The sequence below is a fragment of the Streptomyces albireticuli genome, from assembly GCF_002192455.1.
In the GTDB taxonomy this organism is placed as follows: Bacteria; Actinomycetota; Actinomycetes; order Streptomycetales; family Streptomycetaceae; genus Streptomyces; species Streptomyces albireticuli_B.
The window spans coordinates 397,832-453,607 of the sequence record NZ_CP021744.1 but is presented as its reverse complement, the minus strand read 5'-3'; the positions used below and the strand labels follow the sequence as shown (position 1 = coordinate 453,607).

53 protein-coding genes and 2 pseudogenes (2 of these 55 only partly in view) are annotated in these 55,776 nt (G+C 72.6%); 21 read left to right on the top strand and 34 right to left on the bottom strand.

Annotated elements, in window-relative coordinates; all coding sequences use genetic code 11:
• The 3 genes from SMD11_RS02015 to SMD11_RS02005 all read left to right on the top strand — a co-directional run.
• Window positions 1-1,330, top strand: the 3' portion of a protein-coding gene (locus SMD11_RS02015) for a carboxylesterase/lipase family protein (RefSeq protein ID WP_087924754.1). The gene continues 227 nt to the left of window position 1, outside the view; 1,330 of the gene's 1,557 nt are visible here — the last part of the coding sequence; its start codon lies off the left edge, out of view; it ends in the stop codon at window positions 1,328-1,330.
• A gap of 129 nt (window positions 1,331-1,459) precedes the next feature.
• The gene (locus tag SMD11_RS02010; RefSeq protein ID WP_087924753.1) at window positions 1,460-1,759 is read left to right on the top strand and encodes a DUF6247 family protein; all 300 of its coding nucleotides are present in this window, start codon (window positions 1,460-1,462) and stop codon (window positions 1,757-1,759) included.
• 20 nt (window positions 1,760-1,779) lie between these two features.
• The gene (locus SMD11_RS02005) at window positions 1,780-2,019 is read left to right on the top strand and encodes a hypothetical protein (RefSeq protein WP_087930236.1); all 240 of its coding nucleotides are present in this window, start codon (window positions 1,780-1,782) and stop codon (window positions 2,017-2,019) included.
• A gap of 27 nt (window positions 2,020-2,046) precedes the next feature.
• Here SMD11_RS02005 and SMD11_RS37190 read toward each other — a convergent pair whose 3' ends face one another.
• Both SMD11_RS37190 and SMD11_RS02000 read right to left on the bottom strand, forming a co-directional pair.
• Window positions 2,047-2,784 carry a WD40 repeat domain-containing protein gene (locus SMD11_RS37190; RefSeq protein ID WP_418952501.1) on the bottom strand — a complete coding sequence of 246 codons (738 nt, stop codon included), beginning with the start codon at window positions 2,782-2,784 and terminating at the stop codon, window positions 2,047-2,049.
• A 5-nt stretch (window positions 2,785-2,789) separates the two neighbouring features.
• Window positions 2,790-5,915, bottom strand: a pseudogene (locus SMD11_RS02000) (eIF2A-related protein); the annotation flags it as partial.
• A 759-nt stretch (window positions 5,916-6,674) separates the two neighbouring features.
• Between SMD11_RS02000 and SMD11_RS01995 the strand changes: the two are divergent.
• Both SMD11_RS01995 and SMD11_RS01990 read left to right on the top strand, forming a co-directional pair.
• Window positions 6,675-7,259, top strand: coding sequence for a YceI family protein (locus SMD11_RS01995; RefSeq protein ID WP_087924751.1), 585 nt, complete (start codon window positions 6,675-6,677; stop codon window positions 7,257-7,259).
• A gap of 168 nt (window positions 7,260-7,427) precedes the next feature.
• Window positions 7,428-8,027 (top strand): RICIN domain-containing protein, encoded by a 600-nt coding sequence (locus SMD11_RS01990; RefSeq protein ID WP_087924750.1) that lies wholly within the window; start codon window positions 7,428-7,430, stop codon window positions 8,025-8,027.
• A gap of 88 nt (window positions 8,028-8,115) precedes the next feature.
• Here the strand turns inward: SMD11_RS01990 and SMD11_RS01985 are convergent, their stop codons facing one another.
• Entirely contained in the window at window positions 8,116-8,505 is a 390-nt protein-coding gene (locus tag SMD11_RS01985; protein ID WP_087924749.1) for a MerR family transcriptional regulator, read from the bottom strand.
• Between the two features lie 65 nt (window positions 8,506-8,570).
• Between SMD11_RS01985 and SMD11_RS01980 the strand changes: the two genes are divergently transcribed.
• Window positions 8,571-9,698 (top strand): alkene reductase, encoded by a 1,128-nt coding sequence (locus SMD11_RS01980; RefSeq protein ID WP_087924748.1) that lies wholly within the window; start codon window positions 8,571-8,573, stop codon window positions 9,696-9,698.
• A gap of 197 nt (window positions 9,699-9,895) precedes the next feature.
• Here SMD11_RS01980 and SMD11_RS01975 read toward each other — a convergent pair whose 3' ends face one another.
• Window positions 9,896-11,470, bottom strand: coding sequence for an FAD-dependent oxidoreductase (locus SMD11_RS01975; protein WP_087924747.1), 1,575 nt, complete (start codon window positions 11,468-11,470; stop codon window positions 9,896-9,898).
• Window positions 11,471-11,667: 197 nt separating this feature from the next.
• On the opposite strand from SMD11_RS01975, the gene SMD11_RS01970 reads away from it, so the two are divergent.
• Complete coding sequence (locus tag SMD11_RS01970; protein ID WP_087924746.1) at window positions 11,668-13,956, top strand: MMPL family transporter; 2,289 nt, start codon at window positions 11,668-11,670, stop codon at window positions 13,954-13,956.
• A 131-nt stretch (window positions 13,957-14,087) separates the two neighbouring features.
• Here SMD11_RS01970 and SMD11_RS01965 read toward each other — a convergent pair whose 3' ends face one another.
• The 9 genes from SMD11_RS01965 to SMD11_RS01925 all read right to left on the bottom strand — a co-directional run bounded on the left by SMD11_RS01965 (window position 14,088) and on the right by SMD11_RS01925 (window position 22,518).
• Window positions 14,088-14,363: a hypothetical protein gene (locus SMD11_RS01965; protein ID WP_087924745.1), complete on the bottom strand. Its 276-nt coding sequence runs from the start codon at window positions 14,361-14,363 to the stop codon at window positions 14,088-14,090.
• Window positions 14,360-15,100 carry an HNH endonuclease family protein gene (locus SMD11_RS36140; protein WP_234365848.1) on the bottom strand — a complete coding sequence of 247 codons (741 nt, stop codon included), beginning with the start codon at window positions 15,098-15,100 and terminating at the stop codon, window positions 14,360-14,362. The genes SMD11_RS01965 and SMD11_RS36140 overlap by 4 nt, the downstream gene beginning before the upstream one ends.
• 262 nt (window positions 15,101-15,362) lie before the next feature.
• Window positions 15,363-16,838 carry an L-lactate permease gene (locus SMD11_RS01955; RefSeq protein ID WP_087924744.1) on the bottom strand — a complete coding sequence of 492 codons (1,476 nt, stop codon included), beginning with the start codon at window positions 16,836-16,838 and terminating at the stop codon, window positions 15,363-15,365.
• A 99-nt stretch (window positions 16,839-16,937) separates the two neighbouring features.
• Window positions 16,938-17,765: an AraC family transcriptional regulator gene (locus tag SMD11_RS01950; protein WP_087924743.1), complete on the bottom strand. Its 828-nt coding sequence runs from the start codon at window positions 17,763-17,765 to the stop codon at window positions 16,938-16,940.
• Window positions 17,766-17,852: 87 nt separating this feature from the next.
• Complete coding sequence (locus SMD11_RS01945) at window positions 17,853-18,521, bottom strand: hypothetical protein (RefSeq protein WP_087924742.1); 669 nt, start codon at window positions 18,519-18,521, stop codon at window positions 17,853-17,855.
• A gap of 111 nt (window positions 18,522-18,632) precedes the next feature.
• Window positions 18,633-19,712, bottom strand: a complete 1,080-nt coding sequence (locus SMD11_RS01940) for a Rieske 2Fe-2S domain-containing protein (protein ID WP_087924741.1) — start codon at window positions 19,710-19,712, stop codon at window positions 18,633-18,635.
• Window positions 19,713-19,855: 143 nt separating this feature from the next.
• Entirely contained in the window at window positions 19,856-21,295 is a 1,440-nt protein-coding gene (locus tag SMD11_RS01935; RefSeq protein WP_087924740.1) for a condensation domain-containing protein, read from the bottom strand.
• Window positions 21,296-21,532: 237 nt separating this feature from the next.
• Window positions 21,533-22,153, bottom strand: coding sequence for a pyridoxamine 5'-phosphate oxidase family protein (locus SMD11_RS01930; protein ID WP_087924739.1), 621 nt, complete (start codon window positions 22,151-22,153; stop codon window positions 21,533-21,535).
• Complete coding sequence (locus SMD11_RS01925) at window positions 22,153-22,518, bottom strand: ArsR/SmtB family transcription factor (RefSeq protein WP_234365847.1); 366 nt, start codon at window positions 22,516-22,518, stop codon at window positions 22,153-22,155. Before SMD11_RS01925 ends, SMD11_RS01930 begins: the two co-directional genes overlap by 1 nt.
• A 116-nt stretch (window positions 22,519-22,634) precedes the next feature.
• Here SMD11_RS01925 and SMD11_RS01920 point away from each other — a divergent pair, with 116 nt between their 5' ends.
• The 3 genes from SMD11_RS01920 to SMD11_RS01910 all read left to right on the top strand — a co-directional run bounded on the left by SMD11_RS01920 (window position 22,635) and on the right by SMD11_RS01910 (window position 26,079).
• Window positions 22,635-23,879, top strand: coding sequence for an MFS transporter (locus tag SMD11_RS01920; protein WP_087924737.1), 1,245 nt, complete (start codon window positions 22,635-22,637; stop codon window positions 23,877-23,879).
• A gap of 335 nt (window positions 23,880-24,214) precedes the next feature.
• A complete protein-coding gene (locus SMD11_RS01915; RefSeq protein ID WP_087924736.1) occupies window positions 24,215-24,973 on the top strand; it encodes a thioesterase II family protein in 759 nt (252 codons plus the stop codon).
• A gap of 170 nt (window positions 24,974-25,143) precedes the next feature.
• Window positions 25,144-26,079 carry a LuxR C-terminal-related transcriptional regulator gene (locus SMD11_RS01910; protein ID WP_159395184.1) on the top strand — a complete coding sequence of 312 codons (936 nt, stop codon included), beginning with the start codon at window positions 25,144-25,146 and terminating at the stop codon, window positions 26,077-26,079.
• Between the two features lie 12 nt (window positions 26,080-26,091).
• On the opposite strand, the gene SMD11_RS01905 is transcribed toward SMD11_RS01910, so the two are convergent.
• From SMD11_RS01905 to SMD11_RS01830, 16 genes are all read right to left on the bottom strand, one after another.
• Window positions 26,092-26,520, bottom strand: a complete 429-nt coding sequence (locus SMD11_RS01905) for a holo-ACP synthase (protein ID WP_087924734.1) — start codon at window positions 26,518-26,520, stop codon at window positions 26,092-26,094.
• Window positions 26,521-26,580: 60 nt separating this feature from the next.
• Complete coding sequence (locus SMD11_RS01900) at window positions 26,581-27,741, bottom strand: acyl-CoA dehydrogenase family protein (protein ID WP_087924733.1); 1,161 nt, start codon at window positions 27,739-27,741, stop codon at window positions 26,581-26,583.
• Window positions 27,734-28,351, bottom strand: a complete 618-nt coding sequence (locus SMD11_RS01895; protein ID WP_087924732.1) for a hypothetical protein — start codon at window positions 28,349-28,351, stop codon at window positions 27,734-27,736. Before SMD11_RS01895 ends, SMD11_RS01900 begins: the two co-directional genes overlap by 8 nt.
• A complete protein-coding gene (locus SMD11_RS01890; RefSeq protein ID WP_087924731.1) occupies window positions 28,348-29,184 on the bottom strand; it encodes a hypothetical protein in 837 nt (278 codons plus the stop codon). Before SMD11_RS01890 ends, SMD11_RS01895 begins: the two co-directional genes overlap by 4 nt.
• Before the next feature lie 11 nt (window positions 29,185-29,195).
• Window positions 29,196-29,456 carry an acyl carrier protein gene (locus SMD11_RS01885; protein ID WP_087924730.1) on the bottom strand — a complete coding sequence of 87 codons (261 nt, stop codon included), beginning with the start codon at window positions 29,454-29,456 and terminating at the stop codon, window positions 29,196-29,198.
• Window positions 29,457-29,509: 53 nt separating this feature from the next.
• Window positions 29,510-30,787, bottom strand: a complete 1,278-nt coding sequence (locus tag SMD11_RS01880) for a type III PLP-dependent enzyme (protein WP_087924729.1) — start codon at window positions 30,785-30,787, stop codon at window positions 29,510-29,512.
• Window positions 30,784-32,199, bottom strand: coding sequence for an ATP-grasp domain-containing protein (locus tag SMD11_RS01875; RefSeq protein ID WP_087924728.1), 1,416 nt, complete (start codon window positions 32,197-32,199; stop codon window positions 30,784-30,786). The genes SMD11_RS01880 and SMD11_RS01875 overlap by 4 nt, the downstream gene beginning before the upstream one ends.
• A 5-nt stretch (window positions 32,200-32,204) precedes the next feature.
• Entirely contained in the window at window positions 32,205-33,155 is a 951-nt protein-coding gene (locus SMD11_RS01870; RefSeq protein ID WP_087924727.1) for a 3-oxoacyl-[acyl-carrier-protein] synthase III C-terminal domain-containing protein, read from the bottom strand.
• Window positions 33,156-33,162: 7 nt separating this feature from the next.
• The gene (locus SMD11_RS01865; protein WP_087924726.1) at window positions 33,163-33,987 is read right to left on the bottom strand and encodes a class I SAM-dependent methyltransferase; all 825 of its coding nucleotides are present in this window, start codon (window positions 33,985-33,987) and stop codon (window positions 33,163-33,165) included.
• 22 nt (window positions 33,988-34,009) lie between these two features.
• A complete protein-coding gene (locus SMD11_RS01860; RefSeq protein WP_087924725.1) occupies window positions 34,010-34,249 on the bottom strand; it encodes a phosphopantetheine-binding protein in 240 nt (79 codons plus the stop codon).
• Window positions 34,250-34,329: 80 nt separating this feature from the next.
• Entirely contained in the window at window positions 34,330-34,731 is a 402-nt protein-coding gene (locus SMD11_RS01855; protein WP_087924724.1) for a holo-ACP synthase, read from the bottom strand.
• 1 nt (window position 34,732) lies between these two features.
• Window positions 34,733-35,602: an aminoacyl--tRNA ligase-related protein gene (locus SMD11_RS01850; RefSeq protein WP_087924723.1), complete on the bottom strand. Its 870-nt coding sequence runs from the start codon at window positions 35,600-35,602 to the stop codon at window positions 34,733-34,735.
• The gene (locus tag SMD11_RS01845; protein ID WP_087924722.1) at window positions 35,599-36,465 is read right to left on the bottom strand and encodes a diiron oxygenase; all 867 of its coding nucleotides are present in this window, start codon (window positions 36,463-36,465) and stop codon (window positions 35,599-35,601) included. Before SMD11_RS01845 ends, SMD11_RS01850 begins: the two co-directional genes overlap by 4 nt.
• A gap of 118 nt (window positions 36,466-36,583) precedes the next feature.
• Window positions 36,584-37,756 (bottom strand): serine hydrolase domain-containing protein, encoded by a 1,173-nt coding sequence (locus SMD11_RS01840; RefSeq protein WP_087924721.1) that lies wholly within the window; start codon window positions 37,754-37,756, stop codon window positions 36,584-36,586.
• A 262-nt stretch (window positions 37,757-38,018) separates the two neighbouring features.
• Window positions 38,019-39,149 carry an ABC transporter substrate-binding protein gene (locus tag SMD11_RS01835; protein ID WP_087924720.1) on the bottom strand — a complete coding sequence of 377 codons (1,131 nt, stop codon included), beginning with the start codon at window positions 39,147-39,149 and terminating at the stop codon, window positions 38,019-38,021.
• Window positions 39,150-39,397: 248 nt separating this feature from the next.
• Window positions 39,398-39,670, bottom strand: a complete 273-nt coding sequence (locus SMD11_RS01830) for a DUF1876 domain-containing protein (RefSeq protein WP_087924719.1) — start codon at window positions 39,668-39,670, stop codon at window positions 39,398-39,400.
• 252 nt (window positions 39,671-39,922) lie between these two features.
• On the opposite strand from SMD11_RS01830, the gene SMD11_RS01825 reads away from it, so the two are divergent.
• The gene (locus SMD11_RS01825) at window positions 39,923-40,810 is read left to right on the top strand and encodes a TIGR03619 family F420-dependent LLM class oxidoreductase (protein WP_199844026.1); all 888 of its coding nucleotides are present in this window, start codon (window positions 39,923-39,925) and stop codon (window positions 40,808-40,810) included.
• Window positions 40,811-41,023: 213 nt separating this feature from the next.
• Here SMD11_RS01825 and SMD11_RS01820 read toward each other — a convergent pair whose 3' ends face one another.
• Both SMD11_RS01820 and SMD11_RS01815 read right to left on the bottom strand, forming a co-directional pair.
• Window positions 41,024-41,809 (bottom strand): hypothetical protein, encoded by a 786-nt coding sequence (locus SMD11_RS01820; protein ID WP_087924718.1) that lies wholly within the window; start codon window positions 41,807-41,809, stop codon window positions 41,024-41,026.
• 224 nt (window positions 41,810-42,033) lie between these two features.
• On the bottom strand, window positions 42,034-42,618 hold the full coding sequence (locus tag SMD11_RS01815; RefSeq protein WP_087924717.1) for a dihydrofolate reductase family protein: 585 nt from the start codon (window positions 42,616-42,618) through the stop codon (window positions 42,034-42,036).
• 142 nt (window positions 42,619-42,760) lie between these two features.
• Here SMD11_RS01815 and SMD11_RS01810 point away from each other — a divergent pair, with 142 nt between their 5' ends.
• The 9 genes and pseudogenes from SMD11_RS01810 (at window position 42,761) to SMD11_RS01770 (ending at window position 53,528) form a co-directional block, all read left to right on the top strand.
• Entirely contained in the window at window positions 42,761-43,336 is a 576-nt protein-coding gene (locus tag SMD11_RS01810; RefSeq protein ID WP_087924716.1) for a TetR/AcrR family transcriptional regulator, read from the top strand.
• Between the two features lie 81 nt (window positions 43,337-43,417).
• Window positions 43,418-43,999: a GNAT family N-acetyltransferase gene (locus SMD11_RS01805; protein ID WP_087924715.1), complete on the top strand. Its 582-nt coding sequence runs from the start codon at window positions 43,418-43,420 to the stop codon at window positions 43,997-43,999.
• Between the two features lie 161 nt (window positions 44,000-44,160).
• Window positions 44,161-44,721 (top strand): GNAT family N-acetyltransferase, encoded by a 561-nt coding sequence (locus SMD11_RS01800; protein ID WP_087924714.1) that lies wholly within the window; start codon window positions 44,161-44,163, stop codon window positions 44,719-44,721.
• A gap of 81 nt (window positions 44,722-44,802) precedes the next feature.
• Window positions 44,803-45,284 (top strand): annotated as a pseudogene (locus SMD11_RS01795) (hypothetical protein).
• An 87-nt stretch (window positions 45,285-45,371) separates the two neighbouring features.
• Window positions 45,372-48,746: a hypothetical protein gene (locus tag SMD11_RS01790; RefSeq protein WP_087924713.1), complete on the top strand. Its 3,375-nt coding sequence runs from the start codon at window positions 45,372-45,374 to the stop codon at window positions 48,744-48,746.
• Window positions 48,747-48,936: 190 nt separating this feature from the next.
• A complete protein-coding gene (locus tag SMD11_RS01785) occupies window positions 48,937-49,281 on the top strand; it encodes a hypothetical protein (RefSeq protein ID WP_087924712.1) in 345 nt (114 codons plus the stop codon).
• Window positions 49,282-50,114: 833 nt separating this feature from the next.
• Window positions 50,115-51,128, top strand: coding sequence for a YdcF family protein (locus SMD11_RS01780; RefSeq protein ID WP_087924711.1), 1,014 nt, complete (start codon window positions 50,115-50,117; stop codon window positions 51,126-51,128).
• A gap of 311 nt (window positions 51,129-51,439) precedes the next feature.
• The gene (locus tag SMD11_RS01775) at window positions 51,440-52,537 is read left to right on the top strand and encodes a mechanosensitive ion channel family protein (protein WP_087924710.1); all 1,098 of its coding nucleotides are present in this window, start codon (window positions 51,440-51,442) and stop codon (window positions 52,535-52,537) included.
• A 124-nt stretch (window positions 52,538-52,661) separates the two neighbouring features.
• On the top strand, window positions 52,662-53,528 hold the full coding sequence (locus SMD11_RS01770) for an AraC family transcriptional regulator (RefSeq protein WP_087924709.1): 867 nt from the start codon (window positions 52,662-52,664) through the stop codon (window positions 53,526-53,528).
• A 160-nt stretch (window positions 53,529-53,688) separates the two neighbouring features.
• Here the strand turns inward: SMD11_RS01770 and SMD11_RS01765 are convergent, their stop codons facing one another.
• Window positions 53,689-54,075 carry a VOC family protein gene (locus SMD11_RS01765; RefSeq protein ID WP_087924708.1) on the bottom strand — a complete coding sequence of 129 codons (387 nt, stop codon included), beginning with the start codon at window positions 54,073-54,075 and terminating at the stop codon, window positions 53,689-53,691.
• 275 nt (window positions 54,076-54,350) lie between these two features.
• Here SMD11_RS01765 and SMD11_RS01760 point away from each other — a divergent pair, with 275 nt between their 5' ends.
• The gene (locus SMD11_RS01760; protein ID WP_087924707.1) at window positions 54,351-54,890 is read left to right on the top strand and encodes a hypothetical protein; all 540 of its coding nucleotides are present in this window, start codon (window positions 54,351-54,353) and stop codon (window positions 54,888-54,890) included.
• 102 nt (window positions 54,891-54,992) lie between these two features.
• Here the strand turns inward: SMD11_RS01760 and SMD11_RS01755 are convergent, their stop codons facing one another.
• Window positions 54,993-55,502 (bottom strand): hypothetical protein, encoded by a 510-nt coding sequence (locus tag SMD11_RS01755; protein WP_159395183.1) that lies wholly within the window; start codon window positions 55,500-55,502, stop codon window positions 54,993-54,995.
• 226 nt (window positions 55,503-55,728) lie between these two features.
• Window positions 55,729-55,776: the final stretch of a DUF5825 family protein gene (locus SMD11_RS01750; RefSeq protein WP_087924705.1), read on the bottom strand. 624 nt of this gene lie beyond the right edge of the window; 48 of the gene's 672 nt are visible here — the last part of the coding sequence; its start codon lies beyond the right edge, outside the window; it ends in the stop codon at window positions 55,729-55,731.

Below are 55,776 nucleotides of genomic sequence, written 5' to 3'. Positions count from 1 at the left end.
CCCGCAAGGCGGCCACTTCGGCATGGACGCGCTGGCGCGGGACGCGGCGGGCGACGACTGGCTGACGGTCAACGTCTGGACGCCCGAGCCGGGCCCGGCGGCACGGCTGCCGGTGATGGTGTGGATCCACGGCGGCGCCTACACGATCGGGACGTCCGGCCTTCCCGAGTACGACGGCGGACACCTGGCGCGCGAGGGCGGTGTCGTCGTGGTGACCTTCAACTACCGGGTGGGCTTCGAGGGTTTCGGGCAGATCGAGGGGGCGCCCGCCAACCGGGGGCTGCTCGACCAGATCGCCGCCCTGGAGTGGGTGCGTGAGAACATCCGGGCCTTCGGCGGCGACCCGGACCGCGTCACGCTCTTCGGCCAGTCCGCCGGCGCCGGGTCCGTCGCCGCGCTGCTGGCGATGCCGCGCGCGGCAGGGCTCTTCGGCCGGGCCGTCGCGCAGAGCGCCCAGGGCACGTTCTTCTCACCCGGGCTCGCCGCCGACATCGCCGCCTCCTGCGCCGCCGGGCTGGGGCTGCGGCCCACGGCGGCCGACCTGTCCACGGTGGACCCGGCCCGGCTGTCCGCCGCCGGTGACGCCGTCGGCGCCACGATGGCCCGGCGGGCCGGCCGCTGGGGCCCGGCCGCGCACGCGTCGGTCCCGTTCTCGCCGGTCGTCGACGGCGACGCGCTGCCGGTCACCCCATGGCAGGCCCTGGCCGACGGCGCCGGCCGGGATGTCGCACTCCTCGTCGGCCACACCCGGGACGAACAGCGGCTGCTCACCGCGCTCGCCGGCCTGCTCGGCCAGGTGACGCGGGAGCAGGCGGCCACCGCCCTGCGCCTCTTCGCCCCCGGCCGGGACGGCGCGAGCCGCTACCTCGGCGGATTCCCGGACGCGGGCCCTGACGAGCTGTACGAACTGGTCCGTTCCGACTGGCTGTTCCGCATGCCGACCCTCCACCTCGCCCACGCCCGGACCGCCGGCGGCGGCCGTGCCCACGTCTACGAGCTGACCTGGCACGCCCCCGGCATGGGCGGAGTCCTCGGCGCCTGCCACGGCCTCGACGTACCGCTCGTCTTCGGCAACCTGGACCGTGGTCAGCCCGCGGCGCTGATCGGCGAGGAACCGTCCCCGGAGGCGCGGGAGCTGTCCGCGCGCATGCGCGCCGCCTGGACGGCCTTCGCCACTCACGGCGACCCCGGCTGGCCCGCGTACGACCCCGGACAACGCCTCGTACAGGTCTTCGACACCCAGCCCGCTGTCACCGCCTACCCGGAGGAGACCTCCCGGCTCATCTGGCGGGACCACGCCTTCCCCGTACTGCCGCTGATCGACCAGTAGCGGCGGACGGGGCCGGGTGACGCGCCGCCTCCCACGGGCCCCCGGCCCCCCGCGCACGGTCCCGTCCCGGTCCGTGCGCGTGGGGGCCCGGCGGTACCGTGGCGGGGGACACCCGTCTGGAGGACACGCATGAGCGCTCAGCCCGGCCATGTGCCGGCTCCACCGCCCGCCCCGGCCGCCGCCGCGCGGCTCCTCGCCCGCATCCGTGCCCACGGGCGCGCCGCCCAGTGGGAGCCGGCGTTCGAGCGGGACTGGGGGAAGGCGCTGGAGGACTCGCGGGCGACGTACACCCTGACCCCGCTGCACGAGGTCGTCCGGACGTGGCAGGCCCGCCTCGACACCGCCCCGGCCGTCGGCGCGTTCATCGACGCGGGTCTGGACGACGCGGACGGCGTGGACCTGGACCAGGTCCTGCGAGGGCGCCCGTGACGGACGGCGGGGCGTGGCCGGTGCGTCTGTCACCGGCGGTCGCGCGGGCTCTCGCCGTCCTGCCCGCGCACGTCCAGGAGATGGTCCGCGACCTGGCGGGCATCGCGGCGAGGGCGCCGTGGGGCTTCGTCCAGTGGGACATCGCCGACGCCGAGGGCGAGGACATCCGCGCGGCCTCCGTCGGCCCGCTGACCCTCGTCTACTTCATCAACCGCGCCGGCCGGCGCCTGTACGTCATCGACCTCGTCTGGCTCGGCTGACGGGTCTCCGCCCGGAACGGCCGTCCGTCATGCGCAAGGGTCCTTCAGGGGGAGGTTGGTGACGGTCCGTTGCCAGCGGTGAACGGTGGCGAGGTCGCAGACGCGGTCGGCGATGGTGTCGGGGCCGAGCTCCCAGAGCCGGACCGTGCGGTCCGTGTTGACGGTGGCGAGGGAGTGCCCCGTGGGGGAGAAGGCCAGGCCCGAGACGTAGCCGCCCGTCCCGCTGAGCGTGGCCACGGGCCTGTGGCTGTCGGTGTCCCACAAGCGGACGGTGCGGTCGTAGCCGCCCGTGGCCAGGACACGTCCGTCAGGAGAGAAGGCGAGCTGACTGACCGTCTCGCTGTGGCCCGTGAGCCGGGCGACGCGGCGGTGGGTCCGGGTGCTCCACAGGACGACATCACAGCTGGCCGTGGCCAGCGTGCGGCCGTCCGGGCTGAACGCGAGGGCGTAGGCCCTGCACGTCTGGCCGGTGCGCGGAAGGGTGGTGACGACCTCGCGGGAACGGAGGTCCCACAGGCGGACGGTCGCGTCGTAGTTGCCGGTGGCGAGGGTGTGCCCGTCCGGCGAGAACGCCACGGAGTCCACCCCGTCGGTCTCGCCCGCGAGGGTGGCGATCGTGCGGTGGGAGCGTACGTCCCACAGGCGTGTGCTGCGGTCGCTGCCGGCCGTCGCCAGCGTCCGGCCGTCGGGGCTGAAGGCCGCGGAGCGGATGCCCCTCGTGTGCCCGGTGAGCGCGCCGTCTCCTGGTACGTGCGCGTGTCCCACAGCCGCGCGCTGTGGTCGTCGCTCGTGGTGGCCAGCGTGCGGCCGTCGGGTGAGAACACCAGGCTCGTGACGGCGTCGGTGTGGCCCGTGAGGGTGGTGACGAGACGGCGGTCGACGGCGTCCCAGACGAACAGCGTGCCGTGGGAGTCGCCGGCGGCGAGCGTGCGCCGGTCGGGGGAGAGCGCCACGGCGGTCGCGGTCCCACCGCCGCCGATCAGGGTGCCGGACTTCCGGAACGTGGCGGCGTCCCACAGCTGAAGGACGGGGGTGGTGCCGCGCTCCCCGGACATCGCGGTGGTGACGACGGTCCTCCCGTCGGGACTGAAGGCCACACCCGAGAGGTGCCCCGCGTCGTCCAGGGTGCCGACGGGCCGCCGGGTGGCCGTATCCCACAGCCGGGCGGTGCCGTCGTAGCCGGCGGCGGCGACCGTGCGGCCGTCCGGTGAGAACGCCACCGACATGACCATGTGGGAGAAGCCGGTGAAGGTGGCCGTCGAGCGGTAGGTCCCCAGATCCCACAGGCGGGCGGTCCGGTCGGAACTCCCGGTGGCGAGGGTGCGTCCGTCGGGTGAGAAGGCCACGGCCAGGACGGTCTGGTCATGACCCGTCATCGTGGCTCTCTTCCGGTGCGACGCGATGTCCCAGAGCCTGATCTTCCGGTCGTGGTACGCGGCGGCCAGTGTGCGGCCGTCGGGTGAGAACGCGACACCCCAGACCGCGCTGGTGCCGTCGGTCAGCAGGGCCGTCTGCCGGCGTGCGGCCACGTCCCACAGGCGTACGGTGCCGTCGTCGCCGGTCGTGGCCAGGGTGCGCCCGTCGGGGCTGAACGCCAGTCCGTTGACGCTGCTCGCGTGGCCGGTGAGCGTGATGAGGGGACGGTGGCTGCGCGCGTCCCACAACTTGACCGTCCGGTCCTTGCCGGCCGTGGCCAGCGTACGGCCGTCGGGGGAGAAGGCGACGCCGGCGACCCTGTCGGTATGTCCTGCCAAGGTCGCGACGAGCCGCCGCGAGGCGGTGTCCCAGAGCTTCGCCGTATGGTCGTCGCCCGCCGTGGCCACCGTCCGGCTGTCGGGGCTGAAGGCCACCGCCCATACGTCGTCCGTATGACTGGTGAGCTGATTGCCGGGGAACTGCGCGTAGGCGCTGAGCAGGCTGCCGCGGGCCTGCGCGGTCGGGGCCCGGCGGTAGGCGGCGAGCGCGGTGAGCATCGCGGCCTCCGGCCTGTCGCGCAGCATCACGTCGGCCCGGGCCGCGAGCTCCCGCGACACGGCGATGCGACGCTGCTGCTGCGCGCTCCGGTTCTGCTGGAACGCCACGGTGCCGCCCACGAGCGCGAGGACGAGCAGGACCGCGAGACCGGAGGCCAGGGCGCGCAGACGCCGTAGGCGGCGCCGCTCCGTGTGCCTCTCGGCGGTGTCACGGCGGGTGCTCGCTTCGAGGAAGGCCCGCGCGGTGGGTGCGAGGGGTGCGCCGCCTCCCGGGTCCGTGACCCATTCCGCGGCGGAGGCCAGGCGGTTGCCCCGGTACAACAGGCTCTCGTCCCGCCCCTCGCGCTCCCACGCGGCGGCGGTCTCCGTGAGGAGCTGGCGGGCCCGCAGGGTGGCGCGGTCCTCGTCGATCCACCGGCGCAGCCGGGGCCAGGCCTTCAGCAGGACCTCGTGGGCCAGCTCGACGTGTTCGGCGTCGGCGGTCAGGAGGCGCGCCCGGGTGAACACTTCGAGGACGGCGTCCGTGGTCTCCCGCGCGGTGTCGCCTTCCACGAGGCTCGCCCGGTGGCAACGGCGGCCCGCTTCGTGGTCCTCCCCGATGTACACCAGGTGCAGCAGCAGGCGCCGGGCCGTCGCCCGCTGTTCCGGAGGCAGGGAGGTGTAGGCGTGTTCCGCGGTGGTGGCGACGGCCCCCGAGATGCCGCCGGTCAGCTGGTAGCCGGCCACCGTCAGGGCGGTGTCCTCCCGGCGCTGCCAGGTGCCCAGCAGCGCGTGGGAGAGCAGGGGGAGGACGCCCGCGCGGGCGTGGCGGGCGCTTTCCGCGCCCCCGGGGGCGAGCCCGATGTCGCGTAGGAGGACCTCGGTCAGACCGGGCTCCACCTCCAGGCCGGCCCGCCGCGCGGGGCCGGTGACGGCTTCGCGCAGTTGCGCGTCGTCCATCGGGCCCAGGGCGACGTGACCGCGCCGCAGGGCGGCCGCCAGCCCGGGGTGGGCCAGGCAGTGGTCGTAGAAGTCCGCCCGTACCCCGAGCACGACCAGAGCCGCCGGAAGGCCGCCCTCCGGTGCGGCCGCGGCCAGGGCGAGCAGCGCTTCCACGAAGGCGGTCCGCTCGTGTTCGTCCTTGCAGAGGGTGAAGGTTTCCTCGAACTGGTCCACCACGATTACCAGAGTGGCCGGCCGCGGCGGCTCCGGGCTGTCGGCGGGCGTCGCGCGGGCGCGCGAGGGGCGGGCCGTCCGGAAGCCGTCCGTGGCGGCGCGCACCGCTTCGGTGAAAGCGCCCGTCCCTTCCCGTAACGCCTTGGTGAGAAGGCGCCGGGAGCCCCCGGTCACCCGGGCCACATGGGTCAGGAGTTCCTCCACGGGGTGTTCACCGGGGGTGAGGACGGCGACCGGCCAGGTGCGTGAACCACTCACGGGCAGGACGCCCCGGGCCAGAGCGGGCAACAGGCCCGCCCGCAGGAGGGAGGACTTCCCCGTGCCGGACGGCGCCATCACCATCAGGGGCCCCGGGACCCGCAGCCGTTCCGTCAGCTGGGCGACGAGGTCGGCCGTGGCCTCGTCCCGGCCGAAGAACCAGCGGGCATCCCCGGGCCCGAAGGCGGACAGCCCCTGGTACGGGCATTCCTCGCGGCCCGGGGAGCCCGGTTCCTCATGGCCGTCCCCGGCAGCCGGAACGAGCGCTTCCAGGGCGCCGCCGGTATCCAAGGCGCGGTCGCAGGCCCGGGCGAGCTCCTTCGTCAGAGGCTTCTCGCCGTTCTCGACCTTGCTCAGGTACCCCTTGCTGTAGAAGGCGAGCCGGGCCAGCCGGGCGAGCGACATCCCGCGCTCCAGCCGTAGACGGCGCAACCGTTCGCCACCCGGGGCCGGCCCGGACGCCGGAGCCCCGTCGGCCAGGTCCCCGGAACCATGGCTTCTGCCTTCCACTGGCCGATCCCCTCCCCGCGTGCGGGGCCGGAGGCCACCCCGCGCTGACAGCCCGCCCCGCGACGCCGGCGTCGTACGTCAAGAGCACCGTGAGTGCCCTTGAAGATCATTTCAATCCGCGGAGGGTGACCTCAACACCACATTCGGCCTCGGGATTCGGCGGCCCGGCCGGCGACTCCGGGCGGCACGAGGCGACCCGCTCGCGGATCCGGCTGGAGCGCACCGACCGGGGAAACCCCTCGGCCGCGCCGGCCCGATCGCCGCGCGGGCTGTCTCCCTTTCTCTCATCACCCCTGGTCACCGGGGGTTTCCCGATTTCCCTCGGGGCGTGGGCGACGGGAAACCCCTCCCTCCGGGCGCCTCACCAGGCCCATGCTGTTGGCAAGTTGCTCGGCCTCGGAACGAGAGCACGGCCGCCGCCGGCGCGTACCCGCCACGGGGGTGTGGGTACGGGACAGCGGCGGCCCGGGGGCCACCGAGGGCGGGCGGCTTGCTCTTGCCGCGTGGACCCGCGCCGGTGCGGCGGTGGTCCGGGACGGGCCGCGGCCGGCACCCGGCGGTCCCGCGCGAAGGACCCCCGGGTGGCCGGAATCCGCTGTCCGGGGGCGCGCCCGTGCACCGCCGCGGCTCAGGTGCCCCGGCCGGGCCCGCAAGGCCTGTGCCCGCCCAGGACCCACGCGGGGGCGGGGAATTCCATGACGGCCTATCCTGGCGGAAGGGGCGCAGACCTCAAGGCCGAGACCCTGCCCGGGAGGCCCCATGGGCACCACCAGATGGTTCTTCGAGCCCGGCCACACCGGCGCCGAATTCCGCGCCAGGCACATGATGGTCACCTACGTGCGCGGGCAGCTGAAGAACGTGCGCGGCTCGCTGGAGGTCGACCCCGACGACCCGGAGAGGGCCCGCGTGGAGGCGGTGGCCGACGCGACCCAGGTGTACACGGGCCAGGAACAGCGCGACGCCCACCTCCGCAGCGCGGACTTCTTCGACTGCGAGCACCACCCGGAATGGACTTTCACCGGGACGCGCGTCCACCAGGCGAGCGCGACCGAGTTCGCGGTCACCGGGGATCTCACCATCCGGGGCGTGACCCGTCCCGTGACGTTCGACGTCACGTACCTGGGGCAGTGGGACACCCCTTGGTGGGAGGACGGCCGCGACGCCGGCCCCCGGCGCAGGGCCGGCTTCACCGCGACGACCCGCGTCGACCGCCAGGACTTCGGGGTGAGCTGGAACGACGTGGTCGACCGGGGCGGGGTCGTCGTCGGCGACATGATCGACATCACCGTCGACGTCGAGGCCGTCCTGGAGGGCGGCGGCACTGCCGCGTCACGCGAGACCTAGTACCGCGACTGCCCGATGCCTCCGTCACTTCTGCGGCGGGGGTATGCGCCGTTGCCGCCGGGTGTACGCCGGGCGTGGCCGGTTCCGCGTATGGACGGGCGCCGCCCGGCCGACTAGTCATGACCGCGACATGATGTGCGCTGTTACGGACCCAGGAAGGGACCGTCCATGCCTCACAGACAGCTCGTGATCGGTATCGCGCTGACATCGGCGCTGCTCACCGGCACAGGGCTCGCCACAGCCACACCCTTGACCCCGCCGACGCCCGACGGGCCGGCCACCGCTGCCCCGCTCCACAAGGCTCCTGACGGCGCCCGCACCCTCGGGCAGGAGGTCCGGGCCGGGGTCGTCAGGATCGCCAGCCTCTACGGGCCGACCCCGGGGCAGTGCCTCGACGCGGACGCCAACGCGGGCGGCAACGGCACCAAGGTGCAGGCGTGGAAGTGCAACCTCAGCGCCCAGCAGGCGTGGATCTCCTGGGAGAGCGGGGCGCTGGAGAGCAGCCGCTTCCGGGGAATGTGCCTCGACGCCGACACCAACGGCGCGGGCCGCAACGGCACCAAGGTGCAGCTGTGGCAGTGCAACGGCTCCACCCAGCAGCAGTGGTACACCTTCGCCGGCGACCTGGCGATCTACAACGGCCGGTTCTACAACAACGGCAACACCGTCCTGGACCGGGACAACAACGTGCCCGGTGACGGCGCGTGGGCACAGCTGTGGGACAAGAACTTCCAGTCCCAGCAGTGGTGGCGCGTCGACTCCGTGTGAGGACGGGGGCGCCCGGCCGCCGGGCGCCCCCCGTACGGGCCCTGCCGGAGCGGTTACCGCCGCCCGCGGGGGCGGCCCGCGGTGGGGCTCACCGGAGCGAGGGGACGGCGGAGGTGTCCATTCCCGCCGAAGCCGTGGTGATGGCTTCGTCCAGGACGTCGCGCGAGCGGACCAGGTCGGAGATCAGGCGGTCGATGCGGTCCCGCTCCGTGGTGAGCTCGGTGACCAGCAGTGGCGTGGCCTTCTCGGACGGGCCGCCGTCCGTGTCCCGCATGCAGGGGAGCAACTGCGCGATCTTCTTGCTGTTGAGCCCGGCGGCGTAGAGCGCCTGGACGCGGATCACCCGGTCGACCGCCCACTCGCCGTACTGCCGCTGGCCGCCCGGGGTACGCTCCGCCCGCAGCAGCCCCTGCGTCTCGTAATAGCGCAACGAACGCTCGCTCACCCCGCTGCGCCGAGCCAGCTCGCCGATCCGCATTCCCCACCTCGCATGCCATGACGGGACTTGAACCTGACACCAGTGTCAGCTCCTACGGTACCGGCATGACGAACACAGCAGCACTCTCCCGCCTCTTCGAACCCACCAGCCTCGGCGCTCTGCCCCTGACCAACCGCCTGGTGATGGCACCGCTGACCCGCAACCGCGCCGGCGCCGACGGCGTCCCCCAGCCGATCATGGCCACGTACTACGCGCAACGCGCCTCCGCGGGCCTGATCATCGCCGAGGCCGCCACCCCGAACGCCGTCGGGCAGACCTACCCCCACATCCCCGCGATCCACCACGAGGACCACGTGGCCGGCTGGCGGCGGGTCACCGACGCGGTGCGGGCCGCCGGTGGCCGGATGTTCCTCCAGCTCCAGCACGGCGGCCGGGTCGGCCACCCCGACAACAGCGGGCTGACACCGGTCGCGCCGTCGCCGGTCCCGCTCCCCGAGACGATCCACACCCCGAGCGGCCGCAAGGAGGCCGTCGTGCCCCGGGAGATGACCCTCGACGACATCCGCTCCACCGTGGCCGATTTCGCCTCCGCCGCCCGCAACGCCGTCGACGCCGGTTTCGCCGGGGTCGAGGTGCACGCCGCCAACGGCCACCTGCTGCACCAGTTCATGGCCCGGAACACCAACCAGCGCACCGACGCCTACGGCGGCTCGGTCGCCGGCCGCATCCGGTTCGTCGTCGAGGTGGTCCAGGCGGTCGCCGAGGCCGTCGGCCCCGAGCGTGTGGGCCTGCGCATCTCCCCGGGAAACACCGTCAACGGCATCGAGGAAGGCGACACCGGGAGCATCTACCCGGCGCTCGTCGAGGCACTGGCGGACGCCGGCCTCGCCTACCTCCACCTCGTGTGGGCCGACCCGGACCAGCCCCTCTTCCAGCACATCCGGAAGGCATGGCCGGGCACGCTGATGGCCAACCCGATGCTGCCCTGGGCGGAGCCGCTGCCCGCCGACGGCGGCAAGCACGAGGGCGAGCGGCTGCTGGCCGCGGGAGCCGACCTGATCTCCCTGGGCCGCGCGTTCCTGGCCAACCCCGACCTCGTCGAACGCCTGCGCGCCGGCGCACCGCTCAACCAGGTGCGCGACCAGCACATGATGTACGTGGGCGGGGAGACCGGATACACCGACTACCCCACACTGGCGGAGTCGGCGGCGCCCGAACTCGTCGGAGCGTGACCGCGACCGCGCGGAGCCGCCCTGAACGTACGGACCCGGGCGTTCAGGGCGTGCGACCGCCGGCCGGGAACGGCCGCCGCGGGCCGGCGGCGGAGCCCACGAGCTCGCGGCGGCCCCTGTCCAGGCGATCCCCAACTGTCGCTCGATTCTCGAAAATCCACCCTGGCGAGGGAGGGGCCGCCGGGCGAAACCTCGCATCACCTCTCGCCGTCGGCACCGTCCGCGCCGGGCAGCTCGCGGGGTTCGAGCGGGTGGACCGCGGGGCCGTGCAGGACCGTGCCGTCGGGGGCGAAGCGCGAGCCGTGGCAGGGGCAGTCCCAGGTGCGCTCGGCGTCGTTGAAGTGGACGAGGCAGCCCAGGTGCGTGCACCGGGCGGACACGGCACGGACCTCTCCCGAGGGCTCGCGGTAGACGGCGCACCGGCGGCCGCCGACGCGTACGACCGCGCCACGGCCGGGTGCGACGTCGGCGACGGTGTCGACGTGCGTGGTGTGCAGACGGTCGCCGACGAAATGCCTGGCCACGTCCACCTGGTCCTTCAGCAGCGCACCTGTCCGGCGCAGCGGCGGCAGCCTGCGCGGGTCGAACAGCCGCGCCCATTCGGGGCGTGGGCCGCCGGTGATCAGGGCGGTGAGCAGCCGTCCGGCCACCACGCCGTTGGTCATGCCCCAGCCGCCGAAGCCGGTGGCGACGTGCAGGTGCCGGGTGCCGGGATGGGCCAGGCCGATATAGGGGAGGTGGTCGTCGGAGTCGTTGTCCTGGGCGGCCCACCGGTAGCGGACCGTGGAGTCGCCGAAGCCGGGGACGCGTTCCTCCGCCCAGCGCCGGAGGCGGTCGAACCGCGCCTCCACGTCGGCCGCGCCAGGGGTGAACTTCTCGCCGGTGACGATCACGAGGCGGCGCCCGTCCCCGTACGGAGCCGTGCGCACGGAGCGGGTGCCGCCTTCCGGGGTGAGGTACATGCCCCGAGGGGCCAGGCCGGCCGGCACGGCGGCGGCGACCACCAGCTCGCGCCGCGGGGAGAGCCGGGCGAACAGCAGCGACCGGTCGAAGACCGGGTAGTGCGTGGCGACGACGACGTCGCGCGCCCGGACCGTGCCGCCGCCCTCCGTGGTGAGGTGGCAGTGGGCGCCTTCGCGGAGGCCGGTGACGCGGGTGCGCTCATGGACACGCCCGCCTTCGGCCGTGAACCGTTCCGCGAGGGCCAGCAGGAACTTCCGGGGGTGGAACTGCGCCTGCCCGGGCAGCCGCACCGCGGCGGCGACGGGGAAGGGCAGGCCGGCCGGGCCGGTGGTGAGGCTGACGTCGAGCCCGGCCTCCCCGGCCGCCCTCGCCTCCTCCCGCACGGCCTCCGCGCCCTCCGCCGTCTCCGCGTACGTGAAGGCGTCCGCGCGCTCCAGCTCGGCGTCGACGCCCGGACGGGCACAGAGGGCGGCCGTGTGCTCGACGGCGTCGAGCTGCGAACGCGCGTACAGGGCGGCCGCCTCCGGGCCGTGCGCGGACCGGATCCGCCCGTAGGCCAGCCCTTGCAGCGCGGACACCTTCGCCGTCGTGTATCCGGTGACGCCGGCCGCGATCCGGTCGGCCTCCAGGACGACCACGTCCGCACCCGCCCGGGCGAGCTCCCAGGCCGTGCACAGACCCGCGACGCCGCCTCCGACGACGGCGACGTCCGCGTCGAGCACGGCGCCGGGACCCACCGCCGCGTACGCGGTGCCGGGGGCCGAATCCATCCAGTAGGACTCGTGCAGCGTGCGAGGGGGTGTGGGCATGCACTTCCATGTTCCCGGCGCCCGCCACGGCTAACGCGCGGGCCCCGAACAGATCAGTGGCGGCCGGACGTGCCGCGGGCCCGAGGGCGCGGTGACGGTCCGGGACCGCGCGCCGATCACCTTCGACCCGTTCCCCGGCGTTCACCCGTTCCTCCCCGAGGGCGTGCCGAGCGGAGCCGTCCGGCTTCCAATGAGATGTGACCTCGCGACCTCCGCCGCCGCCGGACACCGGCCCGCACCGCTCGTCCGGGCCCCCGGCGGGATGGCTGGGGCGGACGGGGCACTGGTGCGCCCGGCACTTCCTGGTGGTCATCGCCCTGTGGCTCGTCTGCCTGGGCGGCACGCACGCCCTGGAGCGGGCGTTCGGCGGGAAGTACTCCGACGACTTCTCGCTGCCGTCCACCCAGTCGCAGGACGGCGCCGACGTCCTCAAGGCCCACGATCCGGCGGCCGGCGGCTTCAGCGGGCAAGTGGTCCTCCACGACGCCTCCACGCCGCTGACCCGCTACGCCGGCCAGGTCTCCCAGGCCGTCACCGACCTGCGGAAGCTGCCGCACGTCCTGTCCGTCCAGAACCCCCTGCCGCCGCCCGGAACGCCCCCCGGGCAGCGGCCCTCCGGCGGCCGGACCACCGGGCCGCTGTCCGGCGACCAGAAGACCGCGTACATCACCGTGCGCCTCGACACCCCGCCCGCGACCCTGGGGTCCTCCTACCTCGACGGCGTCGACCGTGCCGTGCGGCCCTTGCGCGCGGCCGGCGTCCAGGTGGAGTACGGCGGGCCGCTGGGCGAGCTCGCCCGTCCCGAACCGAGCGACAGGGCCAGCGAGCTCATCGGCTTCGCGGTGGCGATCGTGGTCCTGCTGGCAGGCTTCGGCAGCGTCCTGGCCGCCGTCCTGCCGCTGGTGACCGCCCTCGCCGGCGTCGTCATCGGCCTGAGCGTCCTGGCGCTGCTGGCGGCGGCCTTCACCTTCGCCACCGTCTCACCGACGCTGGCCACGATGATCGGGCTGGGCGTGGGCATCGACTACGCCCTCTTCCTCCTCACCCGGCACCGCCAGCACGTCATGGACGGCATGGACCCGGCCCGGAGCGCGGGCCTGGCCATGGCCACCAGCGGCCGCGCCGTACTGGTCTCCGGGTGCACCGTCATCGTCGCCCTGATGGGGCTGTGGGTCTCCGGGGTCTCCTTCATCGGCAAGCTCGGCGTGGCGGCCGCCGTCACGGTGGTCTCCGCCGTCCTGGGCGCGCTCACGCTCGTACCCGCCCTGCTCGGCCTCGTCGGCACGCGCATCGACCGGCTGCGCGTACGCACCCCCGTCGCGGAAGGAAGCCCGGAAGGGAGCGCGGAAGGGAACACAGGAGGCGGCGGCGCGCCCGGCCCCTGGCACCGGTACGCGCGCCGGGTCGAGCGCAGACCCTGGTGGTTCCTGGCCGCCGGAGTCCTGGCCATCGCCGTGCTCGCCGTCCCGCTGCTGTTCATCCGGCTCGGCCACATCGGGGACGGCGCCGACCCCGAGAGCTTCACCGACCGCCGCGCCTACGACCTGACCTCGCGGGCCTTCGGCCCGGGCGCCAACGGCCCGCTGACCCTCGTCATCGACCAGAGCCGGGTTCCCGCCACCGACCGGCCCGCGCTGGCCGCCAAGGCGGCCAAGGCGCTGGCGAACCCGCCCGGCACGGCGGAGGTCACCCCGCTCGCACCGACGCCCGACGGCGACGTCCTCGTCGCCACCGCGTTCTCCGCGACCGCGCCCCAGGACGCCGCGACGACCGACCTCGTGAACCGCCTCAAGGACGACACGCTGCCGGGGGCGGTGTCCGGCACCGCCGCCCGCGGCTACGTGACCGGCACGACCGCCACCCAGGCCGACTTCGTCGACATCCTCGCCGCGCGCCTCCCGCTGATCATCGCCGCCGTCGTCGCCCTGGCCTTCCTCATCGTTCTCGTGGTCTTCCACGGGGTCCTGGTGGCCCTCAAGGCGGCGGCCCTCAACGTCCTGTCCATCGCCGCCTCCTACGGCGTGGTCGTCGCCGTCTTCCAGTGGGGCTGGGGCGGCCCGGCCCTGGGCGTCGCCGGCACCGTCCCGATCGAGAGCTACGTACCGATGATGATGTTCGCCATCGTCTTCGGACTGAGCATGGACTACGAGATCTTCCTGCTCGCCCGCATCCACGAGGCCTGGCTGCGCACGGGGGACGCGAAGGGCAGCGTCGCGCACGCCCTGGAGATCACGGCCCGGGTCATCACCTGCGCGGCCCTCATCATGGTCAGCGTCTTCGCCGCCTTCATCGTCAGCGACAGCATCGTGGTGAAGATGCTCGCCGTGGGCCTGGCCGTGAGCGTGCTCATCGACGCCACGGTCGTCCGGCTGCTGCTCGTGCCCGCGCTGATGACCCTGCTCGGCAGCTCCGCCTGGTGGACGCCGGCCTGGCTGGAACGGGTGCTGCCGCACGTCGACACCGAGGGGACGGACGCGGCCTCGTGAGAGGGCCCGCGCCCCGTCCGTGATTCCTTCCGGAAGTCACCCGGTCGTCGCAGCGGAAGCGGTCCGACCCCGCCGCCGGGAGAGCGTCTCCTCGCTCTCCCGGCGTCAGCCCCTGCCGGCCGGGGCCGGAGCTATCGCGGGACCTCGGCTCCGCCGCCGGCCCGCGCGGCCGCGAGGACGGCGTCGTGGAGGGCGTGGAGACCGGTGGGCGGGACGGGAACGGGGCTGCCGGTCATCGTGTACCACTCCTCGGCACCGGTGTACTGCACGGTGACCTCCGCGTCGCGGCCGTCACGGGACGTGGTGACGATCGTGAGGTCGCCCGTGACGACGCCGACGTCGTCGGTCATCACCCCGCCCGGGCCCGCCGTCACCTTGTCCAGATACTGCTCGGGTTGCTGTGTCATGAGGTGCAGGTACCCAGCATCGTGCCCAGCATCTTCTTCTCGTCCTCGGTGACGGTCAGGCCATAGGTGTCCTTCACCGAGGTCCAGGCGCGGCCGTAGACGCACCAGGCGCCCTTGGCCGGGGGCTGCCACTGGTCCGGGCCCTGGTCACCCTTGCTGCGGTTCGAGGCGGCGGAGGAGGCCAGCAACTGCGGGTGCGTCAGGTCGTTCGCGAACTGCTTGCGCTTCTCGGTCGTCCATGTGTCCGCACCCGAACGCCACGCGTTGGCCAGCGGGACCATGTGGTCGATGTCGGCCTGCGAGGCCGCGGTGAGGGTCTTGTCGTCGTACAGGCTGTGCCAGGTGCCGGAGACCGCGCGGCACTGGTCGTCCCGCTTCACGCCCTGGCCGTCGCGCTCCAGGACGGTCTCGCGGGTGTCGCACCGGTCGCCCTGCTGGGCCCAGTGCGGGAAGGCGTTGCGGCTGTAGCCGGTCATCGGACGCCATTTGGCCACCGTGAGCTTCTCCAGCGCCTTCCGGGCCTCCGCCGTCGAGGGCAGTCCCGGCAGGACCTCCTTGCCCCCCTTGTCTCCCTTGCCCCCCTTGCCGGTGCCCTTGCCGTCCGCCGCCGGGGCGGACGACGACGCCCGGTCGTCGGAAGTCTGCTTGTCCGCCTGCTTGCCGCAGCCGGAGAGCGCGATACCGGCCGCGCACACCACCGCCACCAGCCCGGTCAGCCGCCGCTGAGGCCACGTCACCAAGGGTCTGTCCCCCACTCATCGCTGTTTCGACCCATAAAGAGGCCGGATGTCCTGATGGAAGAGGATATCCCGGATAAGGCCGCGCTTTCCGGGCGGTCGCGCGGACGGGGCCGGTCGCCGGTGACACGGCGCGTACCCGGACCCGCCGTGAAGAAACCTTTTGGTAAACGCCCTTGCCGCCGGTGGCGCCCGTCGCGAGGCCGGGGCCCGCGACTTCCCCCGGGGCGACCGACCTCACCACCCGGCACCCCGGCGGGCCTCACGCGAAGGAGACCAGGGCGACCGCCGTCACCGCCAACGCCGCGTACACCGCCGCCGCCACCCGCAGGCCGAAGCGCAGCAAGGTGTGTTCGGAGACGCCCGCGGTCTTCGCGCGGTCACCCGCCACCGCCAGGATCAGCATGATCATCGGCAGCGAGGTGAAGACGGTGTGGCCCGCCGCGCTGTTCTGGAGGGCCGCGAACCACGCGTCGAGGCCGTCGCCGCCGGGGGCGAGGCGTTCCTGAAGCGGCATCATCAGCGCGTTGCCGCCGACGTTCGAGCCGGTGATGAAGCCGCTGAGCATGCCGAGCGCCGGTGCGACCAGCGCGATGACCAGCGCCGGCGATCCGGCGACCGCCGAGCCCAGCTCCCCGATCATGCCGCTGTCCGCCATCAGCCGGCCGAGGGCGACGAACCCGGTCAGGGCGAGCAGCGGCCGGCCGACCCGGACCAGCGCGGCGCGGGCGTCCGGGCCGTTCGGACGGCCCCGGTCCAGCACCAGCGCGGCGGCCAGCAACGGCAGGCACGGCGAGGACAGCAGCGCGAAGCTCGCGTTGCCCGCGTGCAGTTCCAGGGGCGGGACGCCCAGGGCCTTGACCGCGCGGGTGACGGCGATCCCGCCGAGGACGAGGCCGTACGCGCGCAGGACCGAGGCCGGCGGCAGCAGCCGGCCCGCGGGCGCCTCACCCGGTCCGGTCCCGCCGCCGGACCGGGACCGGCGGACGGTGCACAGCACCAGCCCGGCGGCCGTCGTGGACAGCCCGGCCAGGACGCCCGCGGGCTGGACCACGCCCGCCCGGTTGAACGCCAGCAGCCCGAGTGAGAGCGCGGCACCCGCGCCCGCGGCCATGACGGCCGTACGGAACCGGTGCTTCGGCCGGGTCAGCAGCGCCGCCCACACGGTCACCAGCGGGAAGACCAGGCAACTGGTGACGGCGGTGGCGGTGCCCATGGCGGCCGTCCCCCGCCCGGTGAGCCCGGCGCCGATGACGGTGGCGAGGCCGAGGGTGCCCCACGGCATGATGTTCATGCCGAGCATGGCCTGCCGCAGCGCGGTCGGGGCCGGCGCCAGGGCCAGCAGCACGGGCACGGTGACCAGCAGCGACACCCCGAAGCCGGTGAGCGCCTCCACAGTGGGGGCGATGCCCGCCACCACCAGCGCGATCGTCGCGGGCCCCGGCAGCGGCAGCCCCCGCACCCACTCCTGCAACGACCGGTGCACCTCGCGGCGGGTGAGCACCTGGCTCAGATAGACCCCGGGCAGCATCACCGCGGCGGCGTTGAGCACCAGCAGCCCGGCTCCTCCGGCGCCCTCGGTCAGCACATCGTCCGGCAGGGTGAAGTCCGGCAGCCACCAGATCAGCACCGCCGCCAGGGCGGCGCCCGCGACCGCCGCCCAGTGCGCCGGTCTGCGCAGCCCCGTGATCATTCCCAGCACCATGACGAGCGGGGAAACCGCTATCGCCCACACCATCGTTCGAGCCGCCTTTCGTCTCTTGCTGTACGGCCGCCGCACAGCTTCGCGGCGACGACCGCCGGCGATCTTGAACGAAAGTCGCGGGGGAGGGCCCGCTCAGGCGCGGAGGGCGCGGATGGCCCCCGGCGTGACCCCGAAGTACCGCTTGCAGACCCGTGTCAGGTGCGCCTGGTCGGAGAACCCCGTGGCGGCCGCCACCTCGGCCGGCCGCTCCCCGGCCAGGAGCAGGCGCCGGGCGCGGTTGGCGCGCAGCCGCAGCAGATAGGCGTGCGGCGGCAGCCCGTACGCCCGGCGGAAGGCGGCGATGAGCGACGCCCGCGGCATGCCCGCGGCGGCGCTGAGCTCGGCGACGGTGACGGGCTCCGTCCACCGGTCGTGCAGCAACTGCCGGGCCAGGTCCGGGCCCCGGCGCGCCCCCTGGGCGGCCTCGGCGGAGGAGACCCGGCCGGTACGGGCGTGCCGGCGCAGCACCGCGCCCAGGCCGTCGAGCAGCAGGGACTCGGCGGTCAGCGGGTCGCCGGCCCGCTCCTGCTCATGGTGGACGCGGCGCAGCCGGGCGAACAGTTCGGCGTCCCGTACGGCCGTGTCCGGGAACCAGACGCCGCCGGCGCCCAGGTGCTCGCGGGCCAGCTCGTCGACCATCGCGGTGTCGAAGTAGAACATCCGGTACCGCCAGCCGGACTCCCCGGCGGCGAAGCCGGTGTGCACCTGCCCGGGGTTGATGATCACCAGCTGCCCGGCCGGCACCACCACCGTGCCGCCGGCCATGTGCAGCCCCTCGGCGCCCTGTTCGATGACGCCCAGCGAGAGCTGCTCATGGCTGTGCCGGTCGAAGGCGAAGCGCTCGAAGCGGGCGGCCAGGAGCTCCACCTGTGGACTGCCCGCCGCGGTCCACAGCCGTGCGTGCTCGCCTTCCGCTCCCATCGGCGCATGCTCGCAGACCGGCGCGTTCCGGCCTATGGCCGGGCTCACAGCGCGGTCCCCGCGGGCCCGCGCGGCGCCTCGCCGGGGTCAGGAGGAGCCGGGAGCCGCGAGGGCTCCCGTGGCGAACTCGTGCGCCTGGGCGGCCGCTTCGTCGACCGGGACGTGCTTGCCGTCCGGCGGGAAGAAGTCGACGACGCCGACGGCGCCGTAGTCGGCCCAGAAGCAGGTCGTCATCGGGAAGGTGTCGCTGACGTTCTGCTGGCACTTGAGCACCAGGTTCTTGGTGGTGAAGGCCTTCGGCTCGCCGACCGGGTTCCGGCCGTAGCCCTTCTCCAGCTCCATGGTGCGGGAGAAGACCTTGTCCAGCGCGGCGGCGGGGTCCGCGACCTTTTCGTACAGGGTCGTCTGGGTGGTGAGGTCCGGGACGGTCGCCCGCGACCCGCCCTTGCCGAGGGTGATGCGTGTCGCGCCGAAGCAGGAGACGCGGTCCTCCCCGGTGTTCTTGACCTCCTTGAGGCCGTCGTCGCCGTACACCCCCATGTCCAGGTCGCTCCCGAAGTGGAAGCCACCGTTGCCCTTGTCGCAGGTCATGCCTTCCAGCGTGGGCACACGGACTTCCTTGTAGCGCGTGCCGGTGTCCGCGGCGAGCTTCTTCGCCGTCGGCGGCCCGCCCTTCCCGTCGTCGCCGGACCCGCATCCCGCGGCGAGCACGCCGACGGCCAAGACCGCGGCCGCGGTCCCCCACTTGTTCCTCATCGCCGGCTTCCCTCGGTAGCTGCCTGTGATCACCAAGGGATCCTAAGGCCGCCCGGGAACGGGTGTTCCACGCCGACGCCGGTGTTCCGCCCAAGTGGTGCCGGGCGGCGGTCAGCCCTTCCCCGACGCGCCTTCCGCCACGGGCTCCTCCGCGGCAGGAGGAAGATTGCGCCGGTAGAAGCGCCGGTACGCGCGCACGGTCGGCCCGTCCGCGGCCGACCAGAGGTCCCTGGCCACCGGGCGCATCCAGCGCAGGATGTCGAAGTCGGCACGGTGGTTGTGCCTGGCCAGCCGCGCGAGGAAGGCCGCCCACAGACGGTTGACCGGCCAGAACGGCACGTCGGGGCCGAGCTTGCGGACGACCAGGCCCCACGTCGCGAGCGTGACGCCGGGCCGCACGGGGCTCACGGCGGCGATGAAGGCCATCCGGGGCGGTTTCCCCTCCGCCCGTGGGCCCGGCTGCGGGGTCGCCACCGCCGTCGTCGGGCTCGCCATCGAGATCAGGGTGTACGGGCGGAAGTGGTGGATGCGGGAGTCGTCCGCGTCGGCCGGCTGGATCCGGAACGCGAACCGGCGCCCCTCGTCCGTCAGTTGGACGGAGACCATCGGCCGTCCCGGACTGTGCGTGTACGCCCAGTGCGCGGCGTCGGTGACGTGCTCGCCGATCGGCAGCAGATCGGCGTGGCACACGAGCACCTCACCGCCCAGGTACATGTGCCGGCGGTGGTCCTCGGCGAAGGCCAGCTCGTCCATGGGCTCCGGGGCCGGCGACCCGTGCCAGAACCAGATGATGCCGCCCAGCTCGGTCACCGGGACGCTGCTCTGCACCGCCCGGGAGGGGACGCGGCCGGCGCCGGGGATCTTCCGGCACGTCCCGTCGGTGCCGAACTCCCAGGCGTGGAAACCGCAGACCAGCCTCTCCTCGCTCACCCGGCCGCAGCGGCTCAGGTCCGCACCCATGTGACAGCACTGGCTGTCGATCATGCCGACCTGCCCGCCACGCGTCCGGAACAGCGCGTACTCCCGCGCCAGGTACGTCACCGGAACCACCTCGCCACGCCGCAGATGGCGGCTGAACCGGGCGAAGTACCAGCCGACGGGGACGGGCCCCTGCCGCTCGGGACCGACGGGGTGGCGCAGGCTCTGGAGCTCACGGTCGTACGGGCGCGGGCGCCGACGCCGCTGCTTCATGCGGTGACCCCTTCCTCTGCGTCGGCTCCAGTGTGCGGGGAGCCGGAACGGGGCCGTCAGGGCGCGAACCCGCGTGCGGACCCTGTGCGCACGCGAAGGGGGAGCGCACGCCGGGACCTTCACGCCGCGGACCCGTCCGGCTGTCACCGGCAGTCGGCACGGCTCGCCGGGAAGGGCGCCTGGACCCGCGGGAGCGCGCGTTCCCGCGCCACGGAGACGATGAGTTCCCGCAGCCTCTCGACGCACCGGAGCATGCTCTTGTGCGCGACGTCGGTGTCCGGATACCGGCAGGCGAACTGAAGTCCCTCGTGGAGCCTGGTGATCCACACGCACACCTGGTCGCCGTACGAGACCCGGATCAGCCCGTATGCCTTGAGGTCCCGCCATCGCTCCGCACCCGGGACCCCGCGCGCGTCGATGAAGGAGACGATCGAGTACAGATCGGGAGACGTGGGCCGGAAGTCCGAGCCCAGGAGCCGGAGGACGCGGGCCAGAGGCACCCGTGACAGCCGGCTGTTCTCCCGGAGCCCTGTGCGGACCATCTCCAGGGCGCTGTCGAGATCAGGCGCCCGCGCCACGGGGATCTCGATCGGCGCGCCGCCGACGTACCAGCCCACCGAGTCCGACCAGCGGCTCCTCACCCGGGTGTGGAACGGGACGACGGTGCGGTACACCTCCTGTCCACCGAGGTCGCGCACGATGAGGGCGAGGGCCGCGAGAACGCCGACCAGGCTTCCGCCGTACGGCCGGCAGTACGCCTCGAAGGCCTCCGCGTCCGCGTCGTCCACGAGCATCTCGTCCAGGAACTTCTGGGCGGGCAGCGGCCCTTCGGGCGCGAGACCGAGGTCGAGGGGGAAGTCCGGCAGCCTTCCTCCGCAACGGCCGATGAACTCCCGCCACCGGGCGACGATCGCGTGGCCGCCGTCGATCCGGTCGGCTTCCGCGCGCTCGGTCGCGCAGAAGTCGAGGTAGCTGGCGGCCGGTGGCGTCTCCACGGCGCGGCCGTCGAGGCCCGCCGCGTAGAGTTCGTGGATCTCGGCGGGGATGCGCTGGATCGAGTACGCGTCGACGTTGCTGTGGTCGAACGCCATGTAGACGCTGGTGCAGCCGTCCCTGACGACTGCGGCGAAGATGAAGTTCGGCCAGGTGAGGGCGTTCGCCACGGCGTCGAAGCGGTCCTGGAGGTACCGGGTCAGCGCCGTCGTGTCGGCGAAGTCGCCGATGTCCTCGCGGTGCAGCACGACGGCCTCGGCGTCCAGGGTGAAGCGCCGCAAGTCGTCGCCGGCCCAGCGGAAACCGCTGCGCAGCGTCTCGTGCCGACGCGTCCAGTCCCGCAGCGCGGCGTGGAGGACGTCGAGATCGGCTTCTCCCGGGATGTCGAACGCCGTGCCGAGCCAGGTCGGTACGGACAGGCCGTCCTGGTGCACCGATCTCGCCGTCCGGACGTGGGACTCCTGTACGTACGCGGGCGGGCGGGCGTCGTCCGGTGACCTCGTCGCGGCCTCGACGGCCGTCCGGTGCAGCGTCCATTCCACGACGCGGCCGGGCCGGATCTCGCAACGCTGGATGTCGGTCGCTCGCACGAGGCTCTCCGTTCACATGCCCCTCCGGGCATGGACATGGCAGGGGCGGATGGCGGACGACGCCAGGCGGTGGCCGCCGGCCGAGCCGTCGGGGCATCACCGCCACCAGGTCGCCGCCGCTCCGTGCCCGTAGGGGTGTCGCTCTTGGCGCAACCGGACCAACGATCGTCTGATCCGAAGGAAACGCTCCGCCGGCCCGGGCCGGAGAGGGGTGCCCGGACCCGGCGGGATGCCGCGCTAGCCCTCGCCGAGCCGCGCGCGCAGTTCCGCGTTCTGCCGCTCCAGTTCGGCCATGCGCGCGCGGACGGGCTCCAGCGCCGTGTCGAGTTCGGCCTCGGTGAAGCGCGGGGTGATGTGCTGGTGGCAGTTCCAGCTGATGCCCTCGACGTGGATGGTCATCAGGCGTTCCGGCTTGCCGTCGGTGCGTGTGCCGACGAGTCTGCGCGTCAGTCCGGCGTCCTCGTCGAGGGGGAGGGTCCGGGCGCGGCCGAAGAGCTTGAGGCGTGCCTTGCGCGGATAGTCCATGAAGAAGAGGGCGACGCGCCCGTCGGCCCGCACATTGCCGGTGGTGATGTACTGGCGGTTGCCGCGCACGTCGGCGTAGGCCAGCGTCCGCTCGTCCAGGACGTGGACGAAGCCGGGCGGGCCGCCGCGGAACTGCACGTAGGGCCAGCCCGTCTCGCTGACGCTGGCCAGGTAGAACCCGTCGCGGGAGGCGATGAACGACGCTTCGGCGGGGCCCAGCGGGTCGGGTTCGTCTTCCCGGGCGAGGCCGCGCACGCCGACTAAAGCACTGCCGTTCTCCTCCTGGACCCGGCGCACGCTGTCCGTGTAGGCGAGGTGTGCGTAACGCCCCATCAGCGCTCCCCTTCCGCTCCGCCGGTCTCCTCCTCCGAAGGGGCGGCCGGCACCGCGGCGGGCGCGGCGTCCAGGATCGAGGCGAGCAGCCCCGGGAAGCGCCGGTCCAGCTCCTCCCGGCGCACCGTGCTGACCCGGGTGTTGCCCTTCAGGTGCGTCTCCAGCAGGCCCGTCTCGCGCAGGGTCCGCAGGTGGTGGGAGACGGTGGACCGCTTGACCGGGAGGTCGAGCTCGCCGCACGCGGCGGCGCCCTGCCGGCTGAGCAGGCGCACGATCTGGAGCCTGACCGGGTCCGCCAGGGCCTGGAGCACCGTGCCGATCTCCACCTCGGCCAGGTCCGGCTGGGGCAGTCGGGCCTGATCCATCGTTCGCATCTCGCCTCCACGCTTGTTCGATACCGCTCGACATCTACGATACACATCGAACATGCATTACGATGCGCATCGAAATAGATGACGTCCATTGAAATGCGGGTGTACTCATGACACGAACCGTGCGGGCCACCGACGCGCCACGGGAGTCCTGGCGGGGGCATGCCTCCGTGCTGGCCCTGGGAACCTTCGCCGTCGGCACGGACGCCTTCGTCATCGCGGGGCTGCTCCCCGAGATCAGTGACTCCCTCGACGTCTCCGTGGGCGCGGCCGGCCAGCTCGTGAGCGTCTTCTCCCTGGCGTACGCCCTGCTGTCGCCCGTCCTCGCGACCCTGACGTCGCGGTGGTCGCGGCGCAGCGTGCTGATCCTCGCGCTGCTGGTGTTCGCGGTCGGCAACGTCGTCACCGCGCTCGCGCCGAACTACACCCTGGTGCTGATCTCCCGTGTCGTCGCGGCGGCCGGCGCCGCGATGTTCACCCCGAACGCGGGCGCGACCGCCGCCACGCTCGCGGGCGCCGAGCAGCGGGGGAGGGCCATCGCGATCGTGACGGTCGGCCTGACCGCCTCGCTCGCCCTGGGCGCTCCGCTGGGCACCGCGATCGGTGACGCGCTGGGCTGGCAGGCGACCATGTGGTTCGTCACCGGGCTCGCCCTCGTCGTCGCCCCCGTGATCGCCCTGCGGCTGCCCGACGTCGCCGTCGGCGCCCGCGCCGGGCTGCGCCAGCGGCTCGCCCCGCTCACGGACCGCAGGGTCGTCGGCGTGCTGGCCTGCACGCTCATCGCGTTCGTCGGCGTCTACCTCCCCTACACCTACATCAGCGCCGTCTTCGAGCCCGCCACCGGCGGGGACTCCGGCCGGGTGGCGATCCTGCTGCTGGTGTTCGGCCTGGCCGGTACGGCCGGCAACCTCACCGCGGGCCGGCTGGCCGACCGCAAGGGCCCCCGCCAGGTGGTCATCGGGGCGACCCTGCTGCTGACCGTGGTGTTCGGGCTCATGGCCGTCTCCCACTCGTCGTACGCGCTGGCCCTGGTCCTGTCGGCCGTGAGCGGCGTCGGGTCCTGGTCGGTGACCGCCCCGCAGCAGCAGCGCATCATCGCCTTCGCCGCGCCGGGCACCGAACCGCTGGTCGTCTCCCTCAACGCGGCCGTGATGTACCTGGCGATCTCGCTGTCGAGCGTGCTCGGCGCCGGCATCCTCGACCCCGGCGGCCCCGCCCAGATCGCCTGGACCGGTGCGGCCTTCACGGTCGTCGCGGCCCTCGTCACCGTGCTGACCGGGCGCTTCGAGCGCGGTGCGGGCGCCGCCGCGGCGGCCGCGCCCCGGGTCGGCGCCCAGGAGTCACCCGCCAAGTAACGCCCCGGGCCCGCGCCTTTCCCGCGGACCGACCCGCTCCGCCGTCCGCCCGCGCCATGGGCGGACGGCGGAGTGCGTCGTGCCGCCCCAGGAAATCGGATTCCTCCGGTCGCCTTTCACGCCGGAAACCTCTCCGATTGCACCTGAAACCTCTCTGCCGGTTTGGCCGCAACCGGCCACCCTCTGGACGTCAAATGTTCTTCACGCGAAAATAGTTGACGCCTGATAATACCGTTGGTTACGTTGCGACAGCGGATGCCGGGCCGGCTCTTCCCACAGGCACATCTGTCATCGACCGGCACCCGGCTGTGCGGGGCGATTTGCGGAAGGTGTGAATGAACACCCGAGAGACGGCGAAAAAGAGCTCCTGGATTCAGAACCTCACCCCTCGTACGGATCCCGTGGTCCGGCTGGTCTGCCTTCCCTACGCGGGCGCCTCGGCCACGGCCTACAGCGCACTGTCGGCCGCCTTGCCGGAATCCGTCGAGGCGCTCTCCGTGCAGTATCCCGGGCGCCCGGGAAACCGCGAGGAACCACTGATCGCGGACGTCGGCGAGCTCGCCGACCGGATCGCCGGGGAACTCGCCCCGTGGCTCGGCCCGCCGGTGGCCGTCTTCGGTCACAGCTTCGGCTCGGTGGTGGCGTTCGAGGTCACCCGGCGGCTGGAGGCGGCGGGGACGAAGCCGCTGCGCCTCGTCGTCTCCGGCAGGCGGTCCCCCTCCGACGGCCTCGGGGCGTACACGCCGGGCAGCGACGAGGAGATCGTCGCCGAACTCAAGGAGCTCGGCGGAATCCCCGCCAAACTGTTCACCAGGCCCAAATTCCTGAAGCCCGTCCTGGACGTGGTGAAGAACGACTACCGCGCGAACTCCGGCTATCTCACCGGCCCGGAGGCGAAGGTCGCGTGCCCCGTGTCCTTCCTGCTCGCCGACGCCGACCCCTATGTCGCGGGCGGTGGCGAGCAGGGCTGGCGGCGGCACACGTCGGCGGATTTCCGCGTCGAGGATTTCCCCGGTGGCCATTTCTTCCTGAACGAGCACGTCGAACACGTCGCCGGGAAGATCACCGAAACACTCAGGGAAGACATCTACTGATCGCCGGAACAGGAGCGGACGCAGTGGAGGAAGAACCCGGGCAGACGGGGGCACCCGGTCGGCCGACCGAGGGTACGGGGGATTTTCCCGCCCTCCCGTTGCCGTACGGTCAGGAAAACGACGAAGACATCGCTCTCCGTGTCTACGAATACGTTCTCGCGCACCACTCGGTGACCGTCCCGGAAATCGCCGCGGACATCGGGATGCCCGGCACGGCGGTCGCGTGGATCATGCGGAACCTGCGGAAGCTCCGGCTCGTGCGGTACTGCGCGGAGCAGGAGACGTTCACGGCCGTGGACCCGGACTCCGCCCGGGTCGAGCTCGTCCTGCCGCTGGAAGCGGCGATCTACGAGAAGAGACGCGAGCTCGCCCTGGTCCACCGGCAGCTCGGCCGCTTCGCGAACGCCTACAAGCGGCACCTGCGCGCCCAGCAGCGCGGCGAGCTGGTGGTGACCCTGGAGAACCCCCGCGAGCTCTGGCTCAGGCTCGCCGACTCCATCCGTCGCGGCTACGGCGAGATCCTGACGATGTGGCCGGTGAACGGCTGCCGGACGGGCCTGCTGGACGACACCCGGTCCCTGACGCTCGAAGCGGTGCAGCGCGGGGTGCGGGTCCGCGCCCTCTACCCCCACACCGCCCGGTCCCACCCCAGCTTCCGTGCCAACCTCCAGAAGAACCGGGAGACGGGGGCCGAGGTGCGCACCTCCGACGAGGTGTCCCGCTTCCTCGTCATCGTCGACCGCGAAGCGGCGTTCCTGCCGGCGGCCTCCGGCGACGGCGCGAGCTCCGTGGTCACCGCCATGTACGAACCGGTGATCGTGGAGCTGCTGCGCGGCACGTACGAGAACATCTGGCAGTCCGCCTGCTCCTTCGACGGCGCCACCACCCCCGAATCGGCCCTCGACAACGTCAAGGGCTCGATCCTCAAGATGCTCGCCTCCGGTCTCAAGGACGAAGTGATCGCCCGCCGGGTCGGCACCTCCTCCCGGACGCTCAGGCGCTACATCTCCGCCATCATGGAGGAGCTGGACGCCGAGAGCCGCTTCCAGGCCGGGGTGGCCGCCGCCAACGCCGGACTGGTCAGCGGCACGGCCGGCCTCCGCTGACCCGCCGGGCGCTCACCCGGCGCCGGACGGCGCCGCGAGGTCCAGGGGCCGGCCGTGCTGCCGGCACCCCTCCGGCACACCCAGCGCCGCCGCCATCACCAGGCCCTTCTTGTGCGTGATGGACACCTCGACGGAGCCGATGCCGCGCTCCCGCGCGCGTCGCGCGGCGGCCCCCGACAGCCTCACCTCGGGGGCGCCGCTCTCCGCGCGCAGCACGGCCACCTGACGAAACGTCACCCCCGCGCCGACACCCGTGCCCAGGACCTTCAAGGTGGCCTCCTTCGCGGCGAAGCGCCCGGTGAGGAACTCCCGGGCGCGCCCCTCACCCAGACCGCCGGCGAGGGCCAGCTCGCCGGCGTCGTAGACGAAGGAGCGGAACCAGGGCCGGCCCAGCAGACCGCCCAGCTCGTCCTCGGTGAGTACGTCGATACCGATCCACACGGCCGGCTCCCGTCCTGTGTCCGTTCCGTGGCGCGGGGCTCCGGCACGCGGAGCCCCGGGTCACGGGAGGAAGGTTCCCTTGGCGACGCCCTGGAAGACCGCGAGGCGCTGGATGTGGCCGGTCCCCTCCATGAACTCGAAGGCGCGCGCGTCGCGGTACACCTTGTGCAGCCATGGGTCCCGCAGCAGGGCACCGGGCCCGAGGAGGCCGGCCGCGGCGAGCGTGGCGCGCTCGGCCAGTTCCGCGGCGCGCGTCTTGACCGCGGCGATCCGGTCGGCCCGTACCTCGCCCGCGTCGATCGCCGACGCGATCGCGTAGTTGTGCCACCGGGCGGCGTCGAGCCGGTCCTGGAGGTCGTCCAGGCACTGCCGGGCGGCCCCGGCGAGGGCGGGCCGTTCGGCGCGGACGTGGTCCAGGACCGCGCGGGTCAGGCCCAGGGCCGTGCCGGCGAGCACCGGCCGGAAGCGCTGGAGGGTGCGGATGGCGCCGACGAGCCCCCGGCGGCTGGGCTTGAGCGTGTCGTACCCCAGGATCTGCTCCCGCTCCACCCGCACGTTGTCGAGCGTGATCGCGGAGATGCGCGCGCCACGCATGCCGACGGTCGGGATCGGCTCGGCACGGAAGCCGGGGGTCTCCGTGTCGACGAGGACGGCCTCGATGCCCAGCGGGCCCGGCGCCCGGCGGCAGAAGACGACGCCCAGCTGCGCGAACGCGGCGTTGCCCACGTACCGCTTGGCCCCGTCGAGCCGGAAGCCGTCCCCGTCGGGGGTGAGCGCGGTCTCCAGTTCGGCGGCCGCCGAGCCCTTGCCGGGCTCGGTCAGGCCGAAGAACGTCCACGTGGGCTCGGGGCCCGCCAGCCGCTGGTAGTAGGCGTGCCGCTGCTTGTCGTCGCCGAGCGCGCCGACCGCCACACCGGACATCAGCGGCCCCGGGCAGGCCAGCATGAACCCCGCGTCCCCGTAACTGAGCTCCTCGATGGTGAGGGTGTGCTCCAGACACGAACTCATGTCGTACGTGTACGGGCCGATGCGCAGCGGCGACGACACGTACTCCACCGGAACGGTGCAGCCGCGCATCAGGGCGACGGCGGGCAGGTGCAGCCAGCGGTCGACGGCCGTGGGGTCCCGGTCGATCTCCATGCCGGCGTCGCGCAGCCCGGCGGCCGCCTCCCGGACGTGGTCGCGCAGCAGGACCGCGCGCTCGGGCAGTAGCTCACTCATGGCCGGCCTCCGCCTCCGGGTCCTCCGGGCCTTCCGGGTACAGATAGGTGTCGCCGAGCAGTTCGGTCAGGTGGAGCAGGCCGCCGGGCCCCTCGGCCGTGAAGCCGAAGGCGCCGTACAGCTTGAGGGCGGTGCGCCCGGCGTCCACCAGCTCCCGGTGGACGCGGTGGTGGCGGCCGGCGGTGGGCCGGGGCAGCCGCAGGACGTCCCGCGCCTGGGACAGCGCCAGTGCCACATCGGCGACGGAGCCCCGGACGAGCTGCCTGCCGAGCAGCGGGACCCCCTCGGACTCCCGCCGGTCGAGGCGGGCGACGGCGGCGTCGAGCACGCCCCGCAGCGTCCGCCGGTGCAGTTCCAGCAGCGCCTCGCGGAACGTGCCGAGCGCCGCCGCGTCGCTCGCCCGCGGGCCGTGCCGCGCGGCGAGCACGCCGGAGCCGTCCGGGACCGGGGCGCCGTCGCCGAGCCGGCGGACGGAGGCGACGGCCCAGCCGGCGGGGGAGACCACCACACCGCCGGGTACGGCCCGTTCGTGGCAGTCGTCCAGAGCGCCGGCGAAGGCGGCGAGCCGGTCCGCCGCGGTGGCGGGCGAGCCGGTGTCCAGGGCTGTCATCGCCCCTCCTCTCCGGCGGCCGGCCCGGCGTCCGAGCGCAGTACGGCGACATGGGTGTCCCCGGACCGGGGATCGGTGTCGCACAGCACCACGGTGGAGTACGCGGCGCGCCAGGTGCGCCAGTGCCGTGCCAGGGCCAGCCATACGCCGGTGCAGTAGGTGCCGGGATCGGCGTGGAACACCGCCGTGGTCCCCGCGTCCAGGGCGGCGCGGTCCACCCAGGGCCCGGTGACCAGCAGGGTGCCCGCCGGGTCCGCGGCGGTCAGCTCGCGCAGCCGCCCGGCGGGCCCGTGCGCGGCCGCGACGGTCTCCACCGCGGTGACGCGCGGCCCCTCGTCCGTCCCGAGGGCGAGGAGGACGCCGGAGTCGACGAGCCCGTGGTCGTGCACCAGGGGGAAGCGGGTGGGCAGAGTGGTCTGTTCGAGTACGGCGAGCACCGCCCGTTCGCTGCGGCGGCCCTTCTGGAAGGCCGCGACGGCGCGCAGGGCCGTGAACGGCGCGGCCAGCCCCTGCTGGTGGACGCCGAAGTTGGTGGACCCGCCGCCGAGCAGGTGGTCCAGGTAGGGGGCAACCGCGGTGAAGGGGGTGACGTCGGGCAGGGCGTGGGCCACGACCACCAGGTCGGGCGCGAAGTCGCGGATGCCGTCGGCGCCCGCGAGGAGGTCCAGGAGGTCCTGGTGGCGGACGTGGGGAGCGGACCGCAGCAGCTCCTCGTCCACGTCGAGGCCGAAGGGCCCGACCAGGTCGCGGTAGTAGGACAGGGTCCCGGGGGAGTCGTCGAAGGGCCTGCGGGGTGGTGAGACCACCCCGGACGCGGCGAGGAGGGTCGGCATGGGGGTGCGCCTCACACCCCGCTCGGGGCCTGCTGCGAGAGCACGTAGTCGGTGAGCGTGCCGACCGACTTGAAGTCGTCCATGTCGAGGCTCTCCGGGTCGACGGAGATGTCGATGGCGTCCTCCAGAGCCATCAGCATCTCCAGGACCGAGGTGGAGTCCAGGTGCAGGTCCTCGAAGAGGCGTACGTCCTCGGTGAGCCCGGTGACGGGGCGCTCCAGCACCTCGGCGAGTGCCGCCTCGACGGCGGCGACCACGTGGTGACGGTCCATGTCCTTCTCTCCTCAAATGTCGTCGGGTCGGTACGGCGCGGGCCCGGTGGCCGTCAGCGCCGGTCGAAAGGGACGCCGTGCTGCTTGGCGAGCAGGTCCTCCGCGCGGTCCCGGTCACGGACGAGGTGGGCGGTGCCCTCGTGGACGAGCACCTCCGCCGGGAAGCCGTGGCTGAGGAACAGCCCGGGGGACGCGGTGGGCCCGTAGGCGCCGGAGCGCTCCACGCCGATCAGGTCGCCGGGCTCCACCCGGGGCAGCCGCACCTTCTTGCCGATGACGTCGTTGGGCGTGCACAGCGGTCCGGTGACCGTGTAGGTGTGCGCGGCCTCCTCGTCGTAGCGGCTCAGCGACCGGATGGGGAAGTTGCGCTTGACGAAGCTGCCGATGCCCACCGCGGCCATATGGTGGTTGGTGCCGCCGTCGGCGACCACGAACCGCTCGCCCATGGACTCCTTGACGTACAGCGTCCGTACCACATAGGTGCCGCAGGTGGCGGCGAGGTAGCGGCCGAGCTCGTTGATGAGCCGGCAGCCCGGGTGCTCCGCCAGGAAGGGAGCCACGACGTCGTTGATCCCCGCGATCGCGGACCCGGTGTCGAGGTCCTTCTCGTTGTCGAAGTAGGCGACCCCGAAGCCGCCGCCGAAGTCCACCGTGTCCAGGCCGATGCCGAGGGTCTTCGCCAGCTCGGACGACAGGGCGAGGATCTCCCGGGTGTTGTGCACGATGTCGTCGGCGTTCAGGAACCGCGTGCCCATGTAGGCGTGGAAGCCGCGCACCCGCACCCGGCGCAGCCGGGCGATCACGTCACCCGAGCGGCGCAGGAGGTCCGCGTCGATGCCGAACTGCCGCGGCTTGCCGCTCATGGCGAGCCCGGAGCCCTTGGTGTGGAAGTCGGGGTTGACGCGCAGGAGGACGGGCAGGTCGTCGATCCCCCGCTCGGCGGCCATCCGCTCCAGCTGCCCGACCTCGTCGAGGGACTCGCACACGATCGCGTACAGGCCGGCGGTGACGCAGGCCTCCAGTTCGGCCCGGGTCTTGCCGGGGCCGAGGAAGATGATGTCCTCCGGTGCGACGCCGGCCCGCCGGACCGTCATGAGCTCCACCATCGAGGAGATCTCGGCACCCGCGCCGAGCGAGGCGAGGTACCCGCAGACGCCGATGTTGGGGTTGGCCTTGAGGGAGTAGAAGACGTCGACGGCCGGGTGCAGCCGCTGTCTCAGATGGGAGTAGACGTCGCGCAGGACGTCGGCGTCGTAGACGAACAGCGGGGTGCCGAACCGCTCGGCGAGCTCGGTGACCGGTATCCCCTGGACGTGGAACGCGCTGCTCATGGCGTCCTTTCCGTCGTGTCGAAGCGGCTGAGCGCGGTGGTGACGCGCCGGTCCAGCGCGGCCAGGCCGGCCCGGTCGGCGGCGAACAGCACGGCGTAGAGGCGCCCGTCGAACGGAGCGGGGGCCTCGCCCTCGCCGGCCGCGGCCGCCTGGGCGTTGACCGTGCCGAAGCAGGTGACGACCAGCCCGTCGCGGCCCCGGGGCGGCTCGGCCAGCGGGCCGAGCGCCTCGGTCAGCGCCGGGAAGCCGACGGGTTCGGCGAGGCGCAGCGGGTAGTGCTTGGCCAGGGCGGCACCGCCGTACCCGCCGAAGAGTTCGGTGACCCGCCCCTGGTAACTGGACATGTTGAGCCGGGCGTTGATCTCCAGCACCGGGTAGACGAGGTCGTCCGCCCCGAGCAGCGCGTCCACGCCGACGATCCCGAAGAACCCGTCCGCGAACAGCCGCTTGCCGAGCCGTTCGGCGGCCTCGGCGAGCGCGTCCCGCTGGGCGCCGGTCAGGTCCGCGGGCATGACGTGCCCGAGGTGCACACCGCCGGCGGTGAGCGCCTCCTTGACGAAGTCGAGCCGCACCCGCCCCTGGCGGTCGACGGTGAACTGGTAGTTCAGGTCGAAGCGCTTGGGCAGGAAGGCCTCGACGACGACGTGCAGCGCGTCGTCCCCGGTCCTCCGGGCCCTGCGCTCGACCATGCGCAGCAGCTGGTCGGCCTTCTTCCGGCTGTCCAGGACGACCAGGCCCCTGCCGGAGACCCCGTAGGCGTCCTTGACGATGACGGGCCCGCCCTCGCGCAGCCCCTCCTCCAGTGCCTGCCGCAGCTGGCCCGCCGTCTCGCAGCAGAAGCCTGGGATGGTGCGCAGGCCCAGCTCCTCGGCGGCGCGCCGGCTGTAGATCTTGCTGTTGACGCGCTCGTAGGTGGCGGCGTCGGGGACCGCGGAGCGCAGCCCGGTGAGTTCGCTGATGCGCTGTTCCCGGTCCGAGGCACCCATGGGCATCAGATAGGCGCCGTCCCGCGCGAGGGCGCGCAGGCGGTCGAGGAGCTCCGGCGAGTCCAGCACCGCGGCGGCCGTGCCGCCCTCGGCGGCGGGTGCCCGGGTGACCAGCTCGGCGGGCGCGCCCAGGCCCGTCCGCTCGGCGTAGCGCCGGTAGTGCGGGTCCAGGGGGCGGTCGAGCAGCAGATGGTCGCCGGGCTCGGCCAGCAGGGCCCCCAGCTCCTCCATGCGCTGCACGGTGGCCGCCGTGGCGGAGCCGCGTACGGCCGGGATGCCGGTGTACGCGCGTGCCCAGCGGTGTTCGACCTCGAAGTTGCACAGCCAGACGAACCGGGCGGCGCGGTCGCCGGTGAGCGCCTCCTTGAGGTCCTTGGTTGAGGAAAGGCCCTCGGCCGGCAGCGCGGCGCGGGAGATGCCGGACATCCGTCTCACCCCTCCCTGTGAGTGATCACCATGGCGCCGAAGGTGGCACCGAGTCCCACGGACACCAGGACGTAGTGCCCGCCGGGGACCAGGCGGCCCCGGTCGCGCAGCGTCGTGTAGTTCACGAATACGTCCGCCGCGTAGGTATGGCTGTAGAGGGGCACGTTGTCGAGGAAGAACCTGCCGGGGTCGGCGCCCATCTCCTTGATCGTCTGTCGCCACGACACCAGGTTCACGTTGTGCGGGATCACCAGGTCGATGTCGTCGAAGGACAGTTCCGCGCGGGCCACCGCCTCGTGGATGACCTCACCGAGCACGGTGCCGTATACCTGCCCGAAGCCCTGCGTCTGCTCCTTGGTCATGTCCAGCCCCGCGGCGAACTCACCGAGGGTGCGCGTCGTGAAGGAGCGCACCTCGTCCCCGGGGCCGCCGACGGTGACGAGACAGGCCGCCGCGGCGTCGGCCATGATCGCGCTGTGGGGGATCAGCTGGACCTTCGGGGAGTACGCCCGCTCGCCCGTGACCATCAGCGCGTACGCCCCCTCGGGGGCCTCCGCGCGCAGCAGTTCGCCGGCCAGGTCGACGGCACCGAGACTGCTGACGCAGGCCTGGTGCGTCAGGGCGAACGCCTCCGCGTCGTGCAGGCCGAGCTCCTCGCGGATCACCTGGGCGGCGTCGATGTGCGGGGGAGTGACGGCCTGCATCGTGTGCGCGTAGATCACGTACCGGACGTGCCGCCCCTCGGGCAGCGCCTTCAGCGCGCGGCGTGCCGAATGGAGCACCAGGTCGAACAGGCCGGTGTCCGGGTCGAAGCGCAGCCGGTCCAGGCCGTAGATCTTGCGGAAGACCCCGACTTCCGCGCGCCGGAGCCCCAGGCTCCCGGCGACGTCGTCGATCCGCACGCTGCGCTCGGGGAGGAAGGACTCGATCCTCTCCAGCGTCGTGGTGGCGGTCATCCGCGCCTCACCCGCCGACGTACTCGGCGCGTACGAGCCAGCTCCGGGAGGCGCCGCGCCGGTCGCGCGACTGCACCGCGTACGGCCAGCGGCCCTCACCCGCGCCGGGCTCGCCGGGCTCCCTCACGTCCCGCGCCTTCCAGCCCGTGGCCGCGAGGAACTCCTCCGGCTCGTCCGTGCCGAACAGCCAGGGCGTCCCGTCCTCCTTGAGCCCCTTGAGGAACGTCTGCGAGAACGGGCTGCGCAGCAGCGCCTTGCTCACGAAGTCGACCGCCAGCCAGCTGCCTGGCGCGGAGGCCGCGCCGAGAGAGCGCAGCAGCTGCGCGGCCTGATCGCGGGTGAGGAAGAACATCAGCCCCTCGGTGACCCAGAGCGTGGGGCGGGAGGGGTCGAACCCGGCCCGGGTCAGCGCGGGCAGCCATTCCTCGGCCAGATCGGCCTTCACCTCCCGGCGGTCCGCCGTCGCGGTGGCGTCCAGCCGGGCGAGCCGGGCGCGCTTCTCGTCGATGAGCGCGTGGTGGTCCATCTCGTACACCGTGGTGCCGGCGGGCCAGGTGAGGCGGAACGCCCGGGTGTCCATGCCGGCCGCGACGAGGACGACCTGCTCGATGGTGTTCTCGCGCAGCACGGTGGCGATGCTGTCGTCGAAGTACTTGGTGCGGATCGCGATGAACGGGAGCAGACCGCCGCCGCCGTACTTGTCGAGCAGCTCGAAGCCGCGCGGGGCCGCGAGGTCCCGGGCGAACCGGTCCTCGAACATCGCGTCACCGCGCTCGGACTCCACGGCGCGGGCGGCCGCCGTCCACTGGGCCGTATAGGAAACAGCTTCCATGCTCGCTACCTCCGGGGAGAATTCAGACGGTGACGAAGAACGCCTTTTCGATGGCGGAGAGGGTCTGGAAGTCCTGGATGTCGATGGTGTCGAAATCGATCTCCACGCCGCTGGCGCCCTCGATCGCGTAGACGAGCTCGACGAAGGAGAGCGAGTCGACCAGCCTGCTCTCGATCAGGTTCTCGTCCGGCGACAGGGAGTCGCGCTCCGGGTGCCGGCTCAGGATCCACGTACGGACGTCTTCGATTCCGGTCGAAGCCATGTCCACTCCTCGGTTGTCCGGTCGGTCGCCGGCGCCGCCGTCGTCCGACCGATTGCGGGTGGGTCGTCAGGTGTTCCGGGTCAACGCGGAGGGGATTCCGGGGCGGGCCCGGAATAGGCGATCGCGATGGCGCACGGGTCGTCGTGCGAGATGCTCACGTCGACGTACTCGACGAGGGCGGCCCGTGCCAGCCGGGCGGCCCGGCCGCTCAGCTTCACCACGGGCCAGCCGCCGTCCTCCTTGAGGATTTCGATGTCCTGCCACGGCAGGGTCTGCCCCGCCGCCCGGAAGAGTTTGAAGACCGCTTCCTTCGCGGCCAGCCGGCCGGCGATTCCCGGTACGTCCGGGCCGGTCTCCGTCCGGGAGAGCGCGAGCTCCGCGCCGGAGAGCATCCGGGACAGCACGGGCTGCCCCTCGGCGGTCAGCAGGCTCCAGACCCTGCCGTAAGGGACCAGGTCGATACCGACGCGTCCCCGGTCCATGTCAGGAGACCCGGGCGGATGCCCGGCGGACGGCTTCGAGGGCGCGCTGCGCGTCGTCGCCGTGCTGCTCCAGCAGTACCGCGAGCCAGCGTTCGAGACCGAACGCGACGCAGCTGGTGTGGGCGAACTCGCCGTCCTCCCCGCGCCGGATGTCGCAGCGTTCGCCGAAGAAATTGCGGTGGTTGTTCACGGAGGCGATCGCCAGGTCGCCGGCCTGGAACTCGTACTTGACCGGGCTGACCTTCGCCATCAGCGCGCGGGCCCCGCCCTTCTCGAAGAAGGGGTCGGTCGCCGGCACCTTCTCCAGCTTCAGCGACAGCGCGTCGGCGAACGCCAGGATGCGCTCGGTGAACCGGGCGAGGACGCCCTGCGCGTGCTCGGGGCTGCCCAGCGCCACGATCTCCCGCATCTGGAAGCTCAGCAGCCGGCGCAGGCCGCTGAAGTGGTCCTCGTGCCGGAAGCAGCGGTTGACGAGCGTGACCGAGGTGTCCTCCGTGAGACGGGCGTTCTCGTAGTAGAGGAAGGCGCCGTAGCAGGTGGCGTGCGACAGCCCGATCCGCGCGTCCTTGAGGTCCTGCCGCTCGAACCTGCCCCCGGACGGCTTGCGGGATCCTTCGAGGTCCAGGGCGGCGCCGGCGAAGACCAGGTGCGGGAAGTTCGTGTAGACGTCGAACTTCTCCAGGTCGCGCAGCGGGTAGACGGGCGGCGGCTGGATCTCGCGCGCGCCCGAGGCCCGCCCCCAGCCGGAGAACGTACGGTCCAGCTCCAGGACCAGATCCGTCCGGTCGGGCGACAGGATGACCACGGCGTCCGTGGCACCGCCGCCGGGCGTGCGGGTGAAGCCGGTGTCGTGCTGCGGGACGACTGTCATCGGATGATCCCCGTCTTCTCCAGGTACTTGGCGGTCTTGCGGTAGACGCTCCGCTCGAACTCGGCGCGGGCGGGCGACTCCAGCAGTTCCCGGCGCAGTTCCTGCGGCTTCTCTATCCCGGCGTCCCGGTACACCTGCGGGTTGTACAGCGTCTCGAAGCTGTAGGTCATATAGCGCTTGACGTACGCCGCTATGTCGTCCAGCTCCTGCTCGGTGGACGTCCGCCGCACCTCCGCGAAAAGGACGGAAACCAGCTCCCGGCCGAAGGCGATGTGCCGGGACTCGTCCTGGTGGTGAATGCGGTTGATGGCCCGGATCGTGTCGTCCAGCCGGTCGTCGAGCGCCATTTTGGAGTTGAAGTGGTCGACCAGCTCCTCGAAGATGAGGATGCGGGTGAACACCAGCAGGCTTTCCACGTCCGGCCGCGGCGCCTCGGCGCTGATGCCGCCCGGCTGGCGGTATATCTTGCCGTACCGGAGGCAGAACTCCGCGAAGAACCACATGTGTTCGTTCTCCTCACCGATGAAATGGTGGAAGAACTCGGAAGGGGTCTCGAAGCCCTTGGTGTGGATCCGTCTGGTCACATCGATGAGCAGCTCGCGGATGCCGTGCACATTGAGGCTGTAGAAATTGAGACTCTCCTGGCGCGACAGCGCGTGGAGCTGTTTGTCGGTGAGCCGCTCGGCCGCGGCCGTGCCATGCGTCGTGGTGAGTTCCGGGCTCATCCACCACATGTCCTCGGGAAGGCTGTCCGGCCATTCGAAGAGCTTGTACGGGTTGTAGTAATCCTCGACCGACTTCGAGCTCAGCCGGTCGAGGATACCCAGGAAGCGATTGTTCTGGTCGATCAGGGTACTGACCACGCCTACTCCCTCACATCGCCTGATGTCCTGCGCGTTCACGACGATAAAGAGAATTACGTGCATGGGGCAATGACCGGAAGTGGACTGTCCGGGACCGGTCAGGCGTGCCGGCGTCCCGTCATCCGCAGAACTCCGCGTCCATGACCGCCTGTTCGAGCGCGTGGTCGCCCCAGTCGCCGTTCCGGTTGACCGTGACGACATGCTCGCCGTCGGCCGTGGCCGCCGTCCGGGTCAGTGAGCCGGTGATCTCGCCGCTGTGCCCCCAGACCGTCACCCCGCAGGCCTTGAGCGTCTGCGACCTGACCCCGAGGCCGTACGACCGGCCGTCGCCCAGGTCGCGGCCGGTGAACATCTCCTTCTGCTGGGCGGGGGGAAGCAGTTCGCCGCGCAGGAGGGCGCGGGTGAAGACGTTCAGGTCGCGGGCGGTGGAGATGATCTCACCGGAGGCCCCGGAGACCGAGGGGTCGAAGTCGGTGGCGTCGTGGATCCGGGCGCCGGGATCCTTCACGTAGAGCCGGGAGTAGTGCCGCCCGTGCGGCCCGGGCACCCGCGACGACGTGCCGGGGAAGGTGGTCCCGCGCAGGCCGAGGGGCTTGATGAGACGTCGCTCCGCCTCGGCGGCGTAGCTGTTGCCGGTGACCTTCTCGATCACCATGCCGGCCAGAATGTAGTTGGTGTTGGAGTAGTCCCACCGCGTGCCGGGATCGAAGCGCGGCGCGTGGGCGAGGCCGATGCGGACCAGGTCCTCCGGGACGGCGCCGTCGTACCGGTGGGCGAGGAACGCGTCGCCCGTGAACCTGGCCCGGAATCCGGGGTCGTCGAGGTAGTCGTAGAGCCCGCTGGTCTGCTGGAGCAGGTGGCGCAGGGTGACGCGGCGCCCGTCGTTGCCGTTGCCCCGCACCAGGCCGGGCAGCCATTTGTCGACCGTGTCGTCGATCGACAGGCCGTGCTCCGGCTCGGCGGCCAGCTGGAGCAGGACGGTGGCGACGAAGGGCTTGGCCAGGCTGCCGGCGCGGAACCGGTCCTGCGGCAGGCGGGGGCGGCCGGTGCGGAGGTCCGCCGTGCCGGAGGTCCCGTGCCGGACCTCGCTCCCGTGGTCGGCGCGGGCCAGGGCTCCGGGGGTTCCCGCGCGGGTGATCGCGTCGAGTGCGTCCTGTGTCGCGGACTGCGTGACGTGCGGGTGGCGGGCGGCGGCGATCGGTGCGGGGGCGGCCGAGGCGGCCGTGGTGGCGGCCATCGCCCCCGCCAGTGCCAGGACGATCAGCGTGCGGGACAAGGCGTGCGTTCCCATGTGGGGCCTCCGTCAATGGAGTTACGGGCGATTTCCCGTGAGGACCCCTGTCCGCCCCGGCGGGTTGACGCGTCCGGCGCGGTCCCGCCCCTGAGCGGACCCTGAGTGAACCCGGAGACGACCCGGAGACGACCCGGAGGCGGGTCCGGACTCGCGGCAGCCCGTCGCCCTCGACGCCGCCCTGTGGGAACTGTGGGGGTGGGCGGGGTGAGTGCTCCGGGCCGCCGCGTGGGCCGCGGGGTGGTGCCCCTGTCGCGGTGCTCTAGCCCTGGGTGCCGTTCTGGTCGACGGGGTACAGGCCGAGCTTGCTCTCCGGGTCGGCGGGGTTCGCGCCCTTGACGTCGCCGACGTAGAGGCTGACGCGGGCCTTGTAGCGGTCGAGGGCGGCGCGGTCGCTCATGAAGTCGCCGAGGCCGAGCGGGTTCATGTTGTCGTAGTCGAAGATGCCCTTACGGCCGGCCGGGGCGGCGACGTCGGTACGGGCGCTCCAGCCGTAAGAGGTCTGCTGGTACTGCTTCGACAGGATCCAGCTCATGTACAGCTTGGCGGCGGCCTTGTGCGGGGCGTCCTTGAGGATGGCGCCGGTCTGCGGCCACGCGACCCAGGGCGACTTCTCGGGGATGCTCGTCTTCGACAGGCCGCTGGAGCTGCCCGAGCTGCCGAAGTTCGCCACGTAGCCGTCCTTGCCGACCTGGGCGGAGGCGTCGGCGGTGCCGCGGACGAACGTGGGGTTCTGGGCGCGCAGCTTCTTCAGGTAGTCGAAGCCGTACTTGTCGGTGAGCTGCTTGAAGTAGTACAGGACGGCGTCGTCGTCGTTGGGGTAGGTGAAGACGAGCTTGTCCTTGTACTCGGGCTTGAGGAAGTCCTGGGCCTCGACGGGGGCGTTGTCGCCGAGCGTGGTGGCGGTGACGTTGGCGAAGCCGATGAAGAACAGGCCGGTGTAGTAGCCGTCCTTGTCCTTGACCTTGTCGTAGACCTTGTTCCAGCCGACCGGCTTGTAATTCTCCAGCGCCCCTTCCTTCTTCCAGCGCGGGAAGTCGTCGAGCGTCTGGAGGTGGACGACGTCGGCCACGACCTTGTGCTCGGCTATCTGGTTGTCGAGGCGCGCGTCGTGGTTCTTGCTGAAGTCGACGACGGTGTCGACCTTCATCTTGGGGAACTGCTTGACGAACGCGTTCTTGAGGTAGTCGGCCTGGCCCGGCTTGTCACCACCGGCGTAGACGACCAGACGGCCGCCCTCGGCGACGGCGTCCTTGTACAGCTTCTGGAGCTGCTCCTCCTCGCTCGCGGACGCGGGGCGGGCGGAGGGGGTGGCGGCGGCGACGGTGGCTCCGCTCGCGGCGAGGACGCCGAGGGCGATGGCTGTGGCCCAGGCCTTGCGGGTGGACTTCACGACGACTCCTTACATGGGGGGGAGGCGGGAGCTCCTAAAGGTTATTTAAAGTTCAAGAACTTCCCGGACGCTCACTCTAAGGGCAGTTCATTGAATGTTCAAGAAGTGAGATGCGTTCAGGCGATGTAAGGGGTTCGAGTGCATTAAGGGAACTGGAGTTCGATAAAAGGGCGACGCCCATGCCCGTCCCTGCTATGGGCGGGCATGGGCGTGCTGCGGGGGCGGGCCGCTCGTCGACTCGGCCTCGGTCAGTTGTGGATGCCGTGCACCCGTTCGTGCGTATGGGACTGGATGTCCTTGATCGCGGTGTCCAGCAGCTGGTCGGACAGCCTGTTCAGGGCGCGGGCCGCCGCGAGCTCGTCGCCGATGTCCGGTACGTTCTCGTCGGCGGGGTGACAGCGCGCCGTGCCCTCGCCGACCATCGGACCCGGCGCCCTGCCGGTGAGCCGGGCCTCGGCGGTGACCGTGTGGTCGTGCTCCTTGATGCTGATCTCGACGAGCCAGGCCTTGTTGCCGCTCATGGGACGGACCTCCTTGTGCGCCACGGGTCCCGCACCACGCTGACACGGGGAGGGCCGCGGCGCACGCCGGGCGACCCGAAGGGCCGGGGCCGTCCGGGTCAGGGCCGCCCGGGAGTGCGCGGCCGGCGCCACGGGTGAGCCGCGTGGGCCGAGGAGCGGCAGGGGAGTGACAGGCGTCACGTGAGTGGTTCTCGGAGGACGGCATCACCCCGAGTACAGGATGAAGCCATGGACAAAGGCATGGAATCAGGCATCGACATAGGTATCGCCCTTCCGCAGTACGGCACGCACGCGCGCGCCGAGGCGATCGCCGGGTTCGCCCGGGACGCGGAAGCCGCCGGGTTCGACTCGCTCTGGGTGGGGGACCGTTCACTGACGCCCGTCGAACCGAGCGACATCTACCCGGGGCACACCCCCGAGAACCCGTACCCGCCCGAGTACAAGACCTTCCTCGACCCGGTCACCGTGCTGACCGTGGCCGCCACCGCCACCAGCCGTGCCCGGCTGGGCACCAGCACCCTCAACGCCCCCTGGTACCCACCGCCGCTGCTCGCCCGGACCCTCACCTCGCTGGACCTGGTGAGCGGCGGCAGGCTGGACGTCGGCCTGGGCATCGGCTGGCTGCGCGACGAGTACACGGCGGTCAACGCCGACTTCGCCGAGCGCGGCGCGCGACTGGACGAGATCCTCGGGATCCTCAAGGGCATGTGGACACATGAGGAGTTCGCGCACGAGGGACCGCACTGGACGATCCCGCGCTCCCACGTCGGCCTGCGTCCCGCCCAGCGCCCTCACCCGCCGGTCTACCTGGGCGGGTTCAGCCCGGCCGCCATGCGCCGTGTCGGCCGCGTCGCCGACGGCTGGGTCGGCGTCGTCCTGCCGCCCGAGGCCCGTGCCGGGCTGTGGGGTACGGCCCGGCGAGCGGCCGAGGAAGCGGGCCGCGACCCGGAGGCTTTGCGGCAGGTCCTGCGGCACAACCCCCGCCCGGGGGCCACGTGCGAGGACATCGCCGGGGTCGTGGCCGGGGTGCGTGCCTCCGGCGCCGACGGCTGCTTCGTCGACCTCCAGCAGTGCGTGCGGGAACCGGACGAGGCGCTGGAGCTCGGCATCAAGGTGCTCGACCACGTACGGGCGGGCTGACCGGAGACGGGGCGGGTGCGCGAACGCGGCGGGGGTTTCCGGAGTCTCCGACCCCCAAGGATCACGAGCTGTCGTGCGCGCGCCGCGTCCCCGGTTTCGTGGCCGCCGGACCCTCGTGGATCGGGCCGGGTGGCTGCCGGATCTCCCTGACCTCCCCATGGGCTTTCGCCACATCGGTCGGCCGGGCGGCCGGCAGCCCCGGCGCGGGTGTGATCAGGCGGTGGCGGACTCGGTGCCACCGGCGGGTTCGGCCGGCGCGGCGGACCCGGCCGGCTTGGACGGTTCGGCCGGTGCGGCGGGCGACCCGTCCGGCGCGGCGTAGAAGACGGACGTGCCCTGCTTGGTGCGCTGGGCCTGCCCCTTGGCGACCAGTCCTTCCACTGTCGTACGCACCACCGTGGGCTTGATGGTGCGGTCGGGCTGAGCCTCCGCGACGGCGGCGGCGATCTCGGCCGCGGAGCGGGGCTCCGACTGCCGGCCGAGTGCCTCACGGACCAGGCTGACCAGTGTGGGTCCCGCGGCCTTCGTGTCGGCCGTGGCGGTCTTCCCCGCCTTCTCCGGCGTCTCCGCCTTCTCGGTCTTCTCGACCCGCTCGGTCTTCGTGGCCTTCTCCACCTTGGTGTCGGCCTTCGCGCCCGTGGTCCTGGCGCTGTTCTTCGTGGCCTTCGCGGCGGGCGCCTTGGTGGTGGCGGCCTTGGTGGTGGTCGCCTTCCGCCGTCTGGCCGGCTTGGCCTCGGCGGCGGCCGGGCGAGGCTTGGGCAGCGTCGCCGTGTCGCCCGCCTTCCGGGACGCCGCTGCCGCCGCGCCCTCCTTGCCCAGCGCCTGCTGCACACTGACCAGCAGGGTGTGGTCACGCCGCAGTGCGCGCAACTGTTCCTCCAGCGCGGTCACTTCGGCGCCGATGCGTTCCTGTTCCTTGGTGTTGTGTTCCAGGTCCGCAGCCACCTTGAAGGCGTACTGCTCCTTGATTCCATTGGTTTCCAGCTGAGCATCCGGCACGAACCGCTCCCTCTCTTCGGCGCACGGTGGGGTGCTGACGGATCGTAGAGGCATCGTCCAGCATGATCCTGCGCGTGCGTGACGTATTGCCGACTGTGGATGAGATCATGCAAGGATCCCTGGCTGTCGACAAGCGGGTCGGGGAATCGACCGGCCGGATCTCGGACTTGAGGGGGCGGCCGGAACCGCCCCCTCGGTGCGCCGGTCAGTGGCGGCCGCCGGTGTTACCGCTTACGGCCGTACTTCCTGACGAGCACTCCGTTGTCGAATGCCCGTACGGAGTCGAGGGTGAATTCGGTGACCGCGAAGCCGGAGCCGAACATCGGCATGCCCGAGCCGTACACCTGCGGGTAGGTCTTGATGACGAGTTCGTCGACCTCGTCCAGCAGTTCACCCGCGATGCGCGAACCGCCGCAGAGCCAGATGCCCAGCTCGCTGTCCTCGGCCTTCAGCTCACGGATCCTCCCGACCAGGTCCTCGGCGATGAGCGTGACGTTCGGGTCGGGCGACTCCTCGACCGTCCGCGACGCGACGTACTCGCGGAGGTGCCCGTACGGGCTGGTGATGCCGGTGTCCAGGGCGAGCTGGTAGCTGGCCCGGCCCTGGACGACCGTGTCGAACCGGCGGTTCGCCACGTCTCCGAAGCCGAGGGCGGCCCGGCCCTCGGCCGAGACGGTCTCCGGGTAGTCGGTCTTGAGGAAGTCGAGGAACTCCTCGTTCACGAACTTGTACATGGATGAAGCGTCACCACTCGGGTCGCCGATGAAGCCGTCGATCGAGCAGGCGACGAAGTAGGTGAGGTGGCGCAAGGTGACCCTCGATTTCTGTGGGAGATGAGGTGCGGTGGCCTTGGTGGGGTGTCACCCCACCCGGCGAACCACTTCGCATATAGTGCTTCACCTGTAGTGGTTGCGCAAGACCTTTCCCGCGGAAAAATCGAAGGAGAAGCTGATGGCCAGGAATCCCGAGCGCAGAACGGCCCTCGTCGACGCCGCCATCGAGGTACTGGCGCGCGAGGGGGCGCGCGGCCTTACCTTCCGCGCCGTCGACACCCAGGCGGGTGTCCCCGTCGGCACGGCGTCCAATTACTTCGCCGGCAGGGACGACCTGCTCACCCAGGCGGGCAGCCGCATCCATGTGCGCATGACCCCCGATCCCGGCCAGGTCGACGAGGCCATGCGTCCCGCACCCACCCGGGAGCTGGTCGTGGAACTGATGCGGTGGCTGGTACGCCGCATGGCCGCCGAACGCACCGGATACCTGGCCATGCTGGAACTCCGCCTGGAGGCCACCCGCCGCCCGGCCCTCCAGGCCGAACTCGACCGAGCCGTCCGCGCCGTCCTGGAGGAGAACCTCCGCTTCCACCTGGACGCGGGCCTGCCCGGCGACGAGGACACCGTGCTCGTCCTCCACCTCGCCATGACCGGGCTTCTGCTGGAGTACTTCACACTGCCCGCGGTGCTCTCCGACAGGGACCTCGACGAACTCGTGGAAACGGTGGTCACGCGCGTGCTGCCGCAGCGGTGACCGTGAACCGAGGTGACCGGTGAACCGTGGGGGCCGATAACCGTTGGACGCGTCCCGGACACCCCGGCGACGATGCGCGCTATGACAGACAGAGCCGAACAACGCGTCCAGGCCCCCGCCGGCCCCCGTTCCGTGCGATTCGTCGAGCTGTCCGGCGAGGCCATGACGGCCTTGCTGGACGACGACCTCGACCGGGCCGGTGCCGAGGTGGGGGTCACCCTCCCCGAGTACTTCGTCACCGACGAGGCGAAGTGGGTGTGGCAGTACCGGATCGGGCAGCTGACCTCGGACCCCGGAAGCGCGGGCTGGCTCACCCGGGCCGTGGTGGCCGAGCCCGGAGGTCACGTCGTGGGGTACGCCGGCTTCCACGGGCCGCCGGACGAGGCGGGCATGGTCGAGATCGGCTACTCCGTGGCCCCCGGCCACCGCCGTCAGGGGTACGCCAGGTCGATGCTGGCCGGGCTGGTGCGGCGGGCCGTCGCCGACGACCGGGTCAGGACCGTACGGGTGACGATCAGCCCTGACAACGCCGCGTCCCTGGCCACCATCGCCGGCTTCGGCTTCACCGAGGTCGGCGAGCAATGGGACGAGAGGGACGGCCTGGAGATCATCTTCGAGACCCCCGCGGAAGACCCGCCGGCGCCGGTGCGGGACCGCGCCTGACCTGATGCCATGTCCCGCGCGAAGGTCTCGTGGGTCTGCGAGCACGAGTATCCCGGCTTCTGGGAGTGTCGTCGGAGCCTCGTCGGCACGACGCCCGTGACACCGCCCGTGAGAAGATCCGTTCGCGCCGAGCGCGCCGGCCCCGATCGTGGAAGGTGACGATGTACGCGATATCCCTGGGCGACGACGGGGCCGAGCTGACCCCGCTCGAACCGTGGCAGGCCGAGGAGTTCCTGGCCCATGTGGACCGGGGCCGGGAGTTCATCGGGCAGCACAACGGCCTGCCCGACGTCGTCACGGACCTGGAGTCCAGCCGCGCGTTCCTCCGGACGTACGCGGAGCGGGCCGCGGCCGACACAGGCCGCCTCTACGGCATCCGGACCGACGGCCGGCTGGTCGGCGCGGTCGTCTTCCGGAGGATGGACGTCGCGCAGGGCACCGCCGAGGCGGGCTGCTGGCTCGAACCGTCGGCGGTGGGCAAGGGGCTGGTGACCCGCGCCGTGCGCGCGATCATCGACTGGGCCGTCGAGGAGCGCGGCATCCACCGCGTGGAGTGGTGGGTCTCGGCGGAGAACGCGCCCAGCATCGCCGTCGCCCGGCGGCTCGGGATGACGAAGGACGGCGTGCTGCGGGAGAGCTACCTGTACCGGGGCAAGCGGCACGACGAGGAGATCTGGTCGGTGCTCGCACCGCAGTGGCGGGCGGCCGGGCGGACTTCCTGAGCACGTGAGGGAACGGCCCGGCGGGCCCACCGCTTTCGGCACGGGCCGCGGCACCGGCGTCCGCTGTGATCAGCTGGTGCCGTGGAAGCCATATGGACAAGCGTCGTAGCCGTCGGGGGCACCCTCCTGGGCGCCGTGGTCACACAGATCTTCCAGCGCCTCGCGTCCGGACGCGGAGAGGCGTTCGCGCGCTCCGAGGCGCTCCGGCAGGAGCGCATGGCCACGTTCAGCGCGTTCGCCGGGGCGGCGGAGGAGTACCGCCACGGCCAGGCGGACCGGTGGTACCGCATGCGGCAGGACCCGGCCGGGCCGGACTTCGTCACGGCCCGCGACGAGGCGCACCGCCTCCGGACCGCGACACGGCAGGTCCTCTACCGGATCAAACTGCTCACCGACGACCCGGAAGTGATCCGCGCCGCCGAGCGCGCGTACGCGTGCACCCGGGACGTGTCCACGGCGCGGGACCAGACGGAGCGGGACGCGCTGGACACCGGGCGCGGGAGGCCATAGAGGCGTTCGTGGCACGTGCCGCGCCCTTGGTCCACCGGCCCCCGGCCCACTGAACCGGGCCTCGGATCCCCCCGGACCGCGCGTCGGCCCCTCCGATAACGATTGGTCGGCAGGGGGTGGCGTCGGTGACAATCCCCGGCATGATCCAGAAGTCCCCGGCCGCGCTCGTCGACGAGCTGCTCGCCGCCATCGACCCGATGCCCCGCCCCCGGCGTCTGCACCACACCGCCCTCCGCGCCCGGGAACTGAGCGCCGCCGGGGAACTGAGCGCGGTCGTCGCCGAGCTGGCACGGCGCGGGGCGTACGGGCGGGGGCTCGCGGCGCTGGCCGCCGAAGCCGGCCATGACATCGCCTGGCTCCAGGCCCACCTGACCGACCCCGTGTCGACCGTCCGGCATCACGCCGTCACCGCCGTCCGCCGGGGACACATACCGGACGCCGCCGTCACGGCGGCGATGGAGGACGCCCCCGGTGCCGTACGGCGCGAGCTCACCCGTGCCGTCGTCGCCGGCCGGCGCACCGCGCTCGCGGACGCCCTCGTACGGCCCGTCCGTGCCCGCTGGGGCGATGACGAGGCGGCCCGGCTGCTGCCCGGCTGCGGCTCCGGCACCGTCGCGGAGCTGCTGCCCGTCCTCTTCCACGGCATCACCGGATGGACCGGCCTGGCCCGCCACCACTCCGCCGCGATCCTCGACGAGGCCGGACGCCAGCTCGCCGCGACGCCCGAGACCTCGCGGGGCGACTGGTGGAGGGCGAACGCGGCGAGCGTGGCGGCCACGGTCGAGGCGGAGCCCCTGCGGGTGCTCGACCTGCTGGAGCGGTTCTGTCATGAGGAACCGCCGCCGCGGATCCAGCACCGGATCGGCAGGCTGGCGGCCGCGGCCCCGGGCCGCACCATCCGGCTGCTGCTCGCCCCCGGGCGCGGCACGGCACACCCGCTCCGGCTCGGCGCGCCCCTCCTGCGCACGTTCGTCCGCCACGACCCGCCCGAACTCACCGAGCTCGCCCGCGCGCTGGGCCACGACCAGCGCGCGCTGGCGGACCTGCTGCGCAGGATGGCCCCCTCCCGGCGCGCCGCCTGCTACGACGCCGCCATGGCCGGCCGTGCCACCGGCCACTCCATCCTCTCCGACGACCTCCTCGACGTGCTGCCGCGGGCGCGGCGCGAGGCCGAGGCGCGGCGGATGGCCGCCCAGGCCCGCGAACACGGCGCCTCCTGGCAGCGGGTCCTCGGCTGCGTCGCGTTCCTGCCGGTGGCGGAGGCGCGGGCCGAGCTGCTCGCCGCGACCCGCCGCTCCGTGCCCGAGGAGCGGGCGTACGCCTATCAGCTGCTGCTGCGCAACGCCGCGCGTACCCGCGAACCGGCCGCCGTCACCGAGCTCCTCGCGGACGGCCTGGGCCGGCTGCGCAACGAGCAGGACCCGGTGCGTTCCCCGGCGCTGGCCACGCTCGCCGGCGTCCACCCCGCGCTGTTCACCCGCGAGGCCGTTCCCCACCTCGAACGCATCGCGACCGACGCCGTCGAGGCCCGCGACCTGTCCTGGAACGGCGTCTCCGCCCTCGGCAACCTGGCCCACGCCCTGCTGCGCGAGCACGCGGGTACCGGCGAGCAGGAACTGACGGGCTGGGCGCTGCGCACCCTCACCAGGCTCTTCAGTAACATCCGGCTCCGGCTGGAAGGGCTGGGACGCGGCCAGGAGCGCGAGATCGTCGACGCGTTGCTGCCCTCCGTCGAAGCGGCCGTGGACAAGGCCGACCACGCGCCACTGCTCCACCTGGCCCGCGCGCTCGGCCGGCGCGCCCACGCCTTCCCCGTCGTCCAGGACCTTCTCCGGCGGGCGATCAGGGAGGGGACGGACGGCACGGCGATCCAGGCCGTGTGGCTGTGGCTGGACGACCCGAGGACCCGTGACGAGCGCCTGCGCGAGCTCCTCGCCCTGGACGTGTCCTTCGCCACGCACCCGCTCGTCGTCCGCATCCTCACGCACCGCCGCACGGACCTCCTGGACGTGGTGCTCGGCGACACCCCGCCGTACGGCCGGCTCCTGCCCGCGAACCGGCACTGGCTGCCGCTCGTGGGACCCGCCACGGCGGGCTGGACACCGCGTCAGCAGGCCGCCGCGGCCCGGCTGCTGGCCCGCGCCGCGCAGGACACCTCGCTCACGGCATACCAGCGCGTCGACGCCCTCCGCGGAGCCGCCTGGATCCCGGGGCCCGGCACCGAGATCCTGCGCCGCCACGCCAGGAGCACGGAGGTCCAGCTCGCCGAGGCGGCGCTGGCCGCGCTGGCGCACACGGACCGGCCCGGCGAGCACCTGACGACGCTGCTCGCCCACGCCGGCGGTGACCGCGCCCGGGTGGCGATCTACGCCGCGACCCGGGTGAGCCGGTTCGTCGCGCCGTCCCATCTGGCCGTGGCGCTGCGCGGGCTGCTGCTCGCCGACAGCGGGGTGAAGGTGACCAGCCGCAAGGAGGCGGCCCGCCTCGCGGCCGCCGTGCTGCCGGTGCGGGACGCGGCGGCCCTGCTCGCCGAGGCCTGCGCGCACCCGGGCCAGCACCGCGACGTCCAGGCGGCCTGCGTGGCCGCCACCACGGACCTGCTGGACCGCCCGGAGGCGTGGGAGATGCTGGAGGCCGCCGTCACCGGGCGGCGCGAGCTGCGGCTGGCGGTGCTCGGCACCGATCCCTACCGGCTGCGCGAGGAGCACCGCCCGCGCTACGCCGGGCTCGTCCACACCATGTGCCGTACGGACGACGCCGAGGTCGCGCAGGCCGGGTACGCGGCGCTCGGGCACTGGGCGCGCTGGGTGCCCGAGGCGGCCGGGACACTCGTGGACGTCGTCACCGATCTCGACGACCGTACCGGCTGGCGGACCGCGGCCACCGCGCTGTGCGGTGTCGTCACCACGGGCCCGTCCGGCACCCCGGGCGTCGCGCCGCTCATCCGCGCGCTCAGCACCCTCATCGACGCCGACACGGGCGGCGGGACCCCGGACGCGGAGCCCGACCGGGACCGCCCCGCCCGCCGGAGGGTCCGGCACGTCGTCGCCCACCTGACCGCGGGCGGCCGCTGGAACCACCGCCGCACGCTGCCCGTCACGCTCGCGGTCGTCGAACTCCTCCGCACCTCTCCGGACTTCGTCGCCGACGCGGTGGAACTGACCGCCCAGAGCCTCGACCTGGACGCGGCGCCGGACGTGCTGGCGGCGGAGCTGACCCGCCTGGCCGGGCTCCACGAAGGCCGGCCCGCGCTCGCCGCGCGCACCGCCGAGGGCCTCGACCAGCGGCTGCGGACCTCCCGGAACGGCGCCGACGGTGCCTTCGGGCACGCGGCCCGGGTCCTGTCCGAGGACGGCGGCCACGCCGCCGGGCTGCTCGCCGTCGCCCTCACCGTCACCGGCGGCCGCCGCACCGACTGGGCGGACCACTGGCGCGAGAGGCTGCGTGAGCTGCGCCGCCACCCGCACCCGGACGTCCGCGACGCCGCCCTGGCCCCGGCCACCGCGGCGGAGTAGCGGTCGCCCGGGCCTGCCGGGAGGGGGAGCCGGTTGCGGCCGGCTCCCCCCTCGGCGCGCGGTGACGCACCACCCCTTAGAGGAGGAAGAATCCTTCCTTCCCTGCGCTGAACGAGTGAGTCGGCGGATCGGCGCCGCCGCGACGGGCATGCCAGAGGCCCGAGGCACTCGCGAGGTTTGAGAGGTCGAGATGAAACCCTTCCGACTCCCCGCCCTGGTGGTCGCTCTGGTGTTCACCGTCGGCGCGGCCGCCGCCTCGGCCTGGGTCCACGGCACCACGGCCCCGGCACCCGCCGGGTCGGGGCCCGCGGCATCGCACTCCCAGGTCTCCGTGGCCACCGGCAAGTCCTTCGGCCTGTCCGTGACCTGCTCGGCCGGTCAGGACCCGGCGAGGGGAGGCGCGTCCGGCACCGGTGCGCGCCCCTTCACCACCGCGAGCCCTCCGTCCGTGACGTCCCACTGGAGTGTGTCCACCACCGACGTCAGCACTTCGGAGCGGAGCGTGAGGGCTGTGGCAGTCTGCTCCACTCCTTGAGAACAGGCCGGAAGGACACCGGGGGAGGGGCGGGCCGGGGGACGCCGACACCCGGGCCGGGAGCCGCCCCGGCCCGGACACCCGCGGGTCCGCCGCGGCGCCCGGCGTATACGTCCGACCCGTCAGGTCACGGCACGGGCGTACGTACTCGCCCGTGCCCGACAGCGCCTACCGCCGCGGCCGTCGGCCCGCCGCCTCACGCCGTACGGTCGGGGCCCGGCGAGGCGGCCGGCACCGCCGGTCCGGCCGGTCGGCCAGAGCCGCGCGACGCGACGAACGGATCCGGCGGGCCAGAGGCCGGGCGGGACGGTGCGACTCGTCCGGCCGTGGCGCGGTACCGGTGCGTTCCCCCGTGCCCCGACGCCGGTCCGGCCGCCCGGTGCCGACGGCCGCCGAGGCGATCAGCGTCAGGGCGACGACGGCCGCCCACACAGGAACGATGTCCACGAGCAACGGCGCGACAGCGGGAGCCAGCGCGCCCAGCCACCGCAGCGCGCCCCCCGGGTGAGCCCCACGAGCCGATGTCAGCGCCTTCCGGACGATCCTCGTCATCTGCCGGCCTCCCGACCCCGCGTGCCGTCTGCGTCCCCTCCCCAGGAGAACAGGACGGGGGACAGGTACACAGGGCCCACAAGGGGGGCTCACGGATCGCGGCCCACGCCCACGCCGACGCCCCGTCGCTACGCCGGACTTCGGAAGCCGGCCGGCAGCCCGGCCACGGCCGCCCTCCCTGCCGCGCCCCGGCACCCGCCGCGCGGCCGGAGCCGCCCGCGCACGGTACCCGCGGCACTGCGCACTACGGACCCCACGGCCGTGATGCGTACGATTCGGGCGTGATCGTCTACGCCCCAGCAGTACTGTTCCTCGTCCTCTTCGGTATCGGCGTGCTACGCGACCGCCGGCGGTTCAGCAACGCCGTCTACCTCGGACTCGCCGTCATATCCCTGTTCTTCGCCTTGCTGCGGCTCGCCGACACCGCCGGGGAGCACGGCCGCCCCTACCTGGAGTGGCTCGTCGCGGCGCTGCTCCTGATCCCCTTCCTCGGCGCCCTGGTCCTGCCGGTCTTCCTCCTGGCCAACGGCGTCAAAATGATCCGCAAGGAGGGCCGCAGCCCGGCGAACCTCCTCTCCTTCCTCTGCGGGCTCGGCATCTTCGGAGTCATCGGCCTGCTCTTCGCCGCGGCCGCCACCCGCTCCGTCGCCCTCGCGGCCGTCGCCGGCACCACCCTGCTCATCGTCGGCTACGTCTCGTTCCTCTTCTTCTGCTTCATCGGCTACGCCTTCCTCTACGGCCGCCTCCAGCCGCGCCGGAACGTCGACTTCGTGGTGGTGCTCGGTTCCGGCCTCATCGGCGGTGAGCGCGTCCCGCCGCTGCTGGCCAGCCGCCTGGAGCGCGGGCGTAAGGTCTACGAGGCGCAGGCCGCGCGCGGCAGGCCGCCCGTGCTCCTCACCTCCGGCGGCCAGGGCCCCGACGAGCGGCTCCCCGAGTCCCACGCCATGGCCGACTACCTCACCGAGCGCGGCTTCCCCGCCGAGCACGTGCGGCGCGAGGACCGCTCCCGCACCACGGAGGAGAACCTCGAATACAGCAAGGCCATCATGGCGGCGGCCCGGAGCGACTACTCCTGTGTGATCGTCACCAACAACTTCCACGCCTTCCGGGCCGCCCTGATGGCACGGAAGACCGGCGTCAACGGTCAGGTCGTGGGCTCGCCGACGGCCGCGTACTTCTGGCCGAGCGCGACCATCCGCGAGTTCGTCGCGGTCTTCCTCCAGCACAAACTCGTCAACTTCACCGTCTGCGGGCTGCTCGCCCTCATGGGCCTGTTCGTCTGGCTGATCGCCTGATCCGGCGCGGCGGGGCGGCTGCCCGAGCCGCCACCGACGGATCACCGCGAACATCCCCGGCCCTCCCGTCCGGCGAAGATCATCTTTCCGTGGTGCGAGAGGACCGGCGGTTCCCGGCCATGGACCACCCGGGTGTGCGAGGGCGAAACGGGCGTGCGGCAGGATGACTTCTCGCGGCCTGGAGACCCCCGTGGCCAGGCGCGATCACGATCCGTGGGGACAGGCAGGTACAAGGTGACGAATCATTACTTCGGGCTTCCGGCGGCGTACGGCGCCGCCGCAGCGCTCTCCGTGACGGCAGGGGGGCACCGATGACCCGGGCTCTGACACTGCACGACATCATCGTCGCCGGCATCGCGCTGGCCGCGGGCCTGGCCATGGCCCTCGTGCTGCGGGTGATCCTGCGCTGGCTCGGTGTGCGGGCCGCGCGCACGCGCTGGGGCGGGGACGACATCATCGTCGACGTGCTGCGCACGCTCGCCCCCTGGTCCGCGGTGGCGGGCGGGGTGGGGGCGGCGGCCGCCGCCCTCCCGCTGACCCGTCAGGTCGGGAACATCGTCAGCGGGGTGCTGACGACCGTGGTCATCCTGATCGCCACGGTCACCGCCGCCCGGGTGATCGGCGGCCTGGCGCGGTCCGTGGCGCAGTCCAGATCGAGCATCGCCGGATCGGCCACGATATTCGTCAACATCACGCGCGTCGCGGTGCTGGCGATGGGTTTCCTGATCGTCCTGGAGACCCTCGGCATCTCCATCGCCCCGCTGCTCACCGCCCTCGGCGTGGGCGGTCTGGCCATCGCCCTGGCCCTGAAGGACACCCTGGCCAACCTCTTCGCGGGCGTGCACATCCTCGTCTCGAAGACGGTGCAGCCCGGCGACTACATACGTCTCAGCAGCGGTGAGGAGGGCTACGTCCGCGACATCAACTGGCGCAACACGGTGGTGGAGGAGCTCTCCAACAACCTGGTCATCATCCCGAACGCCAAGCTCGCCGGCACGAACATGACCAACTTCACCCGGCCCGAGCAGAAGCTGTCCGTCACGGTGCAGGTGGGCGTCTCCTACGACAGCGACCTGGACCAGGTGGAACGGATCACCAACGAGGTCGTCGCGAGCGTGATGAAGGACGTCACCGGCGCCGTCCCGGACCACGAGCCCGCCGTCCGCTTCCACACGTTCGGGGACTCCCGGATCGGCTTCACGGTGGTGCTCGGGGTCGGCGAGTACAGCGACAAGTACCGCATAAAGCACGAATTCATCAAGCGCCTGCACCAGCGGTACCGCGCCGAGGGCATCCGGATCCCCTCCCCGGCCCGGACGGTCTCCCTCCAGTCGACCACCGACCCCACGGTCCCGCACCCGCGCCCGTCCCTGGACACCGCACCGGACCGCGTCGGCACGGCGGGCTGAATCCGCGCGGTGATCCCGCCCCACGGGGCGAAGGCGCCGCACCCGACAGGAACGGGCACAGGATGTCGGGTCCGGCAAGGGCGGCTCCTCCTAACGTGAGTGAGCGAAAGGGAAGGAGACCGCGGTGCTGGAGCGGCTCAACCAGGCCATGGAACACATCGAGCGCCACCTCGACGAACGGATCGACGTGGCCGACCTGGCACGGATCGTGGCGACGTCGGAGTACCACTTCCGGCGGCTGTTCTCCGCGCTGGCGGGGATCCCGCTGTCGGAGTACGTCCGGCGCAGGCGGCTCACGGTCGCCGGCGCCGAGGTGCTGGCCGGTGAGCGGACGCTGCTGGAGGTCGCGGTGCGGTACGGCTACACGTCGGGGGAGGCGTTCGCGCGTGCGTTCCGCGTCATGCACGGCGTCGGTCCCGCCGAGGCCAGACGGTCCGGTGCGAGCCTGCGGTGCCAGTCGCGGTTGTCCTTCCGCCTCACTGTCGAAGGGAGCAGCAGCATGCGATATCGGGTCGTGGAGAAGGAGGAGTTCCGTGTGGCCGGAAGGAAGGTACGCGTCCCCCTCGTGCACGAGGGGGTGAACCCGGCCATCGCCGACTTCATCCGGGGCATCGGCAAGGAGACGCTGCGGCGCGTCGAGGGCCTGTCCGACCAGGAGCCGCGAGGGATCGTCGGGGTGAGCGACAACCTCGACCCGAGCCGGGCCGAGGGCACCGAACTCGACTACTACCACGGGGTGGTGACCGGGGCCGCCGTACCCGAGGACATGGACGCGCTCACCGTCCCGGCCGGCACCTGGGCCGTCTTCGAGAACACGGGGCCGTTTCCGCAGGCGCTCCAGTACCTGTGGCGGGACGTGTTCACGCAGTGGTTCCCGTCCAACCCCTACCGGAGCCGGCCCGGGCCCGAGATCCTGCGGACCCGGCTGTCGCGGGACGCGGCGCAGGCGGACGCGGAGCTGTGGATACCCGTGGAGCGCACGGCGCTCTGAGGCGCCCTGAGCGGCGGCGCGCGGCGGCCTCGGCCGCCGCGCGGCCGTGGCCCCGTGGGGGAGCGGCCGGACTTCGCGGGGTCCCGCGACGGCCGGACACCACGTCCCGGGCCGCCACTCGCCCCCCGGCCGGTCCCCGGCAGCGCGGTGCCGCCGGGCGCTAACCCGTCATCAGCTCGCGTTCGGCCGGGCTGCGTTCCACGCAGAACTCGTTCCCCTCGGGGTCGAGCATCGTGACCCAGCCGCCGCCGTCCGGCCTGCGGTGGTCCTCGTGGACCGTCGCGCCGAGCCCCAGGAGCCGCTCCACCTCGGCGTCGCGGGCGCCGGTCGGCTGGATGTCGAGGTGGACCCGGTTCTTGGCGGTCTTGCCTTCCCCGACCCGGATGAACAGCAGCCCCGGGACGCCGGGCCGAGGCGGCTCGATGACCACGTCGTCGTCGCCGGGCTCCTCCTCGACCGTGTAGCCGGTGACCTCTGCCCAGAACCTGGCCTGCGCGAGCGGGTCGTGGGCGTCGAACGTGATGTGCCGGACCGGATTGAGATACAAGGCTGAGAGCCTCCTGCTCGCGTGTGTTTCCTGTTCCCGATACCTGTTTCCGGGGGATCGTACGGGCCCTGGCCGGCGGTCCGCTGAACATTTTCGGCGGGGGAGCGACCGTGCCGATGTCGATGACACGCGACCATCTCACCTGAACGAGTGATTCCGATATCAGGGGTAACAGGAGCACACTCCGGAGTGGATGGTGCGCACCTCCGTCTCACCCGAGCGTCCCGGCCGCTGCCGCGTGCCCGGGGCGCGCCCGGACGAAGGAGGGCCCGCCCATGCTCCCAGTCTCAGCCCGCCGCCTGATCGCCGGAGCTGTCACCGTCGCGGGACTTCTCTCGCTCCCGCTGACCGCCACCGGCGCGGATCCGGCCACCGCCGACGACCGGGCGTTCGCCACGGTTCTGCACTGCGTCGGCCAGATCGACATGCAAGTCGTCGACGTTCCCGGAGGGAGGGCGTCCGGTCGCGGCAAGCTCCTGTGCACGGAGCCCGGTGGGCAGGAGCAGGCCGCCGCCATCGTCATGTCGGGCTCTGTCACCGGCGGCGGTGGATCGGCGACCGGGACGAGAACCTCGGACACCATCAGCTTCGAGACGGGAAAGAAGTCGCACCTCACGATGGACAGGACGTTCACGAGGCTCTCCGGCGGCACCACGGGTCCCGCCGGATCCGTCGGCAACGGCCGGGTCGACAGCGGGGAATTCGCCGGTGCCGGTGCGCGGGACGAGGGCGCCGCCCAGGCCGGTACGTTCGTCATCGGTGCGACCGGCACGAGCTACTTCATGGACCGGTACACCCTCACGCTGGGCCGATGAACCCGAGGGCGGCAGGTCCGTGAGGACAGGTCGCCCGGGTTCCGGTGTTGCCCTGGATGCCGGTGAACCCGGAGGGCCGCCCGTCGGCGACAGGCTCCGGGCTCAGCCGCCGAGCTTCGTCGGCGCGGGCAGCCCGCCACCGCCGAGCTTGGCCGGGTCGGGCAGCTGGGAGGCGTCACCCGTCCGCGAGAAGGTGTCCTTCCCGCCATTGGCCCAGGAGACGACCAGGGCCTTGCCGTCCGCGCGCTCGACCTTGCCCGAGGCGCGGTCGGTGTTGCCGTCGGCGCAGGTGAGGGCGAACGTCACCGGCTTCCTGTCCACGCCGACGGTGCCGGTGCAGGCACGCTTGCCGCTGTCGGCGTAGAGGGCGGCCTTGCCCTGGTGGACGGACAGGCCGACGGGGCCGTCGGCGGACCGCGCGGCGTAGACGCCGTCGAGCGAGCTCCCGCCCTTGCTGTCAGGGACCCCGCCCCGCGCCGGTGAGGAGGGAGCGGCCGACGGAGCACCGGCCTCCTTCTTCCCGCCGTCCTTGTCGCCGCCGCCGCTGCCGCAACCGGTCATCAGCACAGCGGCGACCAGCGCCGCCCCCGTGAACTGTGCTGCTCTGCGCACGATTTCCTCCGTGGCGTCCAGTGGGACAAGAGGTCACAAGCTAACACCGGCACTTCCGCCACGGGGTGTCATGGCCGCACGGTTACATGGGTGTTACATCTTCCTTTGTCGTGCCTTGTCGTGCCCCGCCTCCCCTGACATGACGGCCAGGACTCACGGCGCGGGGCGGCGCGACAGCTCGTCGCGCCGCCCCCTTCGCCGTACGCCCGGCAGCGGCCGCCGCGCGTCAGATCACCAGTGCCGCCGTCGGCCAGCGCCGTACCTGGTAAGGAGC

What these genes read in the sequence shown, in the direction of transcription:
- SMD11_RS01800 (WP_087924714.1), top strand. Translation starts at nt 44,161, where the DNA reads ATGTACGCGATATCCCTGGGCGACGACGGGGCCGAGCTGACCCCGCTC.
- SMD11_RS01975 (WP_087924747.1), bottom strand. Translation starts at nt 11,470, where the DNA reads ATGCCCACACCCCCTCGCACGCTGCACGAGTCCTACTGGATGGATTCG.
- SMD11_RS02010 (WP_087924753.1), top strand. Translation starts at nt 1,460, where the DNA reads ATGAGCGCTCAGCCCGGCCATGTGCCGGCTCCACCGCCCGCCCCGGCC.
- SMD11_RS01950 (WP_087924743.1), bottom strand. Translation starts at nt 17,765, where the DNA reads ATGGGAGCGGAAGGCGAGCACGCACGGCTGTGGACCGCGGCGGGCAGT.
- SMD11_RS01900 (WP_087924733.1), bottom strand. Translation starts at nt 27,741, where the DNA reads ATGAGTGAGCTACTGCCCGAGCGCGCGGTCCTGCTGCGCGACCACGTC.
- SMD11_RS01940 (WP_087924741.1), bottom strand. Translation starts at nt 19,712, where the DNA reads ATGAAGCAGCGGCGTCGGCGCCCGCGCCCGTACGACCGTGAGCTCCAG.
- SMD11_RS01985 (WP_087924749.1), bottom strand. Translation starts at nt 8,505, where the DNA reads ATGCGGATCGGCGAGCTGGCTCGGCGCAGCGGGGTGAGCGAGCGTTCG.
- SMD11_RS01925 (WP_234365847.1), bottom strand. Translation starts at nt 22,518, where the DNA reads ATGGATCAGGCCCGACTGCCCCAGCCGGACCTGGCCGAGGTGGAGATC.
- SMD11_RS01830 (WP_087924719.1), bottom strand. Translation starts at nt 39,670, where the DNA reads ATGAGCGGCAACAAGGCCTGGCTCGTCGAGATCAGCATCAAGGAGCAC.
- SMD11_RS01930 (WP_087924739.1), bottom strand. Translation starts at nt 22,153, where the DNA reads ATGGGGCGTTACGCACACCTCGCCTACACGGACAGCGTGCGCCGGGTC.
- SMD11_RS01840 (WP_087924721.1), bottom strand. Translation starts at nt 37,756, where the DNA reads ATGGGAACGCACGCCTTGTCCCGCACGCTGATCGTCCTGGCACTGGCG.
- SMD11_RS01790 (WP_087924713.1), top strand. Translation starts at nt 45,372, where the DNA reads ATGATCCAGAAGTCCCCGGCCGCGCTCGTCGACGAGCTGCTCGCCGCC.
- SMD11_RS01855 (WP_087924724.1), bottom strand. Translation starts at nt 34,731, where the DNA reads ATGGACCGGGGACGCGTCGGTATCGACCTGGTCCCTTACGGCAGGGTC.
- SMD11_RS01850 (WP_087924723.1), bottom strand. Translation starts at nt 35,602, where the DNA reads ATGACAGTCGTCCCGCAGCACGACACCGGCTTCACCCGCACGCCCGGC.
- SMD11_RS01915 (WP_087924736.1), top strand. Translation starts at nt 24,215, where the DNA reads ATGAACACCCGAGAGACGGCGAAAAAGAGCTCCTGGATTCAGAACCTC.
- SMD11_RS01865 (WP_087924726.1), bottom strand. Translation starts at nt 33,987, where the DNA reads ATGGAAGCTGTTTCCTATACGGCCCAGTGGACGGCGGCCGCCCGCGCC.
- SMD11_RS01990 (WP_087924750.1), top strand. Translation starts at nt 7,428, where the DNA reads ATGCCTCACAGACAGCTCGTGATCGGTATCGCGCTGACATCGGCGCTG.
- SMD11_RS01885 (WP_087924730.1), bottom strand. Translation starts at nt 29,456, where the DNA reads ATGGACCGTCACCACGTGGTCGCCGCCGTCGAGGCGGCACTCGCCGAG.
- SMD11_RS01965 (WP_087924745.1), bottom strand. Translation starts at nt 14,363, where the DNA reads ATGACACAGCAACCCGAGCAGTATCTGGACAAGGTGACGGCGGGCCCG.
- SMD11_RS01955 (WP_087924744.1), bottom strand. Translation starts at nt 16,838, where the DNA reads ATGGTGTGGGCGATAGCGGTTTCCCCGCTCGTCATGGTGCTGGGAATG.
- SMD11_RS01980 (WP_087924748.1), top strand. Translation starts at nt 8,571, where the DNA reads ATGACGAACACAGCAGCACTCTCCCGCCTCTTCGAACCCACCAGCCTC.
- SMD11_RS01805 (WP_087924715.1), top strand. Translation starts at nt 43,418, where the DNA reads ATGACAGACAGAGCCGAACAACGCGTCCAGGCCCCCGCCGGCCCCCGT.
- SMD11_RS01860 (WP_087924725.1), bottom strand. Translation starts at nt 34,249, where the DNA reads ATGGCTTCGACCGGAATCGAAGACGTCCGTACGTGGATCCTGAGCCGG.
- SMD11_RS01875 (WP_087924728.1), bottom strand. Translation starts at nt 32,199, where the DNA reads ATGTCCGGCATCTCCCGCGCCGCGCTGCCGGCCGAGGGCCTTTCCTCA.
- SMD11_RS01995 (WP_087924751.1), top strand. Translation starts at nt 6,675, where the DNA reads ATGGGCACCACCAGATGGTTCTTCGAGCCCGGCCACACCGGCGCCGAA.
- SMD11_RS01775 (WP_087924710.1), top strand. Translation starts at nt 51,440, where the DNA reads ATGACCCGGGCTCTGACACTGCACGACATCATCGTCGCCGGCATCGCG.
- SMD11_RS01785 (WP_087924712.1), top strand. Translation starts at nt 48,937, where the DNA reads ATGAAACCCTTCCGACTCCCCGCCCTGGTGGTCGCTCTGGTGTTCACC.
- SMD11_RS01760 (WP_087924707.1), top strand. Translation starts at nt 54,351, where the DNA reads ATGCTCCCAGTCTCAGCCCGCCGCCTGATCGCCGGAGCTGTCACCGTC.
- SMD11_RS01890 (WP_087924731.1), bottom strand. Translation starts at nt 29,184, where the DNA reads ATGCCGACCCTCCTCGCCGCGTCCGGGGTGGTCTCACCACCCCGCAGG.
- SMD11_RS01945 (WP_087924742.1), bottom strand. Translation starts at nt 18,521, where the DNA reads ATGAGGAACAAGTGGGGGACCGCGGCCGCGGTCTTGGCCGTCGGCGTG.
- SMD11_RS01880 (WP_087924729.1), bottom strand. Translation starts at nt 30,787, where the DNA reads ATGAGCAGCGCGTTCCACGTCCAGGGGATACCGGTCACCGAGCTCGCC.
- SMD11_RS01920 (WP_087924737.1), top strand. Translation starts at nt 22,635, where the DNA reads ATGACACGAACCGTGCGGGCCACCGACGCGCCACGGGAGTCCTGGCGG.
- SMD11_RS01895 (WP_087924732.1), bottom strand. Translation starts at nt 28,351, where the DNA reads ATGACAGCCCTGGACACCGGCTCGCCCGCCACCGCGGCGGACCGGCTC.
- SMD11_RS01810 (WP_087924716.1), top strand. Translation starts at nt 42,761, where the DNA reads ATGGCCAGGAATCCCGAGCGCAGAACGGCCCTCGTCGACGCCGCCATC.
- SMD11_RS01870 (WP_087924727.1), bottom strand. Translation starts at nt 33,155, where the DNA reads ATGACCGCCACCACGACGCTGGAGAGGATCGAGTCCTTCCTCCCCGAG.